The 49,024-nt window shown below is 34.2% G+C and carries 54 protein-coding genes; 29 read left to right on the forward strand and 25 right to left on the reverse strand.

Annotated elements, in window-relative coordinates; translation table 11 throughout:
• Window positions 1-68: 68 nt before the first annotated feature.
• Entirely contained in the window at window positions 69-290 is a 222-nt protein-coding gene (locus PLI06_08035; protein HOI77538.1) for an Lrp/AsnC ligand binding domain-containing protein, read from the forward strand.
• Window positions 287-823 (forward strand): tRNA (cytidine(56)-2'-O)-methyltransferase, encoded by a 537-nt coding sequence (locus PLI06_08040; GenBank protein HOI77539.1) that lies wholly within the window; start codon window positions 287-289, stop codon window positions 821-823. Before PLI06_08035 ends, PLI06_08040 begins: the two co-directional genes overlap by 4 nt.
• On the opposite strand, the gene PLI06_08045 is transcribed toward PLI06_08040, so the two are convergent.
• The 11 genes from PLI06_08045 to PLI06_08095 form a co-directional block, all read right to left on the reverse strand.
• Entirely contained in the window at window positions 801-1,253 is a 453-nt protein-coding gene (locus PLI06_08045) for a hypothetical protein (GenBank protein ID HOI77540.1), read from the reverse strand. The two genes, PLI06_08040 and PLI06_08045, sit on opposite strands and share 23 nt — an antisense overlap.
• A gap of 192 nt (window positions 1,254-1,445) precedes the next feature.
• On the reverse strand, window positions 1,446-2,306 hold the full coding sequence (locus PLI06_08050) for a thiamine pyrophosphate-dependent enzyme (GenBank protein ID HOI77541.1): 861 nt from the start codon (window positions 2,304-2,306) through the stop codon (window positions 1,446-1,448).
• Between the two features lies 1 nt (window position 2,307).
• Window positions 2,308-4,011 (reverse strand): 2-oxoacid:acceptor oxidoreductase subunit alpha, encoded by a 1,704-nt coding sequence (locus PLI06_08055; protein HOI77542.1) that lies wholly within the window; start codon window positions 4,009-4,011, stop codon window positions 2,308-2,310.
• Between the two features lie 189 nt (window positions 4,012-4,200).
• On the reverse strand, window positions 4,201-4,758 hold the full coding sequence (locus tag PLI06_08060) for a nitroreductase family protein (protein HOI77543.1): 558 nt from the start codon (window positions 4,756-4,758) through the stop codon (window positions 4,201-4,203).
• A 95-nt stretch (window positions 4,759-4,853) separates the two neighbouring features.
• Window positions 4,854-5,657, reverse strand: a complete 804-nt coding sequence (gene budA, locus PLI06_08065) for an acetolactate decarboxylase (protein HOI77544.1) — start codon at window positions 5,655-5,657, stop codon at window positions 4,854-4,856.
• 24 nt (window positions 5,658-5,681) lie between these two features.
• On the reverse strand, window positions 5,682-6,404 hold the full coding sequence (locus tag PLI06_08070; protein ID HOI77545.1) for an amino acid ABC transporter ATP-binding protein: 723 nt from the start codon (window positions 6,402-6,404) through the stop codon (window positions 5,682-5,684).
• Window positions 6,405-6,465: 61 nt separating this feature from the next.
• Window positions 6,466-7,131, reverse strand: a complete 666-nt coding sequence (locus PLI06_08075) for an amino acid ABC transporter permease (GenBank protein ID HOI77546.1) — start codon at window positions 7,129-7,131, stop codon at window positions 6,466-6,468.
• A gap of 19 nt (window positions 7,132-7,150) precedes the next feature.
• Window positions 7,151-7,927: a basic amino acid ABC transporter substrate-binding protein gene (locus PLI06_08080; GenBank protein HOI77547.1), complete on the reverse strand. Its 777-nt coding sequence runs from the start codon at window positions 7,925-7,927 to the stop codon at window positions 7,151-7,153.
• 164 nt (window positions 7,928-8,091) lie between these two features.
• A complete protein-coding gene (locus PLI06_08085; GenBank protein HOI77548.1) occupies window positions 8,092-8,706 on the reverse strand; it encodes a zinc ribbon domain-containing protein in 615 nt (204 codons plus the stop codon).
• Between the two features lie 37 nt (window positions 8,707-8,743).
• Window positions 8,744-8,935, reverse strand: a complete 192-nt coding sequence (locus PLI06_08090) for a hypothetical protein (GenBank protein ID HOI77549.1) — start codon at window positions 8,933-8,935, stop codon at window positions 8,744-8,746.
• A gap of 52 nt (window positions 8,936-8,987) precedes the next feature.
• The gene (locus PLI06_08095) at window positions 8,988-9,899 is read right to left on the reverse strand and encodes a cation diffusion facilitator family transporter (protein ID HOI77550.1); all 912 of its coding nucleotides are present in this window, start codon (window positions 9,897-9,899) and stop codon (window positions 8,988-8,990) included.
• A 129-nt stretch (window positions 9,900-10,028) separates the two neighbouring features.
• Here PLI06_08095 and PLI06_08100 point away from each other — a divergent pair, with 129 nt between their 5' ends.
• Window positions 10,029-11,243, forward strand: a complete 1,215-nt coding sequence (locus PLI06_08100) for a right-handed parallel beta-helix repeat-containing protein (protein ID HOI77551.1) — start codon at window positions 10,029-10,031, stop codon at window positions 11,241-11,243.
• A gap of 159 nt (window positions 11,244-11,402) precedes the next feature.
• Window positions 11,403-12,170 (forward strand): hypothetical protein, encoded by a 768-nt coding sequence (locus tag PLI06_08105; GenBank protein ID HOI77552.1) that lies wholly within the window; start codon window positions 11,403-11,405, stop codon window positions 12,168-12,170.
• Between the two features lies 1 nt (window position 12,171).
• Here PLI06_08105 and PLI06_08110 read toward each other — a convergent pair whose 3' ends face one another.
• The gene (locus PLI06_08110; GenBank protein ID HOI77553.1) at window positions 12,172-12,426 is read right to left on the reverse strand and encodes a SemiSWEET transporter; all 255 of its coding nucleotides are present in this window, start codon (window positions 12,424-12,426) and stop codon (window positions 12,172-12,174) included.
• A 110-nt stretch (window positions 12,427-12,536) separates the two neighbouring features.
• On the opposite strand from PLI06_08110, the gene purB reads away from it, so the two are divergent.
• The 4 genes from purB to PLI06_08130 are packed head-to-tail and all read left to right on the forward strand — an operon-like array spanning window position 12,537 to window position 16,577.
• Window positions 12,537-13,847, forward strand: a complete 1,311-nt coding sequence (gene purB, locus PLI06_08115) for an adenylosuccinate lyase (GenBank protein HOI77554.1) — start codon at window positions 12,537-12,539, stop codon at window positions 13,845-13,847.
• Window positions 13,828-15,414 carry a DUF5591 domain-containing protein gene (locus tag PLI06_08120; protein HOI77555.1) on the forward strand — a complete coding sequence of 529 codons (1,587 nt, stop codon included), beginning with the start codon at window positions 13,828-13,830 and terminating at the stop codon, window positions 15,412-15,414. Before purB ends, PLI06_08120 begins: the two co-directional genes overlap by 20 nt.
• A 4-nt stretch (window positions 15,415-15,418) precedes the next feature.
• Window positions 15,419-15,817: a secondary thiamine-phosphate synthase enzyme YjbQ gene (locus PLI06_08125; protein ID HOI77556.1), complete on the forward strand. Its 399-nt coding sequence runs from the start codon at window positions 15,419-15,421 to the stop codon at window positions 15,815-15,817.
• Window positions 15,818-15,821: 4 nt separating this feature from the next.
• The gene (locus tag PLI06_08130) at window positions 15,822-16,577 is read left to right on the forward strand and encodes an inositol monophosphatase family protein (protein HOI77557.1); all 756 of its coding nucleotides are present in this window, start codon (window positions 15,822-15,824) and stop codon (window positions 16,575-16,577) included.
• Between the two features lie 5 nt (window positions 16,578-16,582).
• Here the strand turns inward: PLI06_08130 and PLI06_08135 are convergent, their stop codons facing one another.
• Window positions 16,583-17,131 (reverse strand): redoxin domain-containing protein, encoded by a 549-nt coding sequence (locus PLI06_08135; GenBank protein ID HOI77558.1) that lies wholly within the window; start codon window positions 17,129-17,131, stop codon window positions 16,583-16,585.
• Between the two features lie 125 nt (window positions 17,132-17,256).
• Here PLI06_08135 and hisG point away from each other — a divergent pair, with 125 nt between their 5' ends.
• Window positions 17,257-18,126 (forward strand): ATP phosphoribosyltransferase, encoded by an 870-nt coding sequence (gene hisG, locus PLI06_08140; GenBank protein HOI77559.1) that lies wholly within the window; start codon window positions 17,257-17,259, stop codon window positions 18,124-18,126.
• 2 nt (window positions 18,127-18,128) lie between these two features.
• Here hisG and PLI06_08145 read toward each other — a convergent pair whose 3' ends face one another.
• Entirely contained in the window at window positions 18,129-19,523 is a 1,395-nt protein-coding gene (locus PLI06_08145; GenBank protein ID HOI77560.1) for a hypothetical protein, read from the reverse strand.
• Between the two features lie 139 nt (window positions 19,524-19,662).
• Between PLI06_08145 and PLI06_08150 the strand changes: the two genes are divergently transcribed.
• The gene (locus PLI06_08150) at window positions 19,663-20,439 is read left to right on the forward strand and encodes an Mrp/NBP35 family ATP-binding protein (GenBank protein HOI77561.1); all 777 of its coding nucleotides are present in this window, start codon (window positions 19,663-19,665) and stop codon (window positions 20,437-20,439) included.
• Window positions 20,439-21,290 carry an MBL fold metallo-hydrolase gene (locus PLI06_08155; protein ID HOI77562.1) on the forward strand — a complete coding sequence of 284 codons (852 nt, stop codon included), beginning with the start codon at window positions 20,439-20,441 and terminating at the stop codon, window positions 21,288-21,290. The genes PLI06_08150 and PLI06_08155 overlap by 1 nt, the downstream gene beginning before the upstream one ends.
• On the opposite strand, the gene PLI06_08160 is transcribed toward PLI06_08155, so the two are convergent.
• Window positions 21,291-21,560: an acylphosphatase gene (locus PLI06_08160; GenBank protein HOI77563.1), complete on the reverse strand. Its 270-nt coding sequence runs from the start codon at window positions 21,558-21,560 to the stop codon at window positions 21,291-21,293.
• 95 nt (window positions 21,561-21,655) lie between these two features.
• On the opposite strand from PLI06_08160, the gene PLI06_08165 reads away from it, so the two are divergent.
• From PLI06_08165 to PLI06_08175, 3 genes are read left to right on the forward strand one after another with little or no spacing between them, the layout of a single operon-like run.
• The gene (locus tag PLI06_08165; protein HOI77564.1) at window positions 21,656-22,474 is read left to right on the forward strand and encodes an ATPase domain-containing protein; all 819 of its coding nucleotides are present in this window, start codon (window positions 21,656-21,658) and stop codon (window positions 22,472-22,474) included.
• A gap of 36 nt (window positions 22,475-22,510) precedes the next feature.
• Window positions 22,511-25,339 carry a M1 family metallopeptidase gene (locus tag PLI06_08170; protein ID HOI77565.1) on the forward strand — a complete coding sequence of 943 codons (2,829 nt, stop codon included), beginning with the start codon at window positions 22,511-22,513 and terminating at the stop codon, window positions 25,337-25,339.
• Between the two features lies 1 nt (window position 25,340).
• Window positions 25,341-26,024: an NUDIX hydrolase gene (locus PLI06_08175; GenBank protein HOI77566.1), complete on the forward strand. Its 684-nt coding sequence runs from the start codon at window positions 25,341-25,343 to the stop codon at window positions 26,022-26,024.
• Between the two features lies 1 nt (window position 26,025).
• On the opposite strand, the gene PLI06_08180 is transcribed toward PLI06_08175, so the two are convergent.
• Window positions 26,026-26,229 carry a dodecin family protein gene (locus PLI06_08180; GenBank protein ID HOI77567.1) on the reverse strand — a complete coding sequence of 68 codons (204 nt, stop codon included), beginning with the start codon at window positions 26,227-26,229 and terminating at the stop codon, window positions 26,026-26,028.
• A 97-nt stretch (window positions 26,230-26,326) separates the two neighbouring features.
• On the opposite strand from PLI06_08180, the gene PLI06_08185 reads away from it, so the two are divergent.
• The 5 genes from PLI06_08185 (at window position 26,327) to icd (ending at window position 30,889) form a co-directional block, all read left to right on the forward strand.
• Window positions 26,327-26,785, forward strand: a complete 459-nt coding sequence (locus PLI06_08185; protein HOI77568.1) for an alpha/beta hydrolase — start codon at window positions 26,327-26,329, stop codon at window positions 26,783-26,785.
• Window positions 26,731-27,075: an alpha/beta hydrolase gene (locus tag PLI06_08190; GenBank protein HOI77569.1), complete on the forward strand. Its 345-nt coding sequence runs from the start codon at window positions 26,731-26,733 to the stop codon at window positions 27,073-27,075. Before PLI06_08185 ends, PLI06_08190 begins: the two co-directional genes overlap by 55 nt.
• 54 nt (window positions 27,076-27,129) lie before the next feature.
• On the forward strand, window positions 27,130-27,654 hold the full coding sequence (locus PLI06_08195; protein ID HOI77570.1) for a 2'-5' RNA ligase family protein: 525 nt from the start codon (window positions 27,130-27,132) through the stop codon (window positions 27,652-27,654).
• Between the two features lie 117 nt (window positions 27,655-27,771).
• The gene (locus PLI06_08200) at window positions 27,772-29,688 is read left to right on the forward strand and encodes an aconitate hydratase (protein ID HOI77571.1); all 1,917 of its coding nucleotides are present in this window, start codon (window positions 27,772-27,774) and stop codon (window positions 29,686-29,688) included.
• Window position 29,689: 1 nt separating this feature from the next.
• Entirely contained in the window at window positions 29,690-30,889 is a 1,200-nt protein-coding gene (gene icd, locus PLI06_08205) for an isocitrate dehydrogenase (NADP(+)) (GenBank protein ID HOI77572.1), read from the forward strand.
• Here icd and PLI06_08210 read toward each other — a convergent pair.
• Window positions 30,886-31,146 carry a hypothetical protein gene (locus tag PLI06_08210; protein HOI77573.1) on the reverse strand — a complete coding sequence of 87 codons (261 nt, stop codon included), beginning with the start codon at window positions 31,144-31,146 and terminating at the stop codon, window positions 30,886-30,888. The two genes, icd and PLI06_08210, sit on opposite strands and share 4 nt — an antisense overlap.
• A 45-nt stretch (window positions 31,147-31,191) precedes the next feature.
• Window positions 31,192-31,656, reverse strand: a complete 465-nt coding sequence (locus PLI06_08215; protein HOI77574.1) for a GNAT family N-acetyltransferase — start codon at window positions 31,654-31,656, stop codon at window positions 31,192-31,194.
• Window positions 31,657-31,764: 108 nt separating this feature from the next.
• Here PLI06_08215 and rsgA point away from each other — a divergent pair, with 108 nt between their 5' ends.
• The 3 genes from rsgA (at window position 31,765) to PLI06_08230 (ending at window position 33,367) form a co-directional block, all read left to right on the forward strand.
• On the forward strand, window positions 31,765-32,523 hold the full coding sequence (gene rsgA / locus PLI06_08220; GenBank protein HOI77575.1) for a GTPase RsgA: 759 nt from the start codon (window positions 31,765-31,767) through the stop codon (window positions 32,521-32,523).
• Window positions 32,520-32,852, forward strand: a complete 333-nt coding sequence (locus tag PLI06_08225) for a hypothetical protein (GenBank protein HOI77576.1) — start codon at window positions 32,520-32,522, stop codon at window positions 32,850-32,852. The genes rsgA and PLI06_08225 overlap by 4 nt, the downstream gene beginning before the upstream one ends.
• A 71-nt stretch (window positions 32,853-32,923) precedes the next feature.
• The gene (locus tag PLI06_08230) at window positions 32,924-33,367 is read left to right on the forward strand and encodes a VOC family protein (protein ID HOI77577.1); all 444 of its coding nucleotides are present in this window, start codon (window positions 32,924-32,926) and stop codon (window positions 33,365-33,367) included.
• A 13-nt stretch (window positions 33,368-33,380) separates the two neighbouring features.
• Here PLI06_08230 and npdG read toward each other — a convergent pair whose 3' ends face one another.
• From npdG to prs, 5 genes are all read right to left on the reverse strand, one after another.
• A complete protein-coding gene (gene npdG, locus PLI06_08235) occupies window positions 33,381-34,121 on the reverse strand; it encodes an NADPH-dependent F420 reductase (GenBank protein ID HOI77578.1) in 741 nt (246 codons plus the stop codon).
• A 125-nt stretch (window positions 34,122-34,246) separates the two neighbouring features.
• Window positions 34,247-36,001, reverse strand: coding sequence for an MtaA/CmuA family methyltransferase (locus tag PLI06_08240; GenBank protein ID HOI77579.1), 1,755 nt, complete (start codon window positions 35,999-36,001; stop codon window positions 34,247-34,249).
• A 179-nt stretch (window positions 36,002-36,180) separates the two neighbouring features.
• Window positions 36,181-36,630: a hypothetical protein gene (locus PLI06_08245; protein HOI77580.1), complete on the reverse strand. Its 450-nt coding sequence runs from the start codon at window positions 36,628-36,630 to the stop codon at window positions 36,181-36,183.
• A gap of 60 nt (window positions 36,631-36,690) precedes the next feature.
• Window positions 36,691-37,236: a CBS domain-containing protein gene (locus tag PLI06_08250; protein HOI77581.1), complete on the reverse strand. Its 546-nt coding sequence runs from the start codon at window positions 37,234-37,236 to the stop codon at window positions 36,691-36,693.
• A gap of 8 nt (window positions 37,237-37,244) precedes the next feature.
• Complete coding sequence (gene prs / locus PLI06_08255; GenBank protein HOI77582.1) at window positions 37,245-38,093, reverse strand: ribose-phosphate diphosphokinase; 849 nt, start codon at window positions 38,091-38,093, stop codon at window positions 37,245-37,247.
• Window positions 38,094-38,352: 259 nt separating this feature from the next.
• On the opposite strand from prs, the gene lonB reads away from it, so the two are divergent.
• The 7 genes from lonB (at window position 38,353) to PLI06_08290 (ending at window position 47,693) form a co-directional block, all read left to right on the forward strand.
• On the forward strand, window positions 38,353-40,221 hold the full coding sequence (gene lonB, locus PLI06_08260; GenBank protein HOI77583.1) for an ATP-dependent protease LonB: 1,869 nt from the start codon (window positions 38,353-38,355) through the stop codon (window positions 40,219-40,221).
• A gap of 21 nt (window positions 40,222-40,242) precedes the next feature.
• Window positions 40,243-40,863, forward strand: a complete 621-nt coding sequence (locus PLI06_08265) for an MBL fold metallo-hydrolase (GenBank protein HOI77584.1) — start codon at window positions 40,243-40,245, stop codon at window positions 40,861-40,863.
• Between the two features lie 202 nt (window positions 40,864-41,065).
• Window positions 41,066-42,313, forward strand: a complete 1,248-nt coding sequence (locus tag PLI06_08270; protein HOI77585.1) for a Glu/Leu/Phe/Val dehydrogenase — start codon at window positions 41,066-41,068, stop codon at window positions 42,311-42,313.
• 94 nt (window positions 42,314-42,407) lie between these two features.
• Window positions 42,408-43,697, forward strand: coding sequence for a Glu-tRNA(Gln) amidotransferase subunit GatD (gene gatD / locus PLI06_08275; protein HOI77586.1), 1,290 nt, complete (start codon window positions 42,408-42,410; stop codon window positions 43,695-43,697).
• Window positions 43,687-45,558 carry a Glu-tRNA(Gln) amidotransferase subunit GatE gene (gatE, locus tag PLI06_08280; GenBank protein HOI77587.1) on the forward strand — a complete coding sequence of 624 codons (1,872 nt, stop codon included), beginning with the start codon at window positions 43,687-43,689 and terminating at the stop codon, window positions 45,556-45,558. Before gatD ends, gatE begins: the two co-directional genes overlap by 11 nt.
• 70 nt (window positions 45,559-45,628) lie before the next feature.
• A complete protein-coding gene (locus tag PLI06_08285; GenBank protein ID HOI77588.1) occupies window positions 45,629-47,038 on the forward strand; it encodes a CoA-binding protein in 1,410 nt (469 codons plus the stop codon).
• A complete protein-coding gene (locus PLI06_08290) occupies window positions 46,989-47,693 on the forward strand; it encodes an acetate--CoA ligase family protein (protein ID HOI77589.1) in 705 nt (234 codons plus the stop codon). Before PLI06_08285 ends, PLI06_08290 begins: the two co-directional genes overlap by 50 nt.
• Before the next feature lies 1 nt (window position 47,694).
• Here PLI06_08290 and PLI06_08295 read toward each other — a convergent pair whose 3' ends face one another.
• Window positions 47,695-48,456 carry a transglutaminase domain-containing protein gene (locus tag PLI06_08295; protein ID HOI77590.1) on the reverse strand — a complete coding sequence of 254 codons (762 nt, stop codon included), beginning with the start codon at window positions 48,454-48,456 and terminating at the stop codon, window positions 47,695-47,697.
• A 1-nt stretch (window position 48,457) separates the two neighbouring features.
• On the reverse strand, window positions 48,458-49,024 hold a 567-nt coding region (locus PLI06_08300; GenBank protein ID HOI77591.1), incomplete at its 5' end, for a transglutaminase-like domain-containing protein.

Raw genomic sequence — 49,024 nt, forward strand, 5'->3', positions numbered from 1 at the left:
TTTAGGCTAATATTAAGGCTCATACAAAAAGTTTAAAAATATGTTAACTTTAACAAAGAAGGGATAAGATGATAGCATTTATACTCTGTGTTGTACAACCTGGATCTGAAGAGGATGTAATTGAAAAGATTTCTAATATGAAGAATGTCATTGAAGTGCATGAACTATATGGTGAATATGATATGATCGTTAAGGTCAACGTAAAAGAATTAGGCGAACTTGATATTCTCACCAGCTCAATTAGAAGAGTTCCCGGTGTCCAAATGTCTTCTACAATGATCAAAAAATGAGCATCACAGTTCTTAGGATTGGTCACAGGCCCGAAAGGGATCACCGTATTACAACTCACGTTGCATTAGTTTCAAGAACCTTTGGAGCAGATTCTATCTCAATCTGGGAAAAGGATGAAAAAATAAAACGAAGTTTAGACAGCGTTTCTAAGAGGTGGGGCGGCGAGTTTTCTGTTTATTTTGAAACATATAAGCAAGCTTTCAAAAAATTTGATGGGATATCCGTGCACTTGACGATGTATGGAACCCCCTTTGAAGAAAAGATTGAAGAGATTAAAAATCTTGTTTTTAATGAAAATAATAATCTTATGGTCGTAGTTGGGGCAGAAAAAGTTCCAAAAGATATTTACGAGCTATCTAGCTACAATCTTTCCGTTACAAATCAACCTCATTCTGAAATATCGGCACTTGCTCTTTTTTTAGATAGACTTCACGAAGGAAAAGAGATTAAAAAAGAATTTAAAAATGCAAAATTAAAAATTATTCCCTGTGAAAAAGGAAAAAATATTACTACTGAGGAGCCTGTGAAGTAGCTGTGTCTTGCCACATTCTCTGTTCGTATTTCCATACACCGTTTTCCTTTTTATAGAGCTCAACGAATGACTTTGTTTCTGACCCTTGATTGTTCTTTGCAATGATAACGCCTCTAGCTTCTGCGTCATCTCCTTGAATTGTAATTTGGCTTATATTTACAATTGTAATATTTGTTCCGTCAAATGCAGCTTTATTTAAAAGATTGGATATATCTTCTAACTTAATGTTATATTTATCTTTAGAATTTTGGGATATGAGGTCATAGTAAGCATCAATATTTCTGGTATTGTAATAGTCAACGTGCAACCTGACTGCTTCTTCAACTTTATTTTTGTCATTTTCTTGCATGTAAAAAAAACCAGCTATTGTTGCAATTATTAACACTAGTGCAACTGCTCCAACAATAGTTATTTTTTTCTTATCGTTCAAAAATGACTTTTCTGTTTTAGTTGCACTTGTTTTATTTTTTGTTTTAGTAGAAACGACTTTTTTAGATGTGGCCTTAGTAGTTTTAGTTATTTTTTTCTCAGCAACACTCTTCTTTTTCTTTGTAGCTATATTATCACCCTAACGTGAGAAAATTAAGTAAGTTTAAAAGACTTTTGTCAATAATTTATATGTTCAACGCATTTTAGAGTCAATAAATTTCTGTATTTTATCGGATTCTCTCTCCCTAAAGCACAGTGGATCTTTATTCTCATTGTATAGTCCAATATTTTCTTCAAACGAATTTCTATTATTCATATAAAAAATTCCAAGTGGCAATTTTTCAGTTTCAATAGATTTCTTGAAAGCTTCAATTCTGTTTTTCGGGTCGTGTTTATCGTCAAGATAATATGTATTTTGTTTAAACCATTCAAATGTGTTTATTTTGTTAAACGATGGGCATTGTTGGAAAATATCTATTATAGCATAGCCTTTATGGGCAATTGCTTTTTTTAGTATTTCTTTAGTTTGCTCAATATCTCCAACGAATGCACGGGCTACAAAAGAAGCATTTAATGCTATTGCAACTGCAATGGGATTGAAAGGTTCAAGGATAACGCCCTCAACTTGTAAGGTAGTTTTAACGCCTAGCATTGTAGTAGGAGAGGCTTGCCCTTTAGTTAATCCATAAACCATGTTATTGTGTATTATATTTGTGATATTTGGATTTCTTCTTATTGCATGAAGTATATGATTTCCACCTTCTCCATACATATCGCCGTCTCCACCCTCTGCTATTACGGTGAGATTCGGATTAATGCTCTTTACTGCAGTTGCTATCGGAATGGCTCGTCCATGTAATGTGTGAAAAGTATTAGTCTTAAAATAGTGAGGGGTTTTTGATGACTGGCCAATTCCGGAAATAACTGCAATATCCTGGGGTTTTATTTGGAGTTCTGCAAATGTTTCTTTTAATATTCTTAATAATGTAAAGTTTCCACATCCAGGGCACCATGAAATATCGATATTTTGTACATCAAAATCTTTAGCTTCCATTTTATTCCTCCAGAATATCTTTTATTCTTCTAGTAACTTCTTCAACAGAAAATGGCCTACCATCATATTTTAATATCTTATTTTTAATCTCAAAACCTGTCTCCAGTTTTATAAGGTTTGCAAATTGTCCTGAAGCATTATTTTCTATTGCAATAACTTTTTTTGCGTTAATTAGATATCCCATAATTTCTCTTGGTAGGGGATATACCTGTTTGAAATATAAAAATCCAAGCTTGGGCTCTCTCAATTGTTTTAGGGACTCTTCTACGATGTTCCTTGTCGAGCCCCATCCTATTAAAAGATATTTGTAAGCTTTTCCGCCAAGAAGTTCTGGGTAAATAACCTCATTTTTGATTTGATTAAGTTTTTCATTGAATCTTTTTTCAACCATCTTTTTTCTTAGAATTGCATTTTCAGTAGTATGTCCAATCTCGTCATGTTCATTTCCAGTTTGTATTACCAGACCTTCCCCGAATCCAGGTATTCCTCTTGGGGATACTCCTGTTTTTGTAAATTGATATCTTTTATAGTCCTCTTTTGTCTGTACTACATATTTTTTTATTCCATATCTCTTATGATCTAAAGAAGGGATATTATACTGGCAATCTAATAAATATTGATCTGTTAGTATGAAAACAGGTATCTGGTATTTATCCGCGAAAGAAAAGGCATATTTTGATAAATGAAAACAATCCTCGATACTACCGGGTGACAATATTATTCGTGCAAAATCTCCATGGCCTGCATATAAAGCGAGGTCAAGGTCACCTTGTTCAGTTCTAGTTGGGAGGCCTGTTGCCGGTCCGGGTCTTTGGCCTATATGGATAACTACTGGAGTTTCAGCCATTCCTGCCAAGCTTACTCCTTCCTCCATTAAAGCAAATCCTCCTCCGGATGTTGTAGTCATCCCTCTTCCACCGGCATACCAAGCTCCAATGGCCATATTAATGGCACTTAGCTCGTCTTCTGATTGTTCAGCAATTACTTCAAATTCTTTTGAGTATGTAGACATAAAAGAAAGAATTCCTGTAGCAGGCGACATTGGATACCCAGAAATAAAGTTGCATCCTCCAGCGAGAGCCCCAAGTGCAACTGCATCTTTGCCTGAAATTAGTATATCTTTACTTACATCTCTTGATATCTCCCTACTTGTTTTCACTTTTATAGTGATCCCAGATTCCATTATCTTTTTGGCCAACTCAAATCCTTCGCTTGCAGCTTCAAGGTTTTTGTTTATTATCGACTCCCCTTTTTTTTCAAAAAATTTTGTAATAAAATTTTGGAACTCATATTCTGAAACATTTAGCATTCCACATATTACACCTGCAGTAACAGTATTACTATAAACACTACTCCCTATTTTCTTTGTAATTTTTGAAAGAGGTATATCAATGATTTTATTGATATCTCCTATAATCTCTTTATCTCCAAATATTAGTGTATCCTCTGAGATCTTATCTTTCAAATGATCTATGGATTTGTTACTTAAAGCGAATAGTAAATCGATTCTATCAACATAAGCCCTAATAGGTTTTTGGGACACTCTAATCTCCGTAGAGTTTGAGCCCCCCCTAACCCTTGACATATATTCCTTTACGGCAAATATGTCGTATCCTGAATCCTTAAGTATTTTTGTTAATATATCTTCTGTAGTTTCTATACCTTGTCCTGCTTCGCCACAAAGAACAATAGAAATATCGTCCATTTGCTATCCTCCTATTTTTAAAACTCTAAAAGTCTTGATATAGTATTATGATATTTTCCTATCTTCTAACATTTATAATTATTGTTTATATATAAGTTTACTTGGTAATTTTATTGAGATTTTTTCAGCATTTCTAATAGTTTGTAGAATATTTTAAAATAGAGAATAAATTTTTCAATCTATATACTTTTAATCATGATAACTATTCATAAAAACAAATTTATCTACTGTCAATCGTTCAGGTCTTTCTTTTTCAACTTCTTTCTGATTTTCATTCATCAGTGGGGTCATCTGTGAAGAATGTTTTCCTACAATAACAAGAGTAATAACATTCATCTCATCAGGTATTCCCAGAATCTCCCTAGTTTTCTTAGGGCTATACCCAGCTATTGGATGGGCAACTAATCCAAGTTCAGTTGCTCTTAAAATAATGAAAGCAGTTGCCATTCCAGTGTCGAATAAATAATACTCTCTATCTTTTATTAAACAATCATTTTCTTTTTTAGAAAATACAACTATTATCATTGAGGCAGCTCTTGCCCAGTCGTTATCCATTGAAAGGGCGGAGTGCATGTTTTTTAGAACTGTAGGATCTGTAACAAATACGTATCTCCATGGCTGATTATTAAAACACGAAGGGGAAAATCTTGCACTTTCTGCTAGAGATTTAATAATCTCTGGAGTTATTTCTACTGGTTCTAAGGATCTATAGGCTCTTCTTTCAAATATAGCTTTGTTGACATCCATAATATCTCTTTAATATCCATGTTCCTTTTTAAGATATGTTGTATAGCGTATAAGGCAAGGATAGTCTAAAAAATAGTGAAAAAATATTATAGTCATTATTTACCTTTCTCTACAATCTTGATATCTTCATCTATGTTGTTATCAGAGTCTAAATTGTAAAAATCTTCATTATCTGGGGCAGTCATAAAAAAATCATGTGTATAATCAATATGTACCTCTTGGTTGTTGATCTTTAATTCAAGAACATGTCCCCCGGCCTTTTTATCTTCAGTTAAAAAATGAAAATGATACTCGGGTACATTCATATCCCCTACATATTGGGGTATCCTAAAACCCACTAAGGTTCCCTTCACATTATTAAATTCAAAAAACCTTTGATCTTCTATGGCATTGACCAATGGCGGGTAGGGTTTTTCTTGTTTGGGTACACTTCTAGTCTTTATATAATCAAAATTACCTTCCACTAATATTAGATAAAATACATTATGTGTAGGAATGTTATTGTCAATGTATTTTGTGAATTGATTGTAATCTAAGGTCTCATTTATTTTAATCGATTTATCTACGTCAAAAAATGTAACTATTGCGAAAGGAGTTTTCTCATTATCTTCAATTTGATATGCTATCCCATCTACCTTAACTTGATAGAATTTTCCATTAACTTGTATCATTTCCCCATCTAAAGAATTTATTGTTCCAAGGCCATAATTTCCATGATTTTTAAGCTCACCAAAAGTCATGTCGCCGTCATAAATCCCTTCTAAAAGAGCTTCGATTGTTGAGTATTGATACAATATATCTTTATTTTCTAAATTGTTGTTCTTATTTTGATTTAAACAACATAAAGTTGAGATTATAAGAATTAATGTAAAACATAATACTAATGATTTGTTTTTCATAATCCTCCTCGATAAAAAAATTAATTATAATATTTTTGATATAAATGCCTGAGTTCTTGGATTCTGGGGATTTTCGAATATTTCTTTTGGTTCATTTTCCTCAATAATATAGCCCTCATCCATAAATATAACCCTATCTGCAACTTCTTTTGCAAATCCCATTTCATGAGTAACAACTATCATAGTCATTCCCATTTTTGCAAGTTCTTTCATGGTTTCAAGAACGCCCTTTACAAGTTCCGGGTCCAAGGCTGATGTAACTTCATCAAATAGCATAACATCTGGATTCATTGCAAGAGCCCTAGCAATTGCAACTCTTTGTTGCTGGCCACCTGAGAGTTCATGGGGATATGAATTAGATTTGTCGTCAAGGCCTACTTTTTTTAATAGCTCTAAAGCTTCTTTCTTTGCCTTACCTTTAGAATCTTTTTTTACTAGAGTTGGAGAGAGTGTTATATTGTCTATTACTTTCATATGGGGAAAAAGATTGAATTGTTGGAAAACCATTCCGACTTTTGTCCTGAGTTTGTGTACATCCATATCGGGCGAGTAAATATCCAGCCCTTCTACTAGAATTTCCCCTTCGTCTATTTTCTCTAACCTGTTAATACATCGAATCAAGGTACTTTTCCCAGAACCAGAAGGCCCAAGAAGGACTAATACCTCGCCTTTTTTTATTTCAAGATTTATATCTTTTAAAACGACTAGATCTCCAAATGATTTTTTGACGTGAGTCATTTTTATCATTGTGTTTCCGTTTGAGGTGTTATTAATTTGTTCTGATTTTTTTCGTTTGATTTGGTTCTTTTTAATCAAGGATTTCCCACCTCTTTTCAATGTATTGAACTGCTCTTGACAGTGGTATAGTTATACAAAGATAAATTAAAGCAACACCCAAAAGTGGTGTCCAGGCATCATAAGTCCTTGAATAGACTATCATACCTCTTCTTAAAAGTTCAGATATGGCTATAACTGAAACAAGCGAAGAGTCCTTTAATAATGCAATAAATTCATTACCCAAAGCAGGAAGTATATTCCTAGTTGCTTGGGGCAGTATTACGTACCTCATCGTCTGCATATAATTTAATCCTAGGGAGATTGAGGCTTCTGTTTGCCCTTTTTTAATTGATTTGATTCCTGCTTTGAATATCTCGGCGATATAAGCTCCACTATTAATGGATAAAGCCAAGATACCCGAAGTATACTGGTCAAGATTTAATCCTAAAGCAGGTAATCCATAGTAAACTATCATTATTTGGACCAATAGTGGTGTTCCTCGAATAAATTCAACATAAAGTGCAGAAGGCACACTGAAAATCTTGTAATGGGATATTCTTGCAATACCCATAAAAAGTCCAATTAAAGTACCTATAGCTACTGAGAATGCAGTTAGTTGTATTGTAATAGCTGCACCCCTAAGTAATTCAGGCAATATTCTTACAAATAAATCAATTTGAAATCCAAGTCCCACCACTTTGGTCACCTTTTTTTGTTTATTCTTCAGACCAGTTAACTATATATTGGTCGTATATTTGGTCGTAAGTTCCATTTTCTTTTAGCTTCTTTAGTGCTGCGTTTACTTTCAAAAGTAGATCTTCATTCTCTTTTGGAATTGCAATTCCGTATTGCTCTACTGTCAATAAACCGCCGACAACTTTGAATGACGTAGGGTCAGCTGCAATAATAGGTTTGTTAACAACGTCATCATTAATTACTGCGTCTACTTTTCCATTTTTCATATCTAGAAAAGCGTCTGGTGCGTGAGCGTATCTCTTAATTTCTTTTATATTCTTGAGCTCAGATGCGTATAGATCACCTGTAGTTCCAAGCTGGACGCCGACTATTGCTCCGTTTAAATCATTAACAGTTTGTTTGTTACTGTTAATTGGAACAGCCATGCTTAATCCTGCATCAAAGTAAGGGTCCGAGAAGTTGACTGTTTTCTTTCTATCTTCAGTAATGGTCATTGCTGACATTGCTACATCAAATTTACCTGCATTTAACGATGCAATAATTGATGCAAAGTCAGTATCTACAAATTTTGGTTTAAGTCCTAGTTCTTTAGCTAATGCTTCACCTAAAGCAATATCAAAACCGTAGAAACTATCATCCGCCTTTCTTATCTCAAAGGGCGGGTATTGTGCCTCAGTTCCGATAGTAAGGTATCCTTCTTCTACTAATTTTTTACTTTTTGTACCGGTACATCCGCTGGCTGCAACAACAGCCAATATCAAGAGTAATACAATGCTTATTTGTCCTATTCTTTTCATCCCTAATACCTCCATTTTCGTACTCCCGTGAGGAAGTATGTAAAAAAGTAATAGCAATAACTAATAAATGTTTCCCTTTAGAAATTTAATAATATATAATATTACGAAATTCGTAAGTCAAATCATTAAAACAAAAATAAGAAAATTAAAAAAGAATAATAAGATTATAGTCTATTTCCACAATTAACACAAAATGAAGTATCTGCCTTGTTTTGATATCCACATTTATTACAATACTTAGTGCCATATTCGGGAGTTGAATTCTTTGTGCTTTGAGTTGAGCTGATGGGTGCTCCATTAGTTGTTACATTCTGCTGTTGATTAACAGAAACATTAATTCTGCTCTTGTCTTTGTCCGGAGATATTGCGCTACCTATAATGCAGATAATGGCACCGAGCCAGCCTAAATAAAACCCAATTCCTAAAAACCCAAATATTAAAGCCCCTGCATAAAGAAATCCTGCTATTGTCAACACTATCATCCCACCAGGGCCCGCTATCGAGCCACCTGCTTTTTTAATAATTGCAAGTAAACCACCTATGACAAGTAATAGAAATCCTGCAACTATTAACGCTAAAATCATAGCGGCCATGCCATAAGATGGATTTACTTGAAGCAGAAAGTTTTGCATTACTGAACTATCAGTAAAATTCATCAGTACTGCAACTGTAATCTGAAAAGTTGAGTATAAGCCATCGACAAAATAAGAAAATGGCAAAAAAGCAGCAACTATTAGTATAATACCCCCAATTAAACTTATAATACGTCCTTTATTCATGCATAAATCTTAAATTCTAATTTTATATACTTTTCTATTATCTCTTTCTTTTTTCTACTTTTTTTCTTAATAATTTAAATTTCTCAGTTGTTATAGGAGAATTCTTGAAGACAATATAAAGCTCTTCAAAATCATCTACAGAAACCATGTCTTTAGGTGAAAAACTATCGATATCGCCCTTCAATTTTTTCAATTTGGCAACTCGGGATTCAGAAGATTCTTTAACCATTATTATCCTCTTTTAAATACAAATCACGATTAGTATATGGAATAATAACTATTTATTCTTTTTGATAGGGTTCAACGTGCACTGTGATGATTGTTTCGTGCCCTAGAAAATTTCTAATTTCCCCTTCGACCCCATCAGAAATTTGATGGGCTTCAACAATATTTAATGATTTCTCTACTAGAATATGAATGCTCATTGAATAATAGTGTCCAATATGCCTAATCCTTAGCTTATGAAAATCTTTAACTCCATTTACATTTGAAATTACATCTAATAATTCTTTTTTCTTTTCTTCGTCTACTGAAGTTTCAATTAACTCATTAACACTATCGTGTAGTATCTCTATTGCAACTTTAATAATGAGGATACTTACAAAAATAGCTGCAATCGGGTCTAAGATTCGCCATTTTTCCCCTAAAAAGATGGCACCGCCAATACCAATCATTGTCCCTATTGAAGAGAATGCATCAGATCTGTGATGCCATGCATTTGCAATAATTAATGAACTGTTTATTGTCCTTCCAACATTTACCGTATACCTATACATTGATTCTTTAACTATAATAGATATAATAGCAGCGTATAATGCAATAAACTCCGGTTTTTGTATTATTTCTCCTTGTAACGATTTCAGAAGTTTTTCCACGCCTGAATATACAATTAATAAAGCCACAAGTATAAGCATTATTCCTACAATAGCTGTCGATAAAGTTTCTATTTTGCCGTGTCCATAGTTATGAGAATCATCTACTGGTTTTTTTACATATTGGAAACCTAACAATACCACAATATCTGAAGCCGTATCAGAAATAGAATGTATCGAATCTGCTATCATTGCAGTACTTTGACCCAATATGCCAGCAATAAACTTGAAGATAGTTAGAACAATATTTCCAAGAAGCCCAATATATGTAACTTTTACACCTTTCTCCGACCGTTCTAGAGTAGATAAAGCTTCTTGCATATATAATAATATAATAATTGTTTTAAATATTTGTTGTTCAATCGTCTATGCAATAATCGGCGATAAGTAACTTGGCCTATAATATATTATAATTAATTATTTAACTTGTTTCTTTATAATTTGATGAGCATGAAGAAAACCTTAATTGCATTGTTATTCACCCTTAGTTTTATTTTATCTTTTGGAGAAATAGCTTATGCAACTTCGTACCATATTTATCCTGGTGATGATCTAGCGAATACTATTACTAACAATACTTGTAGTTGGGACATTGTATGCCTCCATGAGGGCATTCATACTTTAAGTGCAGATGTCAATATTTCAGGAAAAAGTCTTCCAATAGTTGGAGATGGATATGATAAAACCATAATTCTTCTCGAAGACCATGTATTTAGGATATATAAAACCCAAAATAACGCAAATCCTATGATCTTTACAATTTCTGGAATCACTTTTAAAAATGCAAAGGCCTCTGAGAGCATTATTTTTGAGAATTATGTTCCTAGCCATTCTATTACTTTAGTGTTATCTGATTGTAAATTTGAAAATTTAGGAGATATTTCATTTATCTCTGCCGTATACCCCATTAGAGATTATAAAATGACAATAAATAGGTATGATATTTATTATGGGGAGAGTTCGCCTCCTGAAATAGAGGCCTCATCAGGAAATGACATAAAATATACCTATAAATCGATGGAGATAACAATAATTGATTCAAATTTTGTTAACTCTAGTTCTCTAACTGCATATTCTTTTTCCCCTGAGAGCACTATCGATTTAAAAGTAGAAAATTCTTTGTTCCTTGACAATAATACTGGCATCCAAGTTTTTGGCCCAGTAGATCTATACTTTAAAAATAACCTTGTTAGTAATAATGAAAAAGGAATTTTATTTGATTCGACTAATTCTAAAGGTATTTTGATAAATAATACTATAGATTCAAATGGTGGCTCTAAAGGATTTGGAATCTATAATAAAGGGATCATTGACATGCAAAATAATATTATCTCAAATAATAATTATGGAATTTATAACGAAGGTCATATTACTTATTCTAGTAACATGTTATGGGCAAATAAAATAAATCATGGCATCTCTGAAATTGATTTTTTAGTTTTTAATCCGTCATTCATAATCGGACCTAATGGTCCTTACTACCTTGACGAACAAAGTAAAGCCATAGATTCAGGTTCAGGCACTTCATCTTTTTTTAAGTTAAATCACAAAACAACAAACGTTAATGGAAACTTTGATAGGGGCATAGTCGATTTGGGACATCACTACGAATCTAAGTACAAGGCATCTTTATTTTCTCGCTTAATTGATATCTTATTCAAGTAATTGTAGCATTTTACGCTAATTTAGATAGTTTATAATTATTTAAAGGCGAAAAAATCATGGATAATTCATATAAGCGAGGATCGTCCTTAGAGTATTTGATGGAGTGAGGTTATAAAGGAATCCGATAAGGATTAATATTAGTATTTTATTGGTGATTAAATGAATCCTTTACCTGAAAGTTATATAAGAAAAATGGCAGATGAACCAACTTCGAAATTTCTCGATTTATGGAAAAAATTATCAGAAGAATTGCTTGGCTATCCAATCGAAATAATGATGGGTGATCGAAAGGATAATCCTGAGTTAAAACATATACCTGGAGAACTTAATAGTGCATATCCTGCAGTGATAGATGGAAAGGTAGTATTACCAATATGGTTAGAGAATCCAAAATCGTTTGATCCTTTACTAATAACGCATGAAATAGGACATTGGATCTTAATGATTAAGGGATTTAAAGGATTGGTAAATAAATATAATAGACAAACTGGGATGGATATTAACATGAATTCTTTAGCTCAGCATTCGCCTCTTTACAAACTTCAGAGAGACCTAGGACATGATCCACAAAAAATGATTGATACAAGAACAAAGTCCAATTTAAATATTCTATTCAGAGGCCCCGAACTAATGTTAGGGGACCGATGGGCTGAGTTTGCGCTTTTGTTTGCCGATGATGCATTGAACTGCTCGGAAGAACTAAAAAATGACCTTATTGAAATACTTCAAGAAGACTTTCCTGTTACATTTTCTTTTTTAGAAAAAATATTAAATTTAGTATCTAAGCACGATCTTAACGACCCCAAGTCAAATCTTGCTTTCTTAAGAAATTTAGTCGATACAATTTATTTAGGCGAAGGCTGGAAGGTAATTGACGAAGTCGTAGAATTAAAAGAAATGATAAAAGAATGCAATCAAAAAAACTAACCTACTTATACTTTATTTTTAAGCCCAGTACAATTAATACTAGGAATAGCGATATTCCATTTGCTAAAATAATTGGAAGATCTTTTTTATATAATCCGTATATTAGCCATAAAAATATCCCTGCAGATAAAAGAGTCCACATCCAAAATGATATATCTCTTGTTTCCTTTAATCTAATAGTCTTAATTACTTGAGGTAATGATGAGACAGTAGTGAGGAACGCAGCTGATAGGCCAATAATCGTAATAATGTCCATATATTGTAGAATATATATTTAAATCATATATCTTTCGGTAACTTAATTATTTTTGATGCAATTTGTCAAAAAACTTAATAAACTTTATTTATTAAAATAGATTAGGGATTATAATGATTCATCCAATTGATAATAGATATGGTTCTTTGGAAATGAGAAAAATATTTGATGAGGAGGAGAGATTAAATAAGATGCTTCTAGTCGAAGGAGCAATAGCAAAAGCTCATTCAGAATTAGGCCACATACCGAAAGAAGCAGGCAACGAGATTTTCAAGAAAGCAAATACAAAATATGTTTCTCTAGAAAGAATGAAGCAGATAGAATCAGAAATAAATCATGATATAATGGCATTAGTCCTTTCTCTTTCCGAGCAGTGCGGGGAACATGGAAAATATGTACATCTCGGGGCAACTTCAAACGATATTAATGATTCTGCAACAGCCCTCCAATTTGTCGAAGCTTTTAAAATTGTTTTTTCTGATTTAAATAAACTTGAAGATATACTTATGGAATTATCCAAAAAATATCGCAATACTGTTTGTGTGGGAAGAACTCACGGACAACATGCTATACCAACTACATATGGAATGAAGTTTGCTCTTTTCTTAGATGAGATAAGAAGAGCTAGAGATAGGCTCGAGTTTTCATATAGTAATGTTTCTGGGAAGATATCTGGGGCCGTTGGGACCATGGCATCATACAAAGATGGTCCTGAACTTCAAAAAAAAGTTGGAGATATTCTTGGAATTAAAATGGCCAAAATATCAAATCAAGTTGTATCTAGGGACACGTATGCGGATGTCATGTTCTCTTTAGCTTCTTTGGCTTCAACCCTAGATAAACTCGCTTTGGAAATAAGAAATCTTCAAAGAACCGAAATAATGGAAATTGCAGAAGGATTTGGTAAAAAACAAGTTGGCTCTTCAACTATGCCAAACAAAAAGAATCCAGTAACATGTGAAAAAATATGTGGTCTTGCAAGAGTATTATACTCTAATGTATTTCCAGCAATACTAAATAATCCTTTGTGGCACGAAAGAGATCTTACAAACTCCTCATGCGAGAGAGTCATCCATCCTGAATCATTTATATTATTGGACGAGATGCTCAAGGGCGCTATCAAAGTATTGTCTAGTCTAGTATTCTATGAGTCAAATGTAAAAAAGAACTTAGAGCTTACCGGATATTCAAATTTGGCAGAGGTGCTAATGTTAAAATTAGTTGAGAAAGGCATGGGAAGGCAGGATGCACATGAAACAATGAGGCTAGTTTCTATGAAAGAAGGAAGATTCATTGACAATGTTAAGAAAGATAATAAGATAAGAGAATTATTATCTGAAGCTGAAATAAACGATGCGTTAAATCCTGAAAAATATATTGGGTATGCTAAAGAGATAGTGGATGATGTCATTGGAAAATAATTTTTCTTTTGAGATACTCTATGAAGATGGACATAGACTAGGCAAGGTAAATTTAGGCGGCCAGGTAGAAAATACGCCCTGTATTATTCAAAATAATAGGGATTATTTTCAATTTGGCAATATAACTATTGAAAAATCCCTCTCTCATCTTGTCGCTGAAACTTATAAAAGAGGTAAGTATGACCTTTATACAGTTCCACTTGTCCAAATACCTTTTGACTTACCAATAAGAGAAGCAAAAAGATTATCTAGTTTAAATATATCAATAATCAAAGAGGAGAAAGGAGATTGCCTTCCAATCTACCTTACAAAGTATAGCGAATTAAATCAGGAACTTTTTGAGTCAATACCTAAAAAATCTATCTATTTTTTTAAAAGAATAGCCGATGAGAGAATTCTTCTTGATTTCTATTTTCAATTAAAAGAGAAATATCCTTCTTCTATTTTTTTCATTGATTCAAAAAATTATGAAATTCCAATATTTCTCTTCCTAGGATTTGACCTATTCTTAGCCGAAGAAAACAATGAACGGTTTTTCAACGAGTATCTTTCAAATCCTTTGCCAGAATTAGTAGAGATGTACTCAAATGGGTCTGTTAATTCTAGAAGATTATTAAGAATCCTATACAAAGAGTTCTTTAATTCTTTTGAAGTTCATTTGAGAAGAGAGTTTAAGAGGTCGTATTATATAGATGATATCTCTTTAGATCGGCCGCAGGTAGTGAGATGGAGAAAAGAAGTAGAGCAATATTATGTCCCTCCAACAAATATAATATTATTACTTCCCTGTAGTGCAAAAAAACCTTACCGAGTCTCTAAATCGCATATTAAAATTATCTCATTCTTAAGAGATGTGTTAAAGAATAAATACTCTAATTTATCTCAGTTAATTCTTACATCACCATTGGGCGTAGTTCCAAGAGAACTTGAAGACTATGCAGACTATGATATTCCTGTGACGGGGCACTGGAATCAAGAAGAGTTAGATTCTCTTTCTGGATTACTTTGTTCATTACTAAATAAATGTAATAATCCAGTTGTAATCGCACATTTTGGGGAGAATAGCCCTTATCTAAAGGCACTTGAGAAACTCCCGTTTAAAATACTATATACCCAAGGATCTCTTGAAGAATTAAAGAATATTCTTGAAACGAATAGAATTCTTTGGGATAAAGAGCCTCTTAATGAATATAAAACTAAAGCACAAAAAATGTTTTCATTTCAATTCAAGAAAGAATTTGATTTGCCTTTTAATTATATCGAAAGAAGAAAAACTACTGATTTGACTTTTAATAAAAAGATTATAGGTATTTTCCAGAATAAAATTAAAGTGAATGTTAAGGGTGGCGAATTAATAAAAGATTCCTTGTGGGTAAATATTGATTTTGATTTAAGAGGGGATATATTTTCTAAAGGCATCATAAGTAATTCTAAGAATATCCGCCCAGGGGATGATGTTATAGTTCAAAAAAACAATAAATGTATAGGTGTGGGGGAGGCAGTAGTTTCTGGGGACATGATGAAAAAGTTGAATAGAGGAAAAGTTGTTAAAATTAGGGCGAGATGATAGATTGAGCCACGTTATAAAATTAAGATCAAATAAGAGAATAGAAGCAATTGAAATAACAGAAGAAATAAAGAAATTTATTTCAAAATCAAATTTCTCTTCAGGTGTGGCGTTTATTTACTCTCCTCATACTACTTCAGGGATAATGATTAACGAAAGTTATGATCCTTCAGTAGCGGAAGACATTAACTCTTTTCTCTCAAAACTAGCACCACGAGGCATAGATTATAAACATCTTGAAGGAAATTCAGATGCACACATAAAAAGTTCCATAATTGGGCCATCCAAAACTATTATCATTGAAAATGAAAAACTTGTTCTTGGAACTTGGCAAGGGATTTTTTTCATGGAATTTGATGGTCCAAGATCAAGGAACGTATATGTAAAATTGGTCAAGGATTGATTTCATGCTTCAAACCGCTTTTAATGCCGCAAGGGCATCTGGGGAAATTCTAAAAAAATATTACAAAAATGATTGTGGAGTCTATAAAAAAGGAGATTTTGACATAGTAACAGATGCAGATTATGAATCTGAAAAGAAAGCCATCGAAATAATTAGCCAAAAATTCCCAGACCATTCATTTATATGCGAAGAATGCGGATTCTCCGGAAACGAGGATGCAGAGTATAAATGGCTAGTTGATGCACTTGATGGGACAATAAACTTCACTAGATGCGTTCCATTATTCTCTTTTTCAATTGCTTTATTAAAGAACGAGATCCCCGTCCTTTCAGTAATATATAACCCTATAACTGAAGACCTTTATTATGCAGAAAAAGGAAAAGGTGCTTACCTTAATGAAAGAAAACTCTTTATTTCTAAAAACATTAATCTCAAAGATTCAATAATTGTCAGTGATTTAACAAAAGATAGGAATTTTCACGAAGAATTTTTTAAGATGCTGCAGTCATTATCGAAAGAGGTTTTAGGAATTCGTTTAACTCAATCTACATCTATAAATCTTGCATTTGTTGCAGAAGGAAGATATGACATTTTTATTAAAAATATAATCAAGTATTATGATGCAATTGCTGGAGCCTTAATATGCGAAGAAGCAGGAGGCACTGTTGTTGATTTCTCAAGAAACAGAATTTCTAAATATTCCAAAGGAATTATAGTTTCAAACAGCGTGTTAACTAATAAAATATTAGAGATAATCTAGTCACTTTAAGAATATTTCAGGTTTTTATCTAACAGTTCAATGGCTTCTAGTACTTTATTTATATGCGCCCACATCTTGACCTGTTCCCATAGTTCTATTAGATTGTCTGCATACCCAGAAAATCTATAGTACATATGCTCTCTATTCCATATAGTTGATACAATTCCTTCTCTGTTAATTAGAAATGTCATTGGTAGGATTTTTTTAGAGCCATCTTTATCCAAGAATACTACACCGTATTCTTCTGAAACATTGTAGTTCAAATCACTTAGTAATAATATATTACTAATATTATGTTCTAAGCAGAACTTACTAATCTCTTTTTCTGTCACAGGCCCAATTCCGATCAATTTAGCATTTAAATCTTTAAATTCGTCTTCCACCTTTGAGTAGTATAGTATCTCCGAATTATCGGATTTGAGACTACTTTTATCAAAGAAGAAAAGCACAGTCCATTTATTTTTTAATTCTTTTAAACAGATATTTTTCTGATCTTTATCTTTCAAACAAAAATTTATAGCCTGCTCCCCTTCTAAATGTTTTTCATATGACATGATTAATCCTACGATTTCCTTTTATTTATCTCTTTTGTAAAATAATCTAATATATCCTATAAATTAGTGCATAAAATATATAAACAGTTTTTCGAGACGAGTTTTATAATTAAAAAGTGAGTAATATGATGCTTAAAATCGGATTGCCTAAAGGTAGCCTACAAGAGTCTACCCTCAACATGTTTAAAAAAGCGGGATATTCTATTAATATTTCTTCAAGGTCATATAAACCATCGATTGATGATACAAATATCGAATGCTTGTTGATTAGAGCACAAGAGATACCAAGATACGTAGAAAAAGGAATAATCGATATTGGTTTAACAGGAATGGACTGGGTAGTTGAAAATAATGCCGATATCGTGAATGTAGGAAAACTTGTTTATGCCAAGCAAGGATTAAAACCCGTTAAATGGGTGTTAGCTGTTTCTGAATCCTCTAAGATAAAGACGCCTCAAGACCTAAATGGCAAGAGAATCGCAACTGAAGTAGTCAATATAACAAAGAAATATTTAGAACAGAAAGGCATAGAGGCATCAGTTGAATTTTCTTGGGGTGCAACTGAAGTAAAAGTTCCAGAACTTGTCGATGCAATAGTGGAGCTTACTGAAACAGGATCATCACTTAAAGCTCACAATCTTAAGGTTCTTGACACCATCCTAGAATCTACAACTGTTCTAATAAGCAATAAAGAATCATGGAAAAGTAGTTGGAAAAGGAAAAAAACCGAGGATCTTTTCATGCTTCTAAAAGGTGCATTGGCAGCAGAATCAATGGTTGGGGTAAAAATGAACGTACAAAAAGCAAATCTTGAAGAGTTAATTTCTGTTTTACCTGCTTTGAGAAAGCCTACTGTATCAAATCTGAGTTCTGACGGATGGGTTGCAGTTGAAACAATCGTTGACGAAAAAATAATTAGAGACTTAATACCAAAACTAAAAAGTGCAGGTGCAGAAGGGATAATAGAATATCCTTTAAATAAAGTAATATATTAAAATTACCGGGGCATCTCTTTTCTTAGAGGCCTAATTGGTTCTTGCGAGGGTCTTGCAATTGGCTTCTGCGATGGTCTACTAATTCTATCTTTTAGATTAAGTTTTCTACCTCCGCCTCCACCTTTTCCTCTAATCAGGATAATCAATAATATTGCAACTATAATTGCAAGAACTATTTCAATTATGGTATGGATAGAAAATGTAGTTATGCTTTCGCCTCCAGAACCTGAAACTCCCCCTAGAATTCCTCCAAGAGGTCTATTGGCAGCTTTCATAGCATCTTCACATAATTGAACTGCTTGGCAATCATTAATCTCTGTATAAAGAGTCTTTGCTTCAGAATAATACGTTATTGCATTTTTTAGGTCACCTGAGAAGAATCTATTTTGACCTTGCATGAACTTATCATTAGCTTCCATTCTTTTTATTAACTTGTCGATTTCTTGGACAACTAATATGTTGTTATTTTCTTGGTAAATAACTTTGGCTTGGTCTAATGAAATCTTTGCATTCTCATAATCGCATGAGTCGTAATAAAGTCTTCCTTGATCATAGTAGTTTTTACCGACGTTTTTGACTGTAGCAGTAATATCTCGGAATAAATCATAATCGGCACCATACTTATCAGCATATGCAAGTCTCACCCTTATCACTTGATTTCCGATAGGAGCTTCGTATGACGCCCTAATATATAGTGACCCTGTTATTTGTCCCCCAGGCTGAAGGACACTTTGATTTACTGGAGGGTCAATTATCCCTTTAACCATGGGAGTATCTTGGATAACAGTCATCTTAAGATTATATGCAGATTCAGTGTTGTTAATATTCGTAATCCTAAATGGAATATTTGGAAGATAAGGCACCACTAGTTCGACTTCACAAACTCCTTGCTCAATATCTATTTGATATTTGTCAAATTCTAGAGTGATTAAAGGATCATTTCTTTTAATTTTAATGGTAGAAAAGACAGTTAATAGAGACGGTTCGCAACCTTCTCTACATCCACCTATACCTGTTGCCACAACTACTGGAACTAAGTATTCTCCACTTAATGCTTTTGTTGTAATTTTTACTGTTAGAATAACAGTTTCTTCTTGGTCCGGGTCCATCCTGATAGGGAATAACTTCTTACCTTCAACAATCTGGAAAGCAGCTTTTGCCTCCTTAGTCATTGAATCTTCATCGATATATGCAAGCGTATCCCACATTACATCTTGAACGGTATTTTTTACTTTTACAGAGATTTTAATTTCTTGATTTGGAGTTGCTTCGGTAGGATAATCAAGCGCAACTTCCGGTAGTAAACTTTTTGTTTCCTCATCTTGGGCGCCAATATAGGTTCCAAAAGTAGATAATAGCATTAATAATATGAAAAGACTACTTATTGATTTATTCATACTATATAAATAAGCAATAAATTTCTTTATAAACGTTTTGTATTTAATGTAATTGTGGCTACATATTCACAATATTGTCTATATTGTTGTAACTAAAAAGTTTTAAATAGTATTGAATAAGTATTCTATGGTGATATATATGGTATCTAACCTTCAAGAGCAACTGAAAGTTCAAAAGATGAACATTGAAGAAAGAATGTCGAAGATTGATAAAAAGATAGCCATAGGCAGTGGTAAGGGCGGTGTTGGAAAGTCCGTTGTAACTTCTTTAATTGCATCTTATCTAGCCAAACAGGGAAAAAATGTGGGTATTCTAGATCTTGATATAACTGGGCCTAGTATTCCAATGATGTTTGGTATAAATGAGAAGCCAATAGGTGGGAGCTCTGGTATAATGCCAGTAATAAGTGAAAGTGGAATTAAAATAATGTCTATGAGTTTACTCCTACCTAAAAATGAAGACGCTGTTATCTGGAGAGGCCCTATGATTAGCGGTGCAGTTTCGCAATTTCTTGCAGATATTATCTGGGACGAACTTGATTATTTGTTATTTGACCTTCCTCCAGGTACAAGTGATGTGCAGCTGACTTTAATGCAGAGTATCAAATTAGATGGATTTTTAGTAGTAACATCTCCTCAGACTCTTGCCGCAACAATTGTCAAAAAAGCTATATCTATGGCACAAGAACTAAATGTAAGAATTTTGGGCGTTGTAGAAAATATGTCCTATGCAACTTGTCCTGATTGTGGTAAAAAAATCAATGTATTTGGAAATGGTGAAGATAATAAGATGGGAGTTCCAATTGTAGGAACAATACCAATTGATCCACAGATATCAAAACTATGTGATGAAGGTAAAATAGAGGAATATGAAATAGATCTTGGAGGTATATTTACTCTTTTGGAAGGATTGTAATGCATGCCAAAATTAAATGCGTTGTAGATAATAATGTTAAGCTCTCCTCTAATTTTTGGGGAGAGCACGGACTTAGTTTTTTAATTGAAAATAAAGAGAAAATTCTTTTTGACACTGGCAAAACTTTTGATGTCCTAAATCATAATTTAGAGGTATTTGGCGAAAAAAAAGAGGACATATCTAAAATATTCATAAGTCACGGGCACTATGATCATACCGGAGGGCTAATGGGTATTAAGAAATACTCAAATGTAAAAATATTTGCCCATCCTTCAATTTTTGAAGAAAAATACAAAAAAACAGATATGGGCCCAAAGTACATTGGTGCCCCCTTCAAGAAAAAAGATTTACCAGATATATCCCTTACCCAAGAGAGTATTGAAGTGTCTAAGAAGATATTTACCACAGGCCAAATAGAAAGGACCTTTGATTTTGAAAAAGTATCAACTATATTCCAAAAAAAAATAGGCTCAAAATTTAATCATGACGAGATAATTGATGATCAGGCTTTAGTAATAAAAACCCATATCGGTGGGGTCGTGATATTAGGGTGTAATCATTCTGGCCTGTTGAATACAATTGAGCATTCAAAGGATCTTATCGGGGATGATGTATTCTTAGTTCTTGGTGGGACTCATCTTGTTGCAGCTGATGATAATAAGATCTCTCGTACCGTAGAATATCTCAAAAAATATGGCATAACTCTCTTTGGATTCCATTGCACGGGCGATTACGCTTCCTTTAAGCTTCATTCTGCACTTGATAAAATGTATTGCAGAGGATACACCGGATTTGAAGTATTAATCGAGTTTGAAGGATATCATTTGGGAAAAGATACTAAATGTCAATGATTATCTAATAAAAAAATCTTTGAACTCTCCTTTGTATTGTTCATTTACTACTTCAACTTTGTCAACTCTTGCGTGTTTTGGGCCAACTTCGCACCACTCGATCATTTTATTAACACAGATATCTTCACCTTCAATAACTGCTTCAACTCTTCCATCTAGAAGATTTCTAACATAACCAGTTACTTTTAGTCTTTGGGCTTCTATTTGAGCATTAGCACGATAAAATACCCCTTGTACTAATCCTGATATGTAGATTCTAATCCTCTTCATTAATAAATACTATCTCTTTAATTTCTTAAAGCTTATCTTTGATATGAAAATATCAAAATAATTACTCTTTTATAGTTCAAAACTTATTTATAGTTATGAAAGGCTTCAAAGAACGTCAAAATATTAAAACAGATATAGATCTTTTAGATGATTTAATACTCGATGGTATCCCAAGAGACTCATTTATTGTCCTTCTTGGTGAAGGTGGAACAGGAAAATCTGCAATACTTGGGGAATTATGCTATAAATTCTTGAAGAGGGGGGAGCCTGTAATTTATGTTGCCCTTGACAATCCACCGCCCTCAGTTTTTTCCGATATTAATAGTCTTGGATGGGACATAACAAATTTTTGTGAAAAAGGGCTTTTAAGATTTTTAGATTGTTATTCTTTTAGGATGAAAGCAGATTATGATCAAAAATGCATTACAGTCCTAAGAGAGCCAGACGACTTGCCCAACTTTACCGATAAATTGGTAAGTTTAATGGACGAGTTGAACATGGATGGTAAAGGTATAGTATTGATCGATTCTTTGACTGAATTCATGACTTTGTCTGACCCATCTCAGGTCGTTGACTCTGTAAAGAACTGGAGAGCGAGAGGGACAAAAGAAAGAAATGTATTGTTTTTTTCAACACTCCATTATGGGCTTAAGGCATTTGAGGGTTTTGCTGATGTATTTGATTATATCGTAGATGGAATTATAGATTTAAGGTACGACCCGACTTATATGGCCTCAGACATTCTCTTAAAACAAATTAGAATCAGAAAAATCAAGGGTGCAGACCACTATACAAATTGGGTAAATTTTGTAATACAAAAAGATGGATTAAAACCTCTTATAATCGAAGAGAAAAAAACAAAAAAGAAGAAATCTGCCAACAATTCTAAAAAGAAAAATTCAAAGAAGACTTAACTAAATCGAATTGCTCTGCAGATAAAAGGTGTTTTTATGAAAAGGCTTTTCAAATACTACCCAGATGATTTCAAAGACCTTCCTGTCAAGGTCCTCCACATGGATTTGATTTTTGATGTTTATCATAATTACACAAATGTAAAATCAAAACTAAGAGCAAAATCTTTGAACTTTCCTATATCAAAACTCGAATTGAATGCTAAAAATCTGGAAGTCATATCTTTATCTGTAGAAAATTATGAAACAGAACATAATTATATAAAAGATGAAAATGTAATTATAATAACTTTTGATAAATCATTGCCACCTAAAACAGAGTTTGTAATTAATACTGAAACTATTTGCAGACCAACAAAAAATATCTTAGAGGGGCTATATTATGATGAAACACCTCCAGAGGCACCACCACAACAGATTACCCAGTGTCAGCAGTGGGGATTCCAAAGACTTGTCCCATGTTTTGACGATATGATGGCAAAATGTACTTACACAACTACAATTATTGCGGATGAAAGATACACGAACATCATAACAAATGGAGATATTCTAGAAGAAAGACATTCTATTGGCGGTGGGAGAGATAAAATAAAATATGCCAATATAATAACTCCAATGGCTCCGTATCTTTTCTTTTTAGGTGTTGGAACATATTCAACTTTTAAAAGAGAAGTTGAGTATCCAGATGGCCACACTTTCATGCTAGAATTTCTCGTTCCACCAAACTCAAAAAAAGAAATTGCAGAAAAAGCTTTGGATGTTTTACATGACTGCATAATCTGGACGTATCTTTTCACCGGGCCTAATCAATACGATAATCTAGATATCCGAAATGAAATGAAGTTACTTATAGAAGATAGAGAAAAAATGAAGATTGAAGGAAATAATGAAAAACTTCAACAAATAAGAAAAAAATTGTCAGATCTGAATAAGAAGATTATTCCTGGCTATAAATACACGGGCACAGTTTATCGTGAGATTGGTATGCAAAACTCTGATTTTGGTGGTATGGAAAACGTTGGGAATACAACAATTAGTACCAATAGGATTATGCCTTTCAACGACATGACAGACAATGGCTTTGAATATATGGTTTCAGTAAAAGTGCATGAGTACTATCACAACCTAAACGGCTCAGAGGTGACTGGAAAGGATCCATTCCAAATTTGGCTTAACGAGGCAGTTACAGTAATAATTGAAAAACAGTACCATGAATTTCTTTTTGGAAAAGACTACGGGAGATTAAAAACTGTATTAACGCTTTTGGCCCCAAGCAGCGGCACTTTTACATCCGATCAAGGTTCATCTGTAATGCCTATACTGCCAGATGGATTTAACGACCCAAATGAACTAATTACTGGGGTTACCTATGTCAAAGCTCCTGAATTTGTAAAAATGATTGAAACTTTTATGGGAAAAGAAAAGTTCGTCAAAGCTTTGGATTTGTACCATAAGAGATTCAGCCATGGAAACGCAACAACAGAAGATTGGATCAAGGCAATGGAAGAAGTTTCAAACATGGATTTTTCTAAAATGGCCAAACATTGGTTAAAACAAACAGGATTCCCTACAGTTGACATTAAATCTAACTATGATACTAAACAAAAGAGATTGACTTTTGAAATAAAACAGTTGACACCAAAAGAAGGGGCATACTGGACTTTTCCATTAAAAATTGCAGTTGTAGATCAAAAAGGCAATGATATTATTGAGTCCATTGAAAAGATTGATAGTTTAGAGGCTAGTGTAGTATTTGAAGATATACCTGAAGCTCACTTTATCTCATTGAACAGAGATTACTCGTTCTATGGGAAGATTAACTATGATGCAGATTTAGAAGATCTTATTTCTCAAATAAGAAAAGACAAAAATCTGATAGCTAAATACGTTGCATTTTACAAATTATTAGATATGGAGAAAATGAGACTTTTGAATAATTTAGAACTTGAGCCGATTGAAGAAATAATTGATATATACTTTGAGCTAATCTCTGATGAAGCATTAATGGAAAAAGCAGGCGGACAGTTTCTTACAATATTTGAATCCGTAGACGATAAAAAATTTGCACATCACTATACAAAGATGTATGATGTTAGAAAGAAAATAATGGGGGAAATAGCCAAAAAATACAAAAAAGAACTTTTGGAAATATACAAAAAATATAATACTCCTTGTTCTGGCAAAACATATATTGAAACTAAGAGCCTTGAAATAAAAAGAAGGCAAGTAAAAAATGTCGCTTTATCTTTGTTGGCTACTCTAGATACTGAGGATATTCATAAAATTATAAAAGAACAGCTTTATCATTCAGATTCCGCAACAGATAAATTAACAGCTTTTTCGTTGTATCTCAATAGTTCTGCGAGAGATAAACTGGAAGTCTTGAAATCTATCGAAGAAAGGTCAAAAAAGAATCTTGTTAGTTGGGAGTCATTTCTTGGAATTATCGCATCAAACAGCAGTGAAGACATTATAAAGATTATTAAAAGAATTGAAGGCTCTGACTCATTTAGAATAGAACAGTCAAATGATCAAAGAGCACTTTATGTTCAATTTGCCCACAATAGAAAAAAGTCTTTAGAAACTGAAGAAGGAAGAAATTTCTTGAAGGATGCAATTATAAAACTTTCTGCAGTAAATGAATATACAGCTGTCAACGCAATAAAGGTATTTGGAAATATTGATGATATGGAAGAAAAGCATCATTTGGATTTAATCAAGGCGATTATTGAAATCATGTCAAATATAACGCCAGAGAAAATGCCAAGCGTTTACAACACAGCTAGAAGGTTACTGATGGGCGCCCCAGTAGCTTTAGGGAAATACAAGGAGATTTATGGAGAACTTGAATTCTTAAAATCGGGATAATATGTCTGAAAACAAAGAATATCTGCCAGTTGTGATAAAAGAAGAAGATATTTTGGCAGTATGTGGATTTGTTAGGCGAGATATTGTTCACAGTAGCCTTAGAATCCCCCACATATCCGTTAATATTATCCCAATAATCCGAGGTACAGAAAAAACAATTCTGCAAAAGAGATCTAAAAAGAGAAAAATAGATCCTTCTAAATATGATTTCAATGGCGGTCATGTAACCTATGAACCTGTCCTTTTATCAGATGATCCGAAGGCGCTTGAACATGCAAACGATAAAACAGCATTACGAGAAACCAGAGAAGAAATAGCGGTTTCAAATGATGGAATGCCTTACGTATTTTCGTCAAAAGATTTGATAAGATTCACAAAAATTGGTGAATTTCTCACGGGATTTAATATACCCGATTCAATAAATGTGGGGTATATGACGGGGTATATTCTATTCATACCATTTGACTCAAAAATAATTATTACTGATGAAAATGAAGACGGAACGATTGAAGAGCTGTCTTACGAAAAAATTGATATCTCAGAAGTTGTATCATTGTTCAAAGAAAATCCTTTAAATTTTGCATGCGGAGCAACTGCAGTTTTAAAAGAGCTATCCAATACAAAAAGCGATGCATATTTTAGATTCTGGCATATTGTAAATTTAAATAAAAATAAAAATATTTAATTTATTCAACGACGAAGATTAATTTAACTGTAGCTTTATATTTAGTTATCTTGCCGTCTGTTACTTTTCCTGTCAACTTTTCAACTTCAACGCCCTTAATATTATGGACTGTTTTTGAAGCAACAAAAACTGCTTTTGCTACAGCATCTTCCCAACTTATCTCCGATTTTCCAACAACCTCAATTACTTTTGCAACGTCAGACATAATAATCCTATTATTATATAATATCTGTCTATAAATAGTTTTGGGGTCAATTAAGAATTGCATTATCTTTATTAATTCTTATTTCCCTATTATTGTCATGACTGCACAGAAAGTATCTTTTTTTAATTCGAGAGGACTTAAGATAGTCGGCATACTTGAGGGTGAAGGCGATAAATGCGTAATAATTTCTAGTCACTTCACTGGATTCAAAGAAGTTAAGCATTACTTCAATCTCGCAAAAACTCTTTCTGATGAAGGAATATGCGCACTTAGATTCGACTTTAGTGACTGCATAGGTGAATCTGAAGGTAAATGTGAAGAGATGAGTGTAACTAATCAGACTATTGATATTATCTCTGCAGTTGATTTCCTTGAGGGGAAAGGTATATGCACTGTAGGGATAATGGGGCACTCACTTGGAGGATTAGTCGCAATAAATGCTGCTGCAAATGACAATCGAATTAAGGCATTAGTCTCAGCAGCAGCTCCAGCAAAACTTGAGTGGGTACACTCTTTAAAGAAAAGGAAGCTCAATGGAAGAAAGATGGTTACATAACATTTCCCTCTTGGAAAAGAGGAAAGATAAGGATAAACTATGGCTTTTATCTGGATTTAAAAAATCAAGATGCAACTAAATTGGTACAAAGAATAAAAGCACCAATTCTTGTAATCCATCCAGAAAATGATGAACTAGTTTCTATTGTTAATTCACAAGGGATATACGAAAATGCAAATGGTCCAAAGAATTTTATCATTATAAAAGGGTCAGACCATATGTTTTCAAAAGAAGAGCATGAGTCTGAACTTATCCGTCTTACTGTAGATTGGTTCAAAAAATGGTTATGAATATTATCAATAATAAATAGATATATTTTTATTATAGAAAATAAATTAATAATCATGTCATTTTTAGTAATTGCATATCCAGAACTTAAAAAGAAGAATTACGATTGGATTCAAGATTTAAGAAATAAATATGACATGCTTTACTATGATGTTGTCAAACCCCATTTTACTTTTGTCTTCCCAGTTTTTAATTTAAATAAAAAGGAACTTATTCATGAAATTAAGGAAAAATCTAAAGGCTTAAAAGAAATTGATTTCTGCCTTAGATGCGCTATATTAAATAAAGATACCTTCAATGATTACTGGCATGTCTTTTTAGTCCCAGATGAAGGATTCAGCAGTATTACAAAAATCCACGATAAATTCTATTCTGGGAAACTCAAAGATGAACTTTTTCTTGCCATTCAATTTACCCCTCACTTAGGTGTTGGGAATTCTACAAATGCAAATGAATGTAAGAAGCTTGTTGACGAATTAAACGAAAAGAACTTCGAGATTTATGGGAAGATAAAAAAGTTAACAGTTGTAAACTATAAAGATAAGAAGGTAGAGGATATAGAAACAATAGAATTAGTGTAGTTATTTTCAATAATTTGTTTTCTTTACTACAATAATCTGCCTTAATGTACCCACTAAACTTAAAAACCTAATCAATATATCAAAGAAAAGAGCTTATAATGAACAATTGGTGGTTATATGACATATAATGTTTCTGAAAAAATTATATCTTCTCACCTAGTTGAGGGTGAGATGCAAAGTCAAAGTCTTATTGGAATTAGAATTGATCAGACTCTTACTCAAGACGCAACAGGTACTCTTGCTTACTTACAGTTTGAGGCAATGGGAGTACCCAAGGTAAAAACCGAGCTATCTGTAAGTTATATTGATCACAATACTTTACAGACCTCTTTTGAAAATGCTGATGACCATAGGTATCTGCAGAGTGTTGCAAAAAAATATGGGCTAATATTTTCTAGGCCAGGTAATGGCATATGCCACCAGCTTCACCTTGAGAGATTTGGCATTCCGGGGAAGACACTTCTTGGGTCTGACAGCCACACACCAACGGGCGGTGGTATTGGCATGATCTCTATGGGGGCAGGAGGGCTCGACGTTGCACTTGCAATGGCAGGAGAACCTTTCTATTTGAAAATGCCAAACATCGTAGAAGTTTGTCTTGATGGAAAGCTTTCTGAATGGACTTCTGCAAAGGATGTAATACTAGAATTACTAAGAAGATTATCCGTTAAGGGCGGAGTTAATAAAATATTTGAATTTACTGGAAAAGGTATTGAGAGCTTATCTGTCCCAGAAAGAGCAACAATTACAAACATGGGTACTGAACTTGGGGCAACAACTTCGATTTTCCCAAGTGACAAAATCACAAAAAAATTCATGGAATCCGAGAGTAGAGGAAATCAATGGCAAAAAATTGAAGCTGATAAAGGCGCAGAATATTCTGAGTCTATTTCAATTGATTTAGACAAATTAGAGCCAATGATAGCAAAACCCCATATGCCCGATAATGTTGTCAAAATAAGCGAGATTGAAGGGACAAAAGTATCTCAAGTTGCAATTGGAAGTTGTACTAATTCATCATACAAAGATTTGGCTTTAGTTTCTGAAGTTCTTAAAGGAAAGGCAGTTCATCCTAATGTGAGCCTTGTAGTATCTCCTGGATCTAAGCAAGTCCTGTCTATGATAGTTAAAGATGGTCATTTGAAGAACATTGTTGATGCCGGAGGAAGGATTTTGGAATGCACATGCGGGCCATGTATTGGGATGGGTCAAGCTCCAAACTCTGAAGGTACGTCACTTAGAACCTTCAACAGAAATTTCAAAGGCAGAAGCGGTACAAAAGATGCAGATATTTACCTAGTAAGCCCTGAAGTTGCAGTTGCAGCAGCTCTTTACGGAGTTATCACTGACCCTAGAAAATTAGGCAAATACCCAAAGGTAGAGATGCCAGTAAAATTTGAGATAAACGATAATATGTTTATTTTTCCAACTGAAAGTGGAAAAGATGTCGAGATTATTAGGGGCCCAAATATAAAACCGGTACCAAGAAACGAAAGTCTAAAAGACCCTTTGAGAGGTTCAGTTCTTTTGAAAACTGGGGACAATACCACAACTGACGATATAATGCCTGCAGGAGCAAAGATTTTACCACTTAGGTCAAATATACCAAAAATTTCTGAATACGCATTTGAAAGGATAGACAAAGACTTTCCTTCAAGGGCTAAAGCCAAGGGCGGCGGATTCATTGTCGGGGGGTCAAATTATGGCCAAGGGTCTTCAAGAGAGCATGCGGCAATTGCTCCAATGTTCTTGGGTGTTAGGGCCGTAATTGCAAAAAGCTTTGCAAGGATCCACCATGCAAATTTAGTTAACTTTGGGATAGTCCCATTAACATTTTCTGATGAAAAGGGCTATGACAGAATTGACTTTGGCGATGAGCTAGTAATTGAGATAGGTGATTTTAGTAATATAATATGTAAAAATACTACTAAGAAAGAGAGCTACAAGCTCAATAAAAATCTTTTAGGTAGAGATCTAGATCTTTTGAAGGCCGGAGGGGCCTTAAATTACGTATATAACAAAATGAGGAGATAACATGAGCGGAGATTTAATCACAATAAAATCAGGAAAGATTGACGTTCCTGATTATCCAATAATTCCTTTCATTGAAGGGGATGGGATAGGGCCTGACATATGGAAGGCCTCACAGAAGATCATTGACGCTGCTGTTCAAAAAGCATATGGAAGTAAAAGGAAAATTTACTGGGCCGAAGTTTTAGCTGGAGAAAAAGCTTTCAATAAAACAAAAAGTTGGCTTCCCGATGAAACAGTTCATAAGATAAAAGAATGTGTAGTTGGTATCAAGGGACCTTTGACAACACCAGTTGGAGGGGGAATCCGAAGTATTAATGTTACACTAAGGCAAGTTCTTGATCTTTATGCATGCATTAGGCCAGTAAGTTATTACACTGGTATCCCTTCTCCAGTGAAGCATCCAGAATATGTTAACATGATTGTTTTCAGAGAAAATACAGAAGATGTTTACTCAGGCATTGAATGGCAAGCTGGGTCAGATGAGGCAAATAAAATTATTTCCTATCTTGAAACTCAGTTTGGAGTAAAAATAAGAAAGAATTCTAGTATTGGAATAAAGCCAATTTCAGAGTTTGGAACGAAAAGAATCGTTAAGAAAGCATTTGATTATGCCCTTGAAAACAATAGAAAATCTGTAACAGTAGTCCACAAGGGAAACATAATGAAGTACACCGAAGGAGCTTTCAAGAACTGGGCATATGATCTTGCCAATCAGGATTACAAAGGAAAAATTATCCCTTACACCGAATATAAAAACTCTGGGATAGTTCTAAAAGATGCTATAGCTGACAATATGTTCCAACAGATTATTTTGAGGCCAGCTGAATATGATGTACTTGTCATGCCAAATCTTAACGGTGATTATTTCTCAGATGCTCTTGCGGCCCAAGTTGGTGGACTTGGAATAGCTCCTGGTGGAAATGTAGGTGATGGATATGCAGTGTTCGAGGCAACACACGGAACTGCCCCAAAGTATGCGGGCATGGACAAAGTAAATCCCGGTTCATTACTACTTTCCGGTGTCATGATGCTAAACTATCTTGGGTGGAAAGAAGCTGGATTTTTAGTTGAGAAAAGCTTTGGTGAAACAATAAAGCAGAAATATGTAACCTATGATTTTGCAAGGCAGATGGAAGGCGCAACTGAAGTTAAGTGTTCAGAGTTTGGTGAAAGGATAATCAAGAATATTGGTAAAATCTAATCCTTATTCTTTACTTTCTTTTTCTTTTGTATAACTTCTTTTCTGAATTCCTCAACATCTGATTCTGGGATTTCTGGGAAGTATAAAAGGTCATCAATGAACAGACTTTCTTTGATACTACCATAACCACATTCTTTGCAGATATCCCTTACCATGTAATTAAATGATTCTACAGAGACATCAGTACTGCCACAGTTTGGGCAGATTTTAATATATCCTTTCATGCGCGTGTCATTTTCTGGTTTTTTCTTCTTCATAAGCTATCAGAATATTCTATCAGTCTTTCTATTATAAAAATCTATTTAATCAAGGTAGTACATTCTTACCTTTTTATCGCTAGATGTAAGCGTCCCGACCTCTTTAAAGCCAATCTTATCGTGGAATATCAATGAGCCTTCATTTGATGGATTAATTGACACTTCTGCCACAAGAGGTATGTCTCCTTTTGTATCTATTAATTCTCTATAAAGTAGAGAAGCAATTCCCTTCCCTCTCATTGACTCATCTACTATTACTCTGTCAATGTAGTAAAATTTCTTGAATTTATTTTTAAACCATAGGAAGTTTATGCTATCATAATCGGTATTCTGATTCATAGCCATCAAGAATCCAACAATTCTATCATTAGTCTCAAATACATTAAAAATGGGGATATCCATGTAATTTTGAAAGAAATCAATTTCTTTTTTACCGACCCATTTTGATTCTCTGTTGTTAAGATCTAAGATTCTAGGTAAGTCTTTTTCTTTGGCTCTTCTAATACTCATTAAATTATTAAAATCAACATTTATATTAAAATCTTTAGCCTATTCTTCAATTAATGTTAGTTTTATAAAATATGAAAATATCTGTATCGGATAAGACAGGTGCATTCTATGAATCAGTCATTACTTGATCTTGAAACAATTGATTGGGATTCGTTTTTTCTTGATAATTTCACTATATTTCAAGAAGAGGGACTAATACCAGGCCGTATTACAGAGGTCCAGCGTAAAAGTTACATGGCGCTTACCGAAACTGGAGAAATTGAAACTAGAGTTTCAGGTAAATTTAGATTCACTGCCGAAGACAAAACTTCTTTTCCGGTCGTTGGGGATTGGGTAGCCATAAAGATGGAAACGGCTAGTAAGGGTACCATCCATGCCGTTCTTCCAAGAAAGAGCAAATTCTCTAGAAAGATTGCAGGTAAGATTACAGAAGAACAGGTATTACTTGCAAATGTTGATTTCGTTTTTATTGTATCGGGTCTTGACAATGATTTCAACATTCAAAGAATTGAGAGGTACCTTACTCTAGTTTCAAAAAGTGGGTCAAAACCTGTTATAATATTGAACAAATCAGATATTTGTGAGGATCTTGATCAAAGATTGGAGGAAGTTAAGAGGATAGACCCAACAATCCCCATACACACATTGAGCGCTGAGCTTAACGAAGGCTTAGAATCTCTTGATCAATATCTTGGCAAAGGAAAAACGATAGCGCTTCTGGGGTCTTCTGGAGTTGGAAAGTCTACTATTATCAATAAACTACTTGGTACAAATCGTCAAAAAGTTGGATCAGTTAGGAAATCGGATAGTCATGGGAGACACATTACAACATATCGTGAGATGTTCATGCTTCCTAATGGGGGATGATTATAGATAATCCAGGCATGCGAGAGCTCCAATTGTGGTCTGATGGTGAAGACGTAAGTGATGTTTTTTCTGATATCGAAGCGCTTTCTGAAAACTGTAAATTTTCTGATTGTACCCATTTAAATGAGCCGGGTTGTGCAGTAAAGAATGCTATTGAAAATGGCGAACTTGAATTGCGTAGATACCAGCATTATATGAAACTCAAAAAAGAAATAGAATACCTTTCTATTAAGCAGAATGAGATGACTAGGATAACTGAGAAAGCAAGAGGGCGTGGCATGTCTAAAAAAATAAAACTGATAAGAAAAATGAGGTCTGATAAATTTTAGGTTAATAAACTTAGTAAAATTATAAAGCATATTTTCAAAACCTTTAAAACTATCCTTTTGTTAAAATATACATGGCAACTTTAAATCACATAGCTTTACTTGTTTCAAATCTTGAAATGTCAAAAAAATTCTATAAAGAAACATTAGGTTTAGAAACAGTCTTTGAACACCCAATAGGTGGTGAACAGTTCGAAAAAGTAACTGGTATAGAAGGCTTTGACGTTGTATTCGCAGTATTATCCGATCCAAAATCAAAAGTTAATATAGAATTAGTAGAATTCAAAAGTGGACTTATGGAAAGCCCTTCAATGCTCAATCATATAGCATTTGAAGTTGAAGATGTGGATGCATTTCATGAAAAATTTGTAAATAATTCTATAGAAACAGTATCAGAACCAGTTACACTAACTCATCCACACCCAAAAATCAATGGTAAGAGATTTTTTTATTTTTATGATCCAGATGGAAACATAATCGAAGTATATAATAAAAAAGAAGGATTATATTCAGAATAAATAATATTTTAATTTATTCAGTCAGATAAGTAAATCTTATGCCCATGCCTTCCTTGACTTTATATCGTATGTTCATGCCTATGAGCAATGCCGTTATTGGCTCAATGAGTCTTGCATTTTGTAATAGTCCACCATCAATCGCTCTTGCTCCAGGTATGTCTTTTGCAAGTTCCATTATTCCCTTTCTTGCATCCTTTGAACCACCACATACGATTACATCACAATCAACTGTATTTGCTAGGTCAGAAAGTCTATCTGCGCTTACATTCTGAAATGCGCTGATTACTTGAACATTCTCTGGTACTAAGCTCTGAATAACTTCTGCTGCACTCCCTTCCCAAGGGGAAATAACTGTCGTGGCTTTTCCACCAACTGCAGTTGAAAGAGGTACAACTACAGATACGACAGTTTTCCCCTCAGTTAAAGCCTCTTTAATAGACGCTACAGTAGGGATAAGATGCGAATAAGGAACACTTATCACAATTATATCTGCTTTTTTTGCTGCTTCTAGATTATCGAATCCTAGTATCTTTGCTTCAGGAACTTTTTCCTTTATAGCTTGGACATCAGACCTTTCTATTTCTAATAAAGAACATGCAGTATCAATACATATTTCCTTCAAGTTATCGGCAGATGCACAAGCCTTGCTTTCTTCTCTAGATCCAATAAAGATTTCATGTCCAGCCCTAGCCCATCTTAAAGCAAGTCCCGTGCCTTGTCCGCCAGTTCCCCCAATAATGGCAATTTTCTTCATTTTAATCAACCTTAGAATACATTTCACTTGTCTGTATATAAAAAGTTTTTGAGAGAGCACTCTCTAAAAGAATGAATAGATTTGAAAAATTAATTAAAAAAAGAATAAGAAAAAAATAAAATAATTTACTTGTATTTCTTGTGCTCTTCTTCTCTGATTTGTTGCCACTTCTTGCCTTTTCTTATACCTTCAAAGACAGGCTCAGCATCTCCTGGTCCTTTACAGTATATGGCATAGTCCATTGTTTCTGCGTATGCTGGGTCGACTGCTCCACCGGCAACTATGAATGGTACTTCTATGCCTTCCTTCTTCATAAGTTCGGCTACCTTGGGGAATGCAGTTCTTGTTGTTGTCATCAATGCTGTTCCAGAGACTACATCAGGTTTTTCCTTCTTTGTTGCTTCAATAACTTTATCCCATGGAACACTTGCCCCCAGATCAGTTACTTGGTATCCCTTTGCAATCAAGATTGATTTTACAATGTCTTTTCCAATGGCGTGAACGTCACCGAATGCAACGTGCATAATAATCTTACCCTTTGGCTTGACATCTCCCATTGCGCTCTGGCAGTGGCTGATACCTTTCTTCATTGCATTTGCAGCGAGTAATATTTCAGGAACGAATGCATATCCGCCATCATACATCTCTGCTACTCCAATAGCGCCAGGTAATAATGCTTCTTCTACTAGGTCGATTGGTTTTAATCCTTTTTTAAGGGCTGCTACTACTAGATTTTCGGTTGTTACAGCATCCCCTAACATGACTGCTTTTGTAATGTCTGCAAGGTCAGCTTTTGCTGGTGTGTATTTTTTTATGATTTCTTCTTTGCTTAGTGCAACTACTTTTCTCTTTACTTTCTTTGGTTCACATGCTTCTACCATTGCTCTTATGTTTTTGTTTGGAGTCATTGGTGGTGTACCGCATGCTGGGGAAAGAATGTCAACTCCATCCGCAATATCTCTTAGTGATTGTGTATAAACATATTCAGGAGTACCCATCATTACGACTGGGATTGTTTCCAAACTTCCGATGAGTGTAACTCTGTCTCCAAGACCCATTACGGCTTCCTTAACTGATGTTCCAGGGGCCTCGAATGAGAATGCGTCAAATCCAGAGTGTGGGATTCTGTCCATATATCCTCTTGTGTCACCACAGATATGTAATATAGACATAGCATCTTTTGTTTCCTTTGTCATTCTCTTATATCTTGGTTCAAGGAAGTACTGGTAATCTTTTGGATCTAGTAAGTCTCCAGAAGCTGTTGGATCAGGCATGTAAAATCCATCTGCTCCGCTTGAATCAATAGAGTTTCTAATAATCTCAATACAAAGATCGGTACAAATATCAAGACAAGCTTCAAACTTCTTTTCTTCTTGCTTTGACCACATTAATATTCTGTCAACGCCCCAAAGGTGACCTGCAATAGTCATTGGGCCTGTAACAGTTCTAAAAACAGGAACAAGTTTTTCATATTTTTCAACTAGAATCTTAGTCGATCCTTCAACTATTGGATTTCTTCCTTTAGATGTAACATCTTTTGGTATGTTGTATTTTGTTGGGTCAGTGTTTTCAAGGACATGTTTCAATACTGAAGGATGTCTTAAATCTGTTCCAAGATCAATATCTGCTCCAAGCATAGTTGCTTCGGATACTAAATCATTGTGGGATATAAGTAAATCTAATCCCCAGACTTCATATCTCCCTGCCTGGAATTGTGCCATAACCTTTGGATCGGTCTGACATGCTGGCCAAGTAACGTTTGTTGATGCCATTAATTCTTTACAAAAGTTTGAAAGTACTATAGTGGGTGTTCTGTCAACACGGCCACCGGCCATAGCCGACATGAATCTTCTATATGGTGTCATTTCTCTTAATGCCAAATAATCTCCTCCTTTATGTAGTCAACCAATAAAATAGGTTAACTTACCCAATTGTTCCTTTTGATTATTTAATAAAAGGTTTTTCATGGATGGTCTAGCCATCCACTTATTTAATCAGCATTAATGACAACATAAAATTTTAATTTAAAAGAAAAAATATGAGATAAACTATAAAAATATTATTTCTTTTTTGGTTTTTCAGTCTTAGTAGCTTCTGGAGAAGCGCTGTACCTGAATGGCGTTGCAATTGGAAGGCCGAGCTCTTTTATTAACATCATTGAAAATACGTAGCATTTTGCGTTTATTCCATTTATCACTTCATCAAAAAATGCTGTGTCAAGGGTCTTCTTACCTTCCCACTGTTCAACGATTTTTTTTCTGAACTCTTCTCCTTCTTGGTAGTAAACGTTTCCTTTAATGCTTGCACTGCCTACTTCAGGTTCGTACTTTGATAGGAAATCAAACTCAACATCTAACACGTTTAATCTTCCGCTAGGTCCTGAAAGCTGCATCTCTTTAATTGAGACAATATTTGGCGTTTGAGTGAAACTCACTGGTCCTTCAGGAGCTTTCTCCAATTTTTTCTTTTCTACTACGGCTTTTGTAATATTAAAATTAATTATTGGCATATACAACCTCCTTTTTCTTATGGAGTGAAGATTTGTTTTTAAAATTAACTATTAATAATATTATATTTTATCAAGAATATCTGCTCTTGTGATTATTCCTACAACTCTCCCCATTTCTTCAATAAGAACAGCTTGATTTTCTTTTAGTAGTGTGTATACTTCAGCAAAACTTTGTTCTTTAGAAACTACCGGGAAACTTTCTTCCATAATCTCAGACACTGTAAGATCTGGAGTTTCACAAATTTTTCCGATTCCAAGTTTTTTTATCAATGATTTTTCAGAAAGACTTCCCACGGGGGTACCATTTCTCAAAACAGGCAACTGTGATATGTTATACCGCGCCATTATTGTTATGGCATCACTAACCTTATCCTTGGGGTGAACGAAGATTACAGGAGAAACCATAACATCCTGTATTTTTTTCATTCTTACCCTTAGCTCTTCTAAAGCATTTAAGATCTTGTTAAAAGAAGAAATTTTGGGGTCAATCTGTTTGTTCTCAAGTTTAGCTATATACGCTTGGGTAACACCGGCTTTTGAAGCTAGCTCCTTCTGAGTCACTCCAAATTTTTTCCTTAATTTTTTAACTTCCCCAAGATCAATCATTTAATCGCCTAAAACATTTCTTCTATAATACTTGCAATTGATATGTCAGAAAATTTAGATGGAATGGAATCTGAACCAAAGATACGATCAATACCTGCCTTTTTTAATCTTTCTTCCGCATTAGATATCATCAACAGGTGGGTTGCACCTGATAACACCTTTAAAGTTCCTTCTCTTTTAAGAACTTCACATGCCTTTGCCATGGTTCCCCCAGTTGATATTATATCGTCGACAATTGCAACATCTCTATTTTTAGTGTTAATTTCTTTTGGTCTTATCTCAACGGTGTCTCCAGAAAGCCTTGTCTTTTCAAGATGATCGAACTCTGCCTCCATTTGGTCCGCAACTATTTTAGCTCTTTCTACTGAGCCTTTATCGGGAGAAATAATAACAGGCTCTTTAAGATTTAAATTCATTAAATAATCTGCTATTGCGGGCATAGCCGAGAGATTTTCTCCTTTCATAGCTTTTGTTATTTTTAAATCGTGTATATCTACTGTATACTTCGATTCAAGTTCAAATCGATCTATAATCTTTGCTAAAGATATGCCAGAAACTGATTCCCAGTCTTTGAATCTCTTGTCTTGTCTTGCATAGGCCATGTAAGGAATTAAGAGATTAATCTTAATGTTTAAGTCTTTTAAGGCATCAATCATGAAAAAAAGCTGCATTATATGTTCATCTTGGGGATAGTACAATGATTGAACTATAAGGATTTCTTTAATATTCTTGACTTTGTCATCAAATCTAACATATCCTTCTCCGTCCGGAAATCTTTCAAAGTGACAGTCAATAAGTTTGAAATCACCTCTTAATTTATCCAAAGTTGTTTTTGATGATAGTGATGTAACATACATGTGAACACCTAAAATTAGGTATGTCTAACCATTAATATATTTTTCTCTTTAAATTCTATTTCTATAAGATTTATTATATTATAAAATGGAAAATTACTGGATAATATGTTCTATATTATAAGTACGATATATTTTTAAAGGCTAGGTATCTATAAACGCATAAGTCTTTTTAGAGGAAATACAAATGGCAAAGAAAAAATCTTCTATTCATGAAGTAAAAGAAAAAGAAATAGAACCAATAAACGAAGAATTGGTAGACATTACAGAAGAAGTAAAAAAAGTCAGAGAGCAGATTAAATCTTTTTATGATGTTTCTACTACTGAAGAGATAGAAGTGCCTGAAAGTCTTATCGACCAGGTAATTGGTCAAGACCACGCTGTTGAGATTGTTAAGACAGCGGCAAAACAAAGAAGAAATGTATTGTTAATAGGGGAACCCGGAACAGGAAAATCAATGTTGGGTTTGGCAATGGCAGAACTTCTCCCAAAAGAAGATCTTGAAGATATACTTGCTTATCCAAATCCCGATGACCCAAATACTCCAAGGATTAGGACCGTTCCAAGGGGTAAAGCAAGACTTATAATTGATGAGCACAAAGCGATGGCAAAAAAACAGGAAGAAAGCAAAAGAATGATACTTTTCTTTGTTATTGGTGCGATAATTGTTATTGCATTTACACAAGGGCAGTTATTATGGGGGCTGTTTCTTGCAGTTATTATTTTCTTTGGAATGCAGACATTTAGAATTAAAAATCAAGTCATGATTCCAAAAATATTAGTTGATAACTCTAAATGGGACCATGCACCATTTTTAGATGGAACAGGCGCTCACGCAGGAGCATTACTTGGGGATGTTAGGCATGACCCATTCCAGTCTGGAGGTCTTGGTACACCAGCTCACGAAAGAGTTGAAGCAGGAATGATTCAGAAGGCTCACAAAGGTCTATTATTTATAGATGAAATCTCAACTTTAAAGATTCAAATGCAACAAGCTATTCTTACAGGTATGCAAGAAAAAGCATACCCTATCACAGGGCAGAGTGAAATGAGTTCTGGTGCTATGGTCAGGACAGAAAAAGTTCCATGTAATTTCGTCCTAGTGGCAGCGGGAAATCTTGAAACTTTGCGTGATATGCACCCTGCCTTACGTTCAAGGGTCAGAGGATATGGATATGAAGTTTACATGGAAAATTCAATGCCAGCAACTGAGGAAAATATCAAGAAGATAGTTAGATTTGTTGCTCAAGAGGTAAAGAAAGATGCAAAAATACCGCACTTTTCACTTGACGCTGTTGCTGAGATTGTTCAAGAGGCAAGAAGGAGAAGCAACAGAAAGAATCACCTAACGCTTAGGCTGAGAGAACTTGGAGGTATGGTTAGGGCTGCCGGTGATGTTGCCTTAACTAAAGGAGATAATATTGTTACCGTTGAACATATTATCGAAGCTAGAAAACTTTCAAGATCTCTTGAACATCAGATTGCAGATGATTACATTGATAGGAAAAAAGCTTATCAAATATTTGGATCTACAGGTGCCCAGGTAGGAAAAGTTAATGGGCTCGCTGTTTTAGGAGAAGGCAGTGGAATTATTACTCCTATAGAAGTCGGTGTTGCCAATTCCTCATCAAAATCACATGGTAATGTAATTGCAACAGGAAAACTTGGAGAAATAGCAAAAGAGTCGATATCGATAGTGTCCTCCTTAGTAAAGAGATATTCAAATAAGGATTTATCCAACTTCGATATCACTATCCAGTTCCTTCAGGCATATGAGGGTGTTGAAGGGGACAGTGCCAGTGTATCTGTTGCAACAGCTGTTATTTCTGCACTTGAAGATATTCCAATAAGGCAGGATATTGCCATGACTGGATCTCTTTCAGTAAGAGGAGATGTTTTACCTATAGGTGGAGTCAGTGCTAAAATTGAGGCCGCAGTTGAGAGTGGAATGAAAGAAGTAATAATACCCTATTCAAACAAAGATGACGTATACGTAGAAAAATCAAAAAAGGAACAGATAAACATAGTACCTGTTAAAAGACTCGAAGATATTTTAAGCTATGTATTAATTGCAAATAAGAATTCAGATTTTATTAAAAATCTAAAAAAATTACAAGAGTCTTTTGGTTAATATAATTCAAGTGATGATCTAATGTTTCATTTTATTGAGTCTTTGGGAATCGACTCTAATTGCTACATACTTGAGAGCGATAAAACTGTATTAATTGATACTGGAACATATAAAAATTATAGAATATATGATTATGTCGATGAAAATGACATACAGATAGATTTTATTATCAATACACATTGTCACTATGACCACATTGGTGGTAACAAATTTTTTGAAGTGCCCATTTATGCGCACGAAAAGGATTACCTAGATATTCAAAATGCAACTGAAAAAACTTTCTTCTGGGCATTTTCTAATACTTTTGAGGGTTATAAAGACGTGAATCCTCTAAAAGAAAACGATGTAATAGATATTGGAGATTATTTGCTTAAAGTAATACACACCCCTGGACATACATCAGGGTCAATGTGTTTGCTAGAAGAAGATAAAAGCTATCTTTTTTCTGGAGATACAGTTTTCAAAGGTTCAGTTGGGCGATATGACCTGCCTTCAGGAAGTCTCGAAGATCTCAAGGAATCTTTAAAAAAATTATGTGAAATTAAAGTGAAAGAAGTATTCCCTGGACACGGCGAAAGTTTTTCCGGGAAAGATCTTTTATTTAACAAGTATATGGTCACGCTTATGGAAGAGGATTTATAAACGTCGAATATTGTACGGCTTAACTTTTTTATTGATTAATTCTTACTACAATTAAATGCCATCTATTCTTTAATTGGTTTAATAAAATGATTAAATGGCATTAAATTTGATAATTTAATGTCAAATGGGGTCTATTTCTGCCAAATATAATAACTAAGATTTAAATACTTAAAAAAATAACAGTTCAAAGGGGAGGTATTCTATGGAGAACATAGATCCATTTGAAAACGTATTAAAACAACTTGATAAAGTAAACAAAGTTCTTAAACTTGATGAAGGGATATATGAAGCGCTGAAAAAGCCAAAAAGGTTCCTTGAGGTAACCATTCCAGTTACTATGGATAATGGTAATGTTAAAGTTTTTACTGGTTATAGATGTCAATATAACGATGCCCGAGGACCAACAAAAGGGGGGATAAGATACCATTGGAACGTATCCCCCGCTGAAGTAAGGGCTCTTGCCGCTTGGATGACGTGGAAGTGTGCAGTTGTTGATATACCCTATGGTGGGGGAAAAGGAGGAATAATCTGTAACCCAAAAGAAATGAGCGATAGAGAAATTGAAAGGCTTTCTAGGGGCTACATTGGAGCAATTTACAAATTTATAGGTCCAGAGTTGGACATTCCCGCCCCAGATGTTTATACCACTCCAAAGATTATGGCTTGGATGATGGACGAATTTTCTAAGATAAGGCAACACTACACCCCTGGAGTAATTACTGGAAAACCACTATCTGTTGGTGGCTCTTTAGGGAGAGGAGATGCAACAGCAAAAGGTGCATGGTATACCATTAGAGAATACGTAAAATATTTGAAATGGGATATAAAAAAAACAACATCGGTAGTCCAAGGATATGGGAACGCAGGATCTTACATTGCTCAATTTTTATATGATCAAGGCTCTAAGATTATAGCTGTTTCCGATTCCCAAGGTGGAATTTATAATGAGGCAGGCCTTGATCCATATAAAGTTCTTGCGCACAAAGAAAAAACCGGTTCCGTTGTTAAATTCCCGGGCGCAAAAAACATAACTAATGAAGAACTATTATATCTTAAATGTGATATTCTCTGCCCTTCGGCACTTGAAAATCAGATTACTGCTAAAAACGCAGATAATATTCAGGCGAAAATGGTTGCTGAACTAGCTAATGGTCCTGTAACTCCTGAAGCTGATGAAATCCTTATCAAAAAAGAAATATACCAGATACCTGACTTCTTATGTAATGCAGGTGGAGTAACAGTTTCCTATTTTGAGTGGGTCCAGAACTTAATGAATTATTACTGGACTGCAGATGAAGTATATGAAAAACTTGACAAAAAGATGACAAAGGCATTTTGGGATGTAATCGGCGCTAAGGAAAAATACAGTATAGGTATGAGAACAGCTTCTTACGTTGTTGCAATCGAGAGAGTTGTCGATGCAATGAAAGCAAGAGGATTTAGTTATTAACTCCTTATTATTATTTATTTTTTATTATTTTCTTTAATTTTTCTGAATTAGAAATATGTAAAACACTTATATAGTATTATTCCTATCCTTAGATATGGAACCAGAAGTTGGAGATGTAATTACAATAAGGAAGGGCGAAATTAGTTACGAAGGAATAGTAATACCCTCCCCAAAAAAAGATTCAATTATTATTAAATTACCTAATGGATATAATATAGGTTTTAGAAGAGACTCTGTTAAAATTATTAACGTTGAGAAAAAACAAAAGCCAAAAATTTTTTCTGAAGTAAAGTTTGAAAAAAGAAAGGATATTCCTGAAATATCTCTAATCTCGACTGGAGGTACAATAGCATCTAGAGTAGATTATGAAACTGGAGGGGTAAGATGGCTTATGAAACCAGAAGAAATCTTTTTCATGGCCCCTGAACTGTCCGATATCGCAACATTTCGAAATATCTCTTCTCCATTCCAGATAGCTTCAGAATCAATGACATTTGAATGTTATAAAATTCTAGCTAAAGAAGCGGCAAAAGAATTAAATTCTGGTTCCAAGGGAATTATTATCACCCATGGTACAGATACGCTTCATTATACTTCTTCTGCATTATCTTTTATGCTCCAAAATCTATCAAAACCAGTTTGCCTTGTGGGTGCACAAAGAAGCCCAGATAGGGGAAGTTTTGACGGTTCTATGAATCTCATTTGCGCCTCATATATTGCCGGGCATTCTGATATCGGAGAAGCAGTAATTGTCATGCATGGAGAAATGGACGATACTTATTGCAATGTCCTCAGAGGAACAAAAGTTAGAAAGATGCATTCTACTAGAAGGGATACTTTTAAGCCTATCAATACCTCTCCATTGGCCAAAGTTTCCATGAATGGGAAAATTGAGAAACTATCTGATTATAGGATAAGAAATGATGAAAATGAAGTATACCCAGATATAGAGATGGAAGAAAGAACTGCTATTATTAAGGCATATCCAAATTTTAATCCTGAAATTCTTGATTATTATATAGACAAAGGATACAAGGGATTAGTTATTGAGGCATCGGCCCTTGGTCATGTGCCAACTGATACAATAAATGAGAAGTTCTCATGGGTAGATTCTATTAAAAGAGCAAGAGAAGAAGAAATAATCATTGTTTTTGCTACACAGTGTCTTTTTGGAAGAGTGGATCCTTTTGTTTACTCGAATGGTAGGATAATGGAGGAAATGGGAGTAATATATGCAGAGGACATGTTACCAGAAACGGCATATCTTAAGCTTTCATGGATTCTGGGCCATACAAACGATTACTTTGAGGTCAAGAGAAATATGCTTGATAATATGGCTGGCGAGATAAATTACCGCATAAAAGGTGATAAGAATGGACTATAAGCAACTCGGCCTTAAAGTAGGATTAGAGATTCATCAGCAACTAAATACTAAAAGAAAACTATTTTGTCATTGTCCAACAGTTCTTAGAACTGATGATCCTATCTTTACTGTTGAACGAAAACTTAGACCAACGCCGTCTGAGATAGGCGAAGTAGATGTTGCTGCATTGAAAGAATATATGAGGGGTAAAACCTATATTTATCAATATTATGATACAAATTGTCTAGTTGAGCTTGACGAGGAACCCCCTCATCTTGTTTCTGACGAAGCTAAAGTAATTGGTGTTGAAGTATCTTTACTTCTAAATTCTAATATAATTGAGGAAATTCAAGTAATGAGGAAAACGGTTCTTGATGGTTCAAATACTTCAGCTTTTCAGAGGACTATGCTTATCTCAACAGATGGACACATCAAGACAAAAGATGGGCCAGTCTCCATTCTCACAGTATGCATTGAAGAGGATGCGGCGAGATTAATTAGCCAAGACGATACTACCAAGACTTTTAGACTGGATAGATTGGGGATCCCGCTTGTTGAAATTGCAACGGGTCCTGATATATCAAATCCAGAACAAGCAAAAGAGGCAGCCTATATTCTGGGGCAAATATTAAGGGCCACAGGAAAAGTAAAAAGAGGGCTAGGTACGATAAGGCAGGACCTCAATGTTTCCATCCGAGAAGGAGGAAGAGTTGAACTAAAAGGAGTTCAGAAGTTAGAGATGATACCTCTATGGGTTGAAAGAGAGATAGAAAGACAAATCAATCTTGTCGAAATAAAAAAGGAATTGGATAACAAAGGTTCTGAAAAAGACCTTGAATTAAAAATTATTGAATTGACCGATATATTTTCCAACACTTCATCCAAGATTATTGCAAGTTCAATTAAAAAGAACGGCGCTGTCTATGGCATTAAATTGAAAAATTTCAAAGGTATACTTGGAAAAGAAATTCAAAAAGGCAGAAGATTTGGAACTGAATTAGCTGACCATGCGAAAACATATGGATTATCGGGCTTATTCCACATAGACGAGCTTCCAAATTATGGTATTAGTGTTGATGAAGTTAACAAGATAAAAACTAAATTGAAAATAAATGAACTGGATTCTTTTGTTATTATTACCGGGAAAGAGAACATCTGCCACAAGGCCTTAGAAGAGATATTTGATAGATGTAAAAAAGCTTTTTCCGGAGTACCGAATGAAACTAGAGATGCCTTAGAAGATGGAAATTCTAAATATTCGAGACCTCTTCCAGGTAGGGCAAGAATGTATCCTGAAACTGACATTCTACCATTTACTATCGATACAAAACTAGTAGAAACTATTAGTGAAAATCTGCCTGAAACATTCGATGAAAAGGTAAAGGGATTCGTTTCTAAATATGCACTTAAAAAGGAAGAAGCAGAAAGAATTGTTTATGAAAATCCAGAACTTTTTGAAAAAGTATCAACCACCCTTGATATAAAATCTACTATCTTTATTAAGGCTTTAGATCTTTCTAAAAATTTGGAAAAAGAAGAAGGATATGTAACTGACGACGTAACTCTATACTTGCTTTTTGAAAAAGTATCAAAAGGAATAATTGCAAAAGAAGGTATAGAAGAAGTTTTGAAGAGAGTATCAAAGGGAGAAGATATTGAAAAAGTTCTGTCAGATTTTTCCTCAGAGAATAGTTCTTTGGATGTTGAATCAGCAATTGAAAGGATAATAAAGGAGAAAAGAGATTTTATATTAGAAAAAGGGGATCGTGCAATTTCTCCATTAATGGGCCTATGCATGAAGGAATTCAGAGGAAAAGTTGACGGAAGTGTAATAAACAAAATATTAAAAGAAAAAATAGAAGAAATTCTCAAATCTTCTTAAATTTTTTATCATTTAATTTTACCTACACAATATATTTAAATTAATAGCTCTCAAAATAATGTGTGAGAGTATGACAGATTTAAGTTTCTTTTTTAATCCTTCTTCTATCGCGGTCATAGGCGCTTCAGATACAGTTGGAAGCGTGGGCTATGAAATAATGAAGAATCTTACTGAAGATTTTCCCGGAGAATTGTATCCAATTAACATAAAACAAAAGAATATTTTTGGTAAACCTAGCTATAAAAGCATACTTGATGTGCCTAACAAAATTGAAATGGCAGTTATTGCCATAGCCGCACCATTTGTCAGTGATGTTTTAGAGGAATGTGGTAAAAAAGGCGTAAAAGGGGTAATTATAGTCTCAGGGGGATTCTCAGAGATTGGAGAAAAAGAAAGAGAAGATAAATTATTAGAAATATCCAAGAAATATGGAATCCGGATAATTGGCCCTAACTGTATAGGTATTTACGATAATTTTTCTGGGGTAAATACAATCTTTTTGTCTAAAGATAAAATTTCATACCCTGCTAAAGGCAAAATTTCATTTCTTTCACAGAGTGGAGCATTTGCAGGGCTTATCTTAGATTGGACAAGTAAGGAAAGAATTGGTATATCTAATGTTGTAAGTTATGGTAATAAAATAGATGTAAATGAAGCAGATCTTCTTGACTACTTATGTGATGATGAAAATTCAAAAGTGATTTGTTTATACATAGAAGGGATAAGGCGTGGCCAGAGATTTATGGAATCAGCAAAGAGGGTATCAAAAAAGATCCCTATTTTAGCATTAAAATCAGGTAAGACTAAATCAGGAGCTAAAGCCGCTTCAAGTCACACTGGAAGTCTCGCAGGCGAGGACATAATATATGACTCAGCATTTAAACAATCCCACATAATAAGGGCAAATAATTTTGAAGAACTTTTTGATATGGCCAAAGCCTTAGAAAAGCAGGTTTTTCCCAAGAGCGATGGGATTGCAATAATAACTAATGCTGGTGGCTTAGGTGTAATGACCGCAGACGCATTGGAGATGAACGGGCTCCGACTTGCTAATCTAGGAGAAGATACTATAATGAAACTAAAAGAACAGTTTCCCGAAAGAGTAGTTGTCTCTAATCCAATGGATTTAGTGGGCGATGCAGATAAAGAAAGGTATGAAGTTGGACTAAAAGCACTTTTAGAGGATAAAGACGTAGGTTTGATTATTGTTATTTTGTTACTTCAAGTTCCCACATTATCTTTGGACTCTGTTGATACCGTTCTTAATATTAAAAAGAGCTCTGAAAAACCCATGATTATATTAGGGGCAGGAGGAGAGATAATTACTCCATACTTTAAAAAATTGGAAGAAGGGGGATTAGCAGTTTACCCGTCCCCCGAGCGAGCAGCAAGAGCAGCATATGCCTTAGTTAATCATGCAATAGTTCGAGGTGATATACATAGAGAGCGTAAAGAGAATATTGGAGTTTGTAAGGTCTGAAGGTAGAACTTCATTGATGGAACATGAAGCTAAGGAAATTATGAAAGCTTATGGTATTAAAGTGCCAAAAGAAGGAATTGCAACATCTGAAGAAGAAGTACTTAAAATTGCTAGGCAAGTTGAGTATCCTGTAGTATTAAAGGTTGCATCTCCTGATATCCAACATAAAACTGATGCGGGTGCTGTAATTCTTAATCTATCAAAAGCAGAAGATATTTTAGAAGGCTATAGACGAGTACTTGAAAACTCAAAAAAGTTTGACCCTACTGCAGATATACGTGGAGTAATAGTCCAGCATATGATGCCAAAACAAAGGGAAGTTATCATAGGAGTTTCCAGGGACAATCAATTTGGCCATGTACTTATGTTTGGTCTAGGAGGAATCTTTGTTGAGGTATTAAAAGATGTTTCCTTTAGAATTGTCCCGATAGAACAAGAAGATGCCTACGAAATGATTTCTGAAATTAAATCCCACCAAATGCTTTGTGGAGTCAGAGGTGAGAAACCTTCTGATATAGATGCACTTGTAGAGATAATACTTAAAGTATCTAAGTTTGTATCTGATTTCCCTGAAGTAAAAGAACTTGATTTAAATCCAGTTTTTGTGTGTGAAAAAGGTGCAGTCGCTGTAGATGCCTTGATTGTAATAGATTAATCTACTCCATTACTTCATAAAATACATCGTTAAAAGAACCTTTATAATTAGCATTGATTAATGAATAGTAACGTGTCTTTTCAATATACTCATTCGCACTACTTGTTGGATCAAAAACAACCCAATTTCCTTCATAAAAAAGTTCTACCCAGGCATGGCCAGTATTTTCAGATGTTAGTCCAAATACGACTTTTACATCATCTGGGCCATATCCTTTAGCCCTAAATAAAGTGCATAATAAGATAGCCTGATCCTCGCAGTCTCCTGTCCTTATCCTAAGAGTTTCTTCTGGTAATTGCCAATATTCAAATCTATAATCGTAAGTCAAATAATCTTCGACATATTTAATTTCATCACGCACAAACTTGTATATTTGGACAGGATCATTTGTGTTAATGTCATTTGCGAAAGATTTAATATTATCCGAATCAGGTGTTATGAAGACTGTCATGTCATATTTAATTAATTTTTCATAAGTATTGATCTGTTCTTTAAGACCACTCACACTTTGCTCTCTTTCTGATATTTTTGTTTGGAGGTCAGTTATATCCTCTTTTTCAGCTTCAATTCTAGCTTCCATAATCTTTATTTTATCTTGGATATTTGATTTTTCTTGAGTATTATAAAAAAGGGTATTTTCCAAACTTTTTTCTTGATTTAGACTATTGGCAAATTGGTAATATCTAATTAAATAGCCTGCAAAAAATAGCGAAGCAATTACCATTAATAGAATAATTAATATCTTAAACTGTTTGCTGTTCAATTTATGACCTCATTAAAGTTTTATCATTAAATCTGTATAATTCTTGGACACTATACATTTTATAGATGGTATCTTTGGTAAATGAGTCAAAATTATTATTCTCCCTAGGCAAAAGCAAATAGGTATTTCCATTCAATTTGAGTTCTACCCATATATCTGAAGAAGTTGAATCAAGTAGACTAATCTTTGCCCCAACTACTTCAGCTTCATTTTCTTTAAATCCGGCAGACCTAAGCATAGATATGAGTAAAATTATTTTATCTTCATATTGGCCTTTTTTACTATTAATAATATTTTTGGGATAGTTCCAGTAATCAATCCTTCCATTTCGTATAAGTTTTTCATCCTTTGAGATCTCATCTCTCGTGTAATTGAATATTGCCCTTGCTTTTTCCGCATTGCCCATGTTAGGTGTAATAATCTGATTTAAAGTCTCTAAGACTAGAGAATCATTGATATCAACAAAATCTCTTGGATCCTTTGATTCATAAACATTGTAAGAAAAAACTTCTTGATTTAGTTTATTTTGTATCTCAAGAAGAGACTTCTCTTCTTCACTTAGATTATT

This window comes from Methanofastidiosum sp., from assembly GCA_035362715.1.
In the GTDB taxonomy this organism is placed as follows: domain Archaea; phylum Methanobacteriota_B; class Thermococci; order Methanofastidiosales; family Methanofastidiosaceae; genus Methanofastidiosum.

Coding starts and splice junctions, on each gene's coding strand:
- PLI06_08035 (HOI77538.1), top strand. CDS start 69: ATGATAGCATTTATACTCTGTGTTGTACAACCTGGATCTGAAGAGGAT.
- PLI06_08040 (HOI77539.1), top strand. CDS start 287: ATGAGCATCACAGTTCTTAGGATTGGTCACAGGCCCGAAAGGGATCAC.
- PLI06_08050 (HOI77541.1), bottom strand. CDS start 2,306: ATGGAAGCTAAAGATTTTGATGTACAAAATATCGATATTTCATGGTGC.
- PLI06_08055 (HOI77542.1), bottom strand. CDS start 4,011: ATGGACGATATTTCTATTGTTCTTTGTGGCGAAGCAGGACAAGGTATA.
- PLI06_08060 (HOI77543.1), bottom strand. CDS start 4,758: ATGGATGTCAACAAAGCTATATTTGAAAGAAGAGCCTATAGATCCTTA.
- budA (HOI77544.1), bottom strand. CDS start 5,657: ATGAAAAACAAATCATTAGTATTATGTTTTACATTAATTCTTATAATC.
- PLI06_08070 (HOI77545.1), bottom strand. CDS start 6,404: ATGATAAAAATGACTCACGTCAAAAAATCATTTGGAGATCTAGTCGTT.
- PLI06_08080 (HOI77547.1), bottom strand. CDS start 7,927: ATGAAAAGAATAGGACAAATAAGCATTGTATTACTCTTGATATTGGCT.
- PLI06_08085 (HOI77548.1), bottom strand. CDS start 8,706: ATGAATAAAGGACGTATTATAAGTTTAATTGGGGGTATTATACTAATA.
- PLI06_08090 (HOI77549.1), bottom strand. CDS start 8,935: ATGGTTAAAGAATCTTCTGAATCCCGAGTTGCCAAATTGAAAAAATTG.
- PLI06_08095 (HOI77550.1), bottom strand. CDS start 9,899: ATGCAAGAAGCTTTATCTACTCTAGAACGGTCGGAGAAAGGTGTAAAA.
- PLI06_08100 (HOI77551.1), top strand. CDS start 10,029: ATGAAGAAAACCTTAATTGCATTGTTATTCACCCTTAGTTTTATTTTA.
- PLI06_08105 (HOI77552.1), top strand. CDS start 11,403: ATGAATCCTTTACCTGAAAGTTATATAAGAAAAATGGCAGATGAACCA.
- PLI06_08110 (HOI77553.1), bottom strand. CDS start 12,426: ATGGACATTATTACGATTATTGGCCTATCAGCTGCGTTCCTCACTACT.
- PLI06_08120 (HOI77555.1), top strand. CDS start 13,828: ATGATGTCATTGGAAAATAATTTTTCTTTTGAGATACTCTATGAAGAT.
- PLI06_08130 (HOI77557.1), top strand. CDS start 15,822: ATGCTTCAAACCGCTTTTAATGCCGCAAGGGCATCTGGGGAAATTCTA.
- PLI06_08135 (HOI77558.1), bottom strand. CDS start 17,131: ATGTCATATGAAAAACATTTAGAAGGGGAGCAGGCTATAAATTTTTGT.
- hisG (HOI77559.1), top strand. CDS start 17,257: ATGATGCTTAAAATCGGATTGCCTAAAGGTAGCCTACAAGAGTCTACC.
- PLI06_08145 (HOI77560.1), bottom strand. CDS start 19,523: ATGAATAAATCAATAAGTAGTCTTTTCATATTATTAATGCTATTATCT.
- PLI06_08150 (HOI77561.1), top strand. CDS start 19,663: ATGGTATCTAACCTTCAAGAGCAACTGAAAGTTCAAAAGATGAACATT.
- PLI06_08155 (HOI77562.1), top strand. CDS start 20,439: ATGCATGCCAAAATTAAATGCGTTGTAGATAATAATGTTAAGCTCTCC.
- PLI06_08160 (HOI77563.1), bottom strand. CDS start 21,560: ATGAAGAGGATTAGAATCTACATATCAGGATTAGTACAAGGGGTATTT.
- PLI06_08165 (HOI77564.1), top strand. CDS start 21,656: ATGAAAGGCTTCAAAGAACGTCAAAATATTAAAACAGATATAGATCTT.
- PLI06_08170 (HOI77565.1), top strand. CDS start 22,511: ATGAAAAGGCTTTTCAAATACTACCCAGATGATTTCAAAGACCTTCCT.
- PLI06_08175 (HOI77566.1), top strand. CDS start 25,341: ATGTCTGAAAACAAAGAATATCTGCCAGTTGTGATAAAAGAAGAAGAT.
- PLI06_08180 (HOI77567.1), bottom strand. CDS start 26,229: ATGTCTGACGTTGCAAAAGTAATTGAGGTTGTTGGAAAATCGGAGATA.
- PLI06_08185 (HOI77568.1), top strand. CDS start 26,327: ATGACTGCACAGAAAGTATCTTTTTTTAATTCGAGAGGACTTAAGATA.
- PLI06_08195 (HOI77570.1), top strand. CDS start 27,130: ATGTCATTTTTAGTAATTGCATATCCAGAACTTAAAAAGAAGAATTAC.
- PLI06_08200 (HOI77571.1), top strand. CDS start 27,772: ATGACATATAATGTTTCTGAAAAAATTATATCTTCTCACCTAGTTGAG.
- icd (HOI77572.1), top strand. CDS start 29,690: ATGAGCGGAGATTTAATCACAATAAAATCAGGAAAGATTGACGTTCCT.
- PLI06_08210 (HOI77573.1), bottom strand. CDS start 31,146: ATGAAGAAGAAAAAACCAGAAAATGACACGCGCATGAAAGGATATATT.
- PLI06_08215 (HOI77574.1), bottom strand. CDS start 31,656: ATGAGTATTAGAAGAGCCAAAGAAAAAGACTTACCTAGAATCTTAGAT.
- rsgA (HOI77575.1), top strand. CDS start 31,765: ATGAATCAGTCATTACTTGATCTTGAAACAATTGATTGGGATTCGTTT.
- PLI06_08225 (HOI77576.1), top strand. CDS start 32,520: ATGATTATAGATAATCCAGGCATGCGAGAGCTCCAATTGTGGTCTGAT.
- PLI06_08230 (HOI77577.1), top strand. CDS start 32,924: ATGGCAACTTTAAATCACATAGCTTTACTTGTTTCAAATCTTGAAATG.
- npdG (HOI77578.1), bottom strand. CDS start 34,121: ATGAAGAAAATTGCCATTATTGGGGGAACTGGCGGACAAGGCACGGGA.
- PLI06_08245 (HOI77580.1), bottom strand. CDS start 36,630: ATGCCAATAATTAATTTTAATATTACAAAAGCCGTAGTAGAAAAGAAA.
- PLI06_08250 (HOI77581.1), bottom strand. CDS start 37,236: ATGATTGATCTTGGGGAAGTTAAAAAATTAAGGAAAAAATTTGGAGTG.
- prs (HOI77582.1), bottom strand. CDS start 38,093: ATGTATGTTACATCACTATCATCAAAAACAACTTTGGATAAATTAAGA.
- PLI06_08265 (HOI77584.1), top strand. CDS start 40,243: ATGTTTCATTTTATTGAGTCTTTGGGAATCGACTCTAATTGCTACATA.
- PLI06_08270 (HOI77585.1), top strand. CDS start 41,066: ATGGAGAACATAGATCCATTTGAAAACGTATTAAAACAACTTGATAAA.
- gatD (HOI77586.1), top strand. CDS start 42,408: ATGGAACCAGAAGTTGGAGATGTAATTACAATAAGGAAGGGCGAAATT.
- gatE (HOI77587.1), top strand. CDS start 43,687: ATGGACTATAAGCAACTCGGCCTTAAAGTAGGATTAGAGATTCATCAG.
- PLI06_08285 (HOI77588.1), top strand. CDS start 45,629: ATGACAGATTTAAGTTTCTTTTTTAATCCTTCTTCTATCGCGGTCATA.